This window comes from Victivallaceae bacterium (assembly GCA_036659455.1).
Classification (GTDB): domain Bacteria; phylum Chlamydiota; class Chlamydiia; order Chlamydiales; family Chlamydiaceae; genus JAVXCN01.
Window position 1 is genome coordinate 288,530 of sequence record JAVXCN010000001.1, and the last position, 57,671, is coordinate 346,200.

Genomic DNA, 57,671 nt, shown 5'->3' on the forward strand with positions numbered 1-57,671 from the left:
GCCTTACGAGCCTTACGAGCCTTACGAGCCTTACGAGCCTTACGAGCCTTACGAGCCTTACGAGAAGAGTTTATCCTAAAATTAAGTTTCAAACAACGATTTCAAAGAAGATTTCAATTTAATCAAAGCTTTTGAATGAATTTGGGAAACACGGGATTCGGAAATACCCAACCTATTGGCTATTTCTTTTAAAATCAGATCGTCATAGTAATATAACCTGAGAATTTGTTTTTCCTTGTACTCTAAAGCTTCAATAGCATGAGACAAAATTACGAAATACTCCTTTTTTTCTGCCATTTTAAATCCGTCTTCGGCTTTTCCGTCAATTAAGCGCTCCACTAAATTAACGCCCAAAGAATCGTTATCGCGACATATCGTTTCGTTTAAAGAAATGATTACTATAGGTCGAACGGAAGAAAACCATGACAAAAGCTCATTTTCCGATATACCTAGATGTTCCGCCAAATCCTTATCGCTGGGCTCTCTACCCAATCTATCTCTTAAAATCTCCATACTCTTGGAAAGTTTGGTAGCTTTTTGATGAACGCTCCTCGGAACCCAATCGGATTTTCTTAATTCATCTATAACGGACGCTCTAATAATGAAACTGGCATAGTTTTCAAATTTTTTATTTCTAAGCAAATCGAATTTTTCTACGGCTTTTATGAGTCCGGAGACACCGTAAGAATATAAATCCCTGTGAGTTAAATGCGAAGGAAGAGCGGAAGCGATTTTTCCTACGGAATACTTAACTAAATAAAGATAATGATCTATTAACCTATCTCGATAATCCTGACTTCTGGTTTCATGATACCGTTTCCATAAATTTTCTATATCTTCTTTCGGACAAAATTCCATGAAAACTCCGTGATTTAAATTAGCACCGAATCCGATACGAGACCTAATTTTTTTAAATTGACCTCATCAGTAATTTCTCCGTAAGCCAAAACAGGAATATCCGGAAATCTACGATCCATCATTTTTCTCATTTCAGAGCGCACGGCAACACCAGTGACAACGATGTCCATAGACTCTTCCTCTTTCGGAGATTTTTTAAAAATCGTTTCTATTTCATTCAAAATTTTTTCCGATAGAAGAGGATTGATTCTGTCTGAAGCCTCAATCATTCTTTCAACGGAATTCTCCAAAACAACAGCTCTTAAATTTTTATATTCTCCTAAGACACTTTTCCCTACACAAGATCCTAAATGCCTTCTGACATATTCTGACATTTTTTCCGGCACGGGTTTCTCTTGAAACACGGTTAAAATTTCTAAGATCTTAGGGAGAAGGTTCAGAGAAATTCTTTCTTTTACGAGACACTTTAACAATATTTTTAAGCAATCTCTCGAAAATCTTTTTGGAATCAATTCATCAGTCAGGCAACCATATCGAGTACCGATATCTCTCAACAATTCTTCAACATACTCTCCGGTAATCAATTCGTGAGCAAAACAGTATAGCGATGACTCGAACGCTTCAAAAAAATCCTTCTTTTGGCAGTAAGACCCTGTCCGTAAATGTTTGCCGCAAATGGACAATTCCCAAGCATGAGAATCAATATCATCCGATCGTTCAAAACGCAATTTAGGAAAAGAAATTCCCAATTTTTTTTTTATACGTAAAACCGTTGATAAATACTTTTCCTTGATGTCTTTCATATCGGAAAGATTTTTTAGGGTAAGGACGACTTCTCCGAAGCTTTTTTCATTATTGCTCACTGAACACTGAAACCCTATGAGCAGAAATAAACAAGCCGCCGATAAAACCGGCAAACACGGCATTCCGGGTACGATGAGTAAAAATAAAACGGCAAAGGCACCTAATTTAAAAATATCCGAATATTTTTTCACCTGTGACAACATGTCATCAATAAAAGAAGTTTCTTTCCCTATTCTTGAAATTAAAGCCGCCCCCCCTAAAGAAGTAAAAATAAGCGGAATTTGTCCTACAATTCCGTCTCCTAAAATTAAAAACGAAAACTTTCTCCAAGAAATCCTATTTGAAGAAAGACCCGAATGAATAATGAGACCTAAAAAATCAACCAAAAGGATAATGACGTTAATGAGGGCATCACCTTTTATAAATTTAAAAGTGCCCTCCATAGAAGAATAAAAATCACTTTCCTGACGAATTTTTTCACGTCTCTTATTTGCTTGGTAAGACGAAATTTTTCCGGAAATAACCTCTGCATCCAAAGACATTTGATTACCGGGAAGAGATTCCAAAGAAAATCTCGATCTAACTTCAGCCATTCGTTCCGCACCCTTGGCAATCAAAATAAAGTTCATGACGAAAATAAGAAAAAATATGCAAAATCCCGAAATCAAACTTTCCGACACCATAAATTGTCCGAGAGCCATAATTACGGAGCTTCCATTCCCTTGCGATAGGATTAGTCTCGTTGACGAAAAATTAAGACCTACTCGCATTACTGTCAGATACAGAAAAAGGGAAGGGTATACGGTTAGCGAAGATATGTCTTTAATATGCAAACTAATCGCAAATAAGACTACGGATGCAGCTATGCTGAAGCATAACAATTGATCAAGGAGAAAAGGTGAAAGAGGAAAAAAAACCAGTCCCACCACACCGATCAATATTAAAGAAAAACATTTCTTCAAAATATTTCCTACTTGAAAACAACAGCCCGTCTATTACTACTAGATAAGAAAAAAAAATTTTAACCTCAACTGAAACTGAAACAATCGAGAAAAATCATTTTTACCTTGAGAGAAATAATCAATCCGATTAATATCTCCGTTGTTTTCGGAGTATAGCGCAGTCTGGTTAGCGCGGCTGCTTTGGGAGCAGTAGGTCGGGGGTTCGAATCCCTCTACTCCGATTACAATCCGATACTCGTAAATGTGCTTAAGTTAGTCAAAAAGAAGGTATTCATGAGTGAACTTATTATTGAAAACGATGACGAAGTATTGACATTCGAGCTTGAAGACGGAGCTGCAATTGCAGAATCTTGTGAAGAAGCCGGAGTCCCTTTTGCTTGTACTGAAGGGGTTTGCGGGACATGCGTCGTTGAGGTTGTGGAAGGTCAAGAAAATTTATCCGAATTTACTTCCGAAGAAAAGGATTTTCTCGGAGATTCCGAAAACGAAAGGTTAGCTTGCCAGTGTAAGATAAATCGCGGTTGCGTCAAGATCACTTTTTGAGTATTCACTTGCCCCAAGAACTTTCTATACTATACCGGCGGACTTTTAGTAATTTTTCGTTTCGATGTTTTGCGATGGCTTTTTAAATTCGGAATTTAAGTTCAGGACGAAATTTATAGTTAAGGTTGCTTGCCATTAGGTTTTTAAAATAAATGACTTCGAACGGGTTTCAACTTGATTTTTTCCGTTTGTGTCCCGCGAGTTTGTTCGTTTGGATAAGGCGAGATTAGATCTTAATACTTTCGATCCATTAAAAATGGACCAGAAATGCAATTGCGATTTCGGTTATTATTCCCCTTTTATATGGTTTTTCAGAAACGAGGTATCAATGGACGTATATGCACAGGAAGCCTATTGTTCGGCTGAACCGAAAAAAACTTTCGGAAGACGAAGGATGACTCGAGAAGTCTTTATCGGTCAAATTCCCGTCGGAGGAGTCAATCCGATCCGAATTCAATCAATGACTGCAACTCCCACCTCCGATGTTCAAGCTACGGTTAATCAGATTATCGAACTTGCCGATCAAGGATGTGAGATAGCCAGAGTAACGGTTCAAGGGATTAAAGAGAGTGCTTCTTGTGAGAAAATCAAAGATTCCCTTCTTGCCAAAGGGTATACCATACCTCTTGTTGCAGATATCCATTTTTTTCCGGCCGCTGCTCTTCACGTGGCGGATTTTGTCGAAAAAATCCGGATTAATCCCGGAAATTTCGTCGATAAAAGAAACATGTTTATGAAGATCAATGAGCAATACGACGAAAAACAGATCGTTAGAGATCTTGAAAAAATCGAGACTAAACTTTTTCCTCTCATCGAAAAATGTAAAAAATTCAATCGTTCCTTAAGAATCGGAGTCAATCACGGTTCTTTATCGGAAAGAATCATGCGTCAATACGGAGACACCGTCCGAGGGATGGTAGAATCCGCTCTTGAATTCACTTCCGTTTTCAGGAAGTATGGATTTCATAATCTTATATATTCCATGAAATCCAGTAATCCTCAAGTTATGATTGAAGCCTATCGCTTATTGGTAACGGAATTGGATAGTCGAGGATGGGATTATCCTTTACACCTTGGAGTTACTGAAGCAGGAGCCGGTCTTTCAGGCCGCATCAAATCATCGGTCGGTATAGGAACGCTCCTTGCCGAAGGATTAGGCGATACTATAAGAGTCTCCTTAACCGAACATCCGGTCAAGGAGATCATACCTTGCCAAAACCTTATTCAAATAACCGACGAATATTCCCGTCTTTCTGCGACAACCGTTATCAACCAAGGAGAGATTTCGACTGTCGACGATGAATTCGAAACGCTGCGTTACAGATTAGCTTTAAATATCTTTGATCATGAAATCGAGCAAGAAACCTTTTTTACGGATCTGGGACTTACGAATATAACGGTAGATTCATTACCTCTTCAATCTCCGGACATTGTTTTCATTAATCCGAGTTTAATAAATCATCCTAAAATCGAAATCCTTAAAAAAGCAGGCATGCTTGTCGTTCCGCAAACCGTTAAAAGCATCTCATCATCAAAAGAGACGGATAAAATCAATAGCCGAGATTACTACATACCCAATATTCAATTTCCCGATCTCAATTACTTTATTTTCGAACCGGGTTTTCCTAATATCGATAACACCGTTCTTTTCTTTTCTAAAAAGAAACATCTTAAAAACCAAGCCATAGTTAAAATTACCTATGATGAACAGGACAAAGAAAAGGCTGTGATAGCGGCAGGGACTGAATTCGGAGCACTTTTAAATGAAAATTTATGTTCGATAATTTTTCCGGATATTACTGTTCTTAATTTAGATGAAAGACGACTTTTAGGCTTGACTCTACTGCAAGCTACTAGAAAACGTTTATTTGCTACAGACTTTATTTCATGTCCGGGTTGCGGTAGGACCCTATTTGACATTCAAACAGTCACTGAGAGAATTCGTGAAAAGACTGACCATCTTGTAGGTTTAAAAATTGCCGTTATGGGTTGTATCGTGAATGGTCCGGGAGAAATGGCCGATGCGGATTTCGGCTATGTCGGATCAAAAGCCGGTAAGATAGATCTTTATGTTAAGCATACTTGCGTCAAACGTGATATTGATATGCATGAAGCGGATGAGGCTTTAATAAATTTGATTAAATCTCACGATCGATGGGTTGAACCCATTTCGAAAAACTAGAAATTGCAATTATGATTATGTCAGAAATTATTTCATATTTACCGGATCATCTCGAATTGCGATCGTACGGAGACATTAAGTTTTTAGTTTTTAAGGCTGCAAAAGACCTTCCCTTGGTTTACGGTTCTTTTTTACGACACGGAGGAGTAAGTAGTCCCCCTTATTCTTCTTTAAATGTCGGTAGACCGAAAGTCGATACCATTGAAAACACTCAAAACAATAGGCGATTATTATTAAAAGCCTTAGGTAAAGAACATTGTTCTTTTCTCAATCAAAGACACGGCACGGTACTTCACGAAACCGCAAAAGTCCAACAAACTTTAGTAAAACTCGGTGATGGATTATATACAAACGTTCCCGGAGCGGCTTTATTAATTCGTCATGCGGATTGTCAAGGGGCCGTTTTTTACGATCCGAAAACTCATTCATTAGCTAACATTCACTGCGGGTGGAGAGGACTTGTTGCCAATATTTACAAAGTTACGGTAAAAAAAATGCAAAAAAGATACGGTTCCTCTCCGAGTGATCTGAAGATCTTTATATCTCCGAGTTTAGGTCTTTGTCATGCAGAATATGATGAGTACAAAAAAATATTTCCTAAAGAATTTCAAAAATTCATATGCGAAAACGCTCACTTCGATCTTCTGAAAATCTCAGAAAATCAACTGATAAATCTAGGTGTTTTGAAATCGAATATCCATTGCGCCAATATTTGTACATATTGTCATCCGGAAGATTTTTTCTCTTTCAGAAGAGATCACGTATCGGCCAATAATGCTACTTTGGTTTATCTAAAATAAGTTCGACAACGCGTTTTTAAATCTCTAAGTCAAAGCTTGAAAGACAAGTAATTTTATAAGTCTTAAATAAGTGCCGTAAATTTTTCTATTCGTTCCTTGATCCTTATCAAAAATGATACGGCTTTCTCACTGTCTATAACCCTGTAATCGTAACTCAAAGCAACATACATCATATTGGCAATTACAATTTGATTATCGATAACAACCGGCCTCCGTTCTATTTTATGCATACCCAAAACACCTACTTGAAGAGGGTTCAAAATAGGTGTAGAAAACAAAGAACCGTAAACACCGGCATCAGTAATCATAAACCCTCTGTTACCCGAATCACCGAAAAATAATTTTCCGTTACGTGCTTTATCGGCAAGATCAGCCAATTGCGATTCAATGTCACCCTGAGAAAGCTTATCACATTCTTTGAGTAACGGCACCGACAATCCTTTATCGGTTTCGATAGCTACTCCTATATTATAAGATTTTCTATAAATGATATTGTTATCTTCGATATAGGCATTCAATTTTGGAAAATCCTTCAAAGCCTCCGTTACTGCTTTAATGAAAAACGACATATAATCAAGCTTAACACCAAAAGTTTTCAAAAACTTTTCGCCTTCGGTTCGTCTTAACAACATGACGGTTTCCATATTGATTTCATTGAATGTCGTTAACACAGTGGTAGTTTCTAAAGATTCAACTAACCTTTTGGCAACAGTTTTACTGACAGGCGTCATTTTTTCACAAGATTCGTTCTTTTCGGCAATATGTTTCTTTAAAAGAATAAAATTCTTTGCACAAGGAAGTCCTTCATTAATGACAGGAATTTTTATAATCTTGGCATCCATAGAATCCGGCTCGACGACATGTTCAACTACCCTCACCTCTTCGACAAGATCGTTGACAACTTCTTCGGCAATTTTCGAGCTTCCCGAATCCACCGTTCCGACAACGGTACCTACGATAACCGTATCACCCGCCTTGACGTTCCAATGTACCGTACCGTCACAAGGGGCATATACCGATTGATTAATATTTCCGCTTTTAAATTTCAATATTCCTTGGTTCTCTTTGATAAAACCGCCTTGAGGAACCATTAAAGAGGATATCGTCACATCCTTACCGGATTCCAATATTTGAGGAATGATTATTTCGAAAACCATTATCCGTAACCTTTGAATTAATATTTTTCCGTCTTGTATTCTTTTTGAAAAAGGTTCCCTTACGGCACTTAAAATCTTCGATTCTTTTAAAGAAAATTTATATTCAAATTCCATAAAAACTTGTTAACAGGGATATTTCAATACGTTCGTGAGAATATTGAACCGATCTCTATGAATATAACTTATATCGAAATCTTCGATCTCCGACTCAATGTCCATTCAATAAACCGAGACTCTTCTTTTTCAAAAAAAGCACCTTTATCCGGTCTATTTAAGTTGAAAAAAACTTTTCCGAAAAAACGGCACTCATTAATTCTCTATAATACGTTTCATATTCTTTTGGACTAAGATTGATTTAAGGGCGTTTCATCAAATTTCAAATATACTCTTTCAGGTTCCGATAATAACCGTTTCCGAATATATTTTTTAAAATCTTTTTTATACTTAAGACGGTTATCCCGGATGCAGGAAATAACCTCATGAAAAACAGTGTCTCTCGAAAAGAAATCAGAGATATTTTTGATAATCAAAGGAAAAATGAAATTTTAATCCGAGAAACAATGACGTCCTCTTCCATGGAGCCGTATAATCCATGTGAAGCAATTACAATTTTTGATTTTTCTTTTCTAATGAAATTGCTTTTCCATTCATCAGAAGATTTTTTAGATATCGAAAAGATTCCGAACAAACAATCTTCAAAAAAGTAGTTCCAAAATTTCGTTGACCATTTCTTGTTTTGCAACTTGTTGTATAAGTTTTCAATCCAAGTACTTTCTTCTAAATTTAGTTGCCTCCAAAAATCAAAATCCCTATGCTTGCGTTCTTAAAAATCCCTGATGCATTCGTATACACAGCAGGTTTCTCTATTTTCAAATATTGAAAAGAAATAGCTGAAAGGTTAGTTAAGTTGTTGTTCGGTTAATGACGACCGTTTCAAGCACCGCTGAGTTCTTTCGGTGTTTTTGTATGTTTGTCATTCGTAAAACTAACCGTGATCGGCAGAAAATTAATCGTAATCGAGCCAATCCGTAATAACTTTTAATGAAGGGCCATTTCAAATAGGAGGCGAAACAGGTAGCGGCCCGAAATTTCAATAAAGTCTTGTGCTGACATTGAAGTTAACCTCTTTCCCGAATATCTTATTTGGGCAAGTTCATCGTATTGATCTTATGAAAAGCGAACGTCTTAAAAAATTGGAATCCGAACTGAATGATTTGGAACAATGGATGAAATTGGGGTTGGTTCCTAAGAAAGAAATCGATAGACATCAAGAGGAGATTTCTCAACTGAAATTGAAAATCCTTGAAGAGCAGGAACGTTTGCAACTTCTGAAAGAAAACGGAGAAATCGAAGAATATGTGACTCCTAGAAGAAGTCCGGCTAAAACGGTATATCCCGAAGGTCCGAGCATATCCGATATGGAATTTCATGAACCTACGGAAACCGAAATTGATTTGGATGCGAGAGAAACGACGGAAATCGATTTAAGCGATGACGAAAAGGAAGAACATTCTTCGGAAAGTGACGGAAACGATTATGATGATGACGATCCGTTCAGTGACAGGAACAGATGGCGTCGTGGAGGAATTATGGATCCGGATGCCAATGAATGGTAAAAGATCTTTCGGTCTATGTTCATATTCCTTTTTGCCGAAGAAAATGCCACTATTGCAGCTTTTATACCGTTCCTTATAAAGAAGCATCGGTAGGCATTTATGCAGACGCTCTTTTAAAAGAATGGGAATATAAAAAATCTCTAACGGATTTCGATTTTAAAATCGTTTCTCTTTTTTTCGGAGGAGGAACACCTGCTCTTTTACCGGCAGGATATTTTGAAAAAATCATCCGAACGATAGGTGCCAATAAGGACACGGAAATAACGTTGGAGGCTAATCCGGAAGATTTAACTCCTGTTCACCTACAAGAATTAAAGAATTGCGGGATTTCAAGATTAAGTATAGGGGTACAAACTTTCCGCAATCCGATTCTGAAAATACTCGGTCGTGAACACACGGACTTGACCTCTGAATCGGCCATTATTCAAGCTTTCGAAGCCGATTTTCGAAACATATCGATAGATATGATCTATGGCCTTCCTCATCAAACGCAAAATGATTGGAAGGAAGATCTTATGAAGGCCGTTTCTCTGCCTTTAAATCATATTTCGATTTACAATCTGACTATAGATCCTCATACAGTTTTTTACAAATATCGACGGATGATCGAACCGCACATCATTTCCGACGAGGAGCAAAAAAAAATGCTCAACTATACTTCCGAAGTTATGAACAGCCATCGCTTAAAAAGATACGAAATCGCTTCTTATGCATTTCCCGGCTATGCTTCCATACACAATTTGGGCTATTGGACAGGACGAGATTTTATAGGACTTGGTGTTTCCGCTTCACAATATCTAAATGGTGTTCGCTCTCAAAACATCGATCGATTTTCCAAATATATTCGCGGAGCCGCCAACCGATCAATACCTCAAATCGTGAACGAAAAATTATCGCTCAAGGAACGAGAAAAAGAATCCTTATCTTTACAATTACGCATTATAGAAGGAATTCCGTTAAACAGTATTACCCCTACTTTTTTAAATTCCATTCTTCATTCCGTAGAGCTAAAACCTTTTTTGGAAATTACGGACAACCATCTTAAATTGAACTTACTCGGATTATTATTTCACGATACGGTCGCTGGTGAAATCATGTCATTATAAAAATGATTTTTAATTAATTTAATTAAAATATATTACAAAAATAAATTAAGTTTAATTAAATGGTTTTTTATGAATGATGAAACAATTAAATATCTATATAACGAATGTAGAAAAAAAATTAAGAATCTCCTTATCGGTTTGACGACCGTCAAAAAAAAATCCCTACAAATTTATAAAAATTCGTTAGGAACCCCTATAAAATTTTATGAAAAAATCTCCGCTCAATCGTGGAAGCGAGGAATTCGTAATATACGAAGTATCATTCAAAAATTTTTACAGCTTTCTGCAGGTCCATCTCTGGAAATAAATAATACCGATATTTCAACTAATGCCGTCATCCGAATGAACGGCAATAAAATAATCAATGTCGGTAACCCCGTAAATCTGACGGACGCAGTAAATCTCAAATATCTAAACGATAATTATGTAGCTTTAGGAGATCCTTCAGGGACGTCGGGATATTTAAAAGTCACCGGAGGAACGATGACCGGAAATTTAAATATGGGAGGAAATTCAATTATCAATCTGGCAACTCCTACGGATGCCCAAACGAATTATGCAGCCAATGTAGCTTATGTTTTATCGAAAACAAATTCCTTGGGAACCTTATATACCCCATTATCAGCCGAATTAGCGACCAATACCACCGCTCTTGAAGGATTAAGTAATGTTCTTTCTCCGGATGATCCTTTGAATTCCGCTTATCTTTGGGTTACCGGCGGAACTATGATAGGTAATATCAACATGAATAATCATACGATTACAGGTCTTCCCGAAACTCTTACAGACCCTTCGGAAGCCGTCTCGTTGAAATACTTAAACAATAACTATCTAGCTCTATCCGGAGGGACGATGACAGGAGTGATAGATATGAGTTCCAACTCTATCACTAATATTGCCACTCCATCATCCGCTAATACCGCAAACGCAGCAAACGTAGAATTCGTATTTCAAAGATTGCTGTTTAAAACCAATACCGCTAAAGGAGCCTCATCGGCCGTAGGTCTGTCACAATCAATGGCCGCAGGAGAAAAATTCAATTGGACATGGGTAAATACTCCTTCTCTACAAACACCGAATCAATCACTATTCTTCAATACCGTACCCTCAGGCCTTTCGTTGGAATTATTACAAAGAGCTTTATATATTTTATCTTGGACTGTAACTTTTACCGGTAATGTTTCATCTAATTTTATTCTTAATTATACGAACCCCGGCGCTTCTATCACGAACCAAACCATAGGATATTATCCGGTTTCCACCGGAAGAATAGCTCAACTATTTTGCCAAATTCCGATTGAAACTCCGCCGCAAGCCGGAGCATTACCGATTCTTGAAATCACATCCTCAAGCGCAGTCACGCTCAATACTATCGCCTGGCAAATATGTGCCTGTAATATTTCCTAAAAAGCAGGAAACACCTTCCGGTGTCCCACTTTTCCGGAATCGTATTATAAATCCCCGGGTAATCGAGAAAGCTGCCACCCCGTTTGTTTTACGGTTCCGGCATTATTAAGAACCAGTTCCAAGTAAGGACCGGCAACAACGAAATTTTCGTTAATCGGAATAATCGAAGACAAATAAGCAGCCTTACCTTGGTTCAGACTAAAAATTCCCACCGTGATCCTATCCGCTCCCAAACGAACGTTTAATAAACTTCGGTCATCGGAAACTATCGTTGCAGCAACATATTCAATAAAAAAAGTCAGTATGTAGACTCCTGCTTTATAAATACGAATTCTATCGACACTGCTTCCGGTTGTGCTTTTACCTAAAGAAAAATAAGTAGAAGCATCCGAGGAAGTAAAAGCGGCACTTCCTGTCATTTTCCAATCATATAAACTACCTGAGGTTATCAAAGAAGTAACGGGAGATGGATTGTATATAATATAAGGAGCTTTCGTGTTGTTTCTCGTATCATCCAAAGCATCGATAACATCTTGAACGGTTACGCCAAATTTTTTATCCGCAAAAGAAGCTATATTTCCTACACTTTTCATATTGTCAATGCCATGACCGGACATCTTCAAATCACCCATTAAGGCAGTTCCGGCTAAAAGCGCCTTTCCGCTGAGATTACTTCGAATAACAGGAGACGTATCATCAACGGCTTCCGGTAAATTAATTAATAAATTTTCCGAAGCCATAGTTATCGTTCCTTCCATGGTACCCCCGCTCAAAGGCAAAAGTTGACAAGTCGTTCCCGGATTCAAACCTAGGACGTTTTGCATTTGCTTGATCTTAGTATCAGCATCGGAAAGAAAAGTAGTGGTATTTTGTACGATTTGAAAATAATTTTGAAACCCGGAAGAGGTCGCTTCTACTGAAGAAACCGCTAAATTAACCGTCGAGACGGGAAGATCCGTAATACTTTTATTTCCGATATTGATGTCTCCCACCATCATACTACCGCTTAATTTAACAAAAGGAGAAACAAAACCGGGGGTTGCAATAGGTAACCTGGTTTTAGCATCTTCCGCTCTGGTTAGATCTTCCGGATCGGAAGGAATTCCTAAACCGGAAAGCACATTTCCGGATAAATTCCATGTTGCTCCCAACGAAATTAAAGTAGAATCTATTTCCAATTTAAAACTCATAATTCATCCTTTTTATTTAAATAAAATGCAAATTAAATAATTATCGTTTAAATAAAAGCAAAATTAAATAAATAATGGAACTTTTTATGAAAAAAAATAAAAGGAAACGATTGTCTAAAATCGTCGTTACCAAATCGGCTTCCGTTTTACCCTCACCTTTGGCATCTTCAAGCCAATTTAATATTTCGCCTACGGAAATTTCTTCGAATATTCCTATTAACATGAGTAACCAACGAATAAGAAATGTTGCTAATCCCACAGATCCGACTGACGCGGTCAATGCCAAATATTTATCGGATAATTACGTGAAAATAGGAGATTCTTCCGATAAAGCTCTATTCCTCAGTTTGTCGGGAGGAGTCATGCGAGGTCCTATTAATATGAATAATCAAACTTTAAGCAATCTTCCGACACCGATTAATACAAATTTGAGTCAAGCCGCTAATGTAAATTATGTTAATCAACAAGTTGATCCCATAAAACAAAATGTTACCTCTTTTGAGACCTTAATTACGAATCAACAACAAGAAATAACCGTTATCGAAACTGCATTAGGGTTGTTGCCTTCTACGGAATCATTGTTCCTGAAAAAAACCGGAGGAACAATGAAAGGAACGATCGATATGAGTAACAATTTTATAACGAATCTGGCAACTCCTACGGACACCGATTTAACATCAGGAGCCAATGTTCAATATGTAATCAATAATAGAAATGCTCTACAAGCCGCCGTAAATAATAATACCACTACGCTGAATACATTAACCGGAAAAGTATCGGGAATCGAAAACGTATTAGGACTATCTCTGGGCTCATTTACCTCATTTTTAAAAACTTCAGGAGGAACGATGACAGGGCCGATAAATATGGGAAATCAAACTATAACTAACCTCGTAACTCCCAATGCAACAGATCCGAGCCAAGCAGCCAATGTAGATTTCGTAATCAAAAATTCTCCTATTACAAGGACTTTGATCACGGCTATTAAACAAGCACCTTCAGGCGGAAGTACAGTATGGAACGTCGGTAATTACAATTATACATGGGCTTCCAATGCTTACATCCAATCCGACGATGCCGATAAATATTTCTCGATATCAGGCGTGAATCTGATCGCAGTCGTCGATTCGATTTGGCTCTATTGGAATTGTACGACCGTTTCCCCGGTATCTACTACAATTACAGTAAAAAGAGACGGGGTCGATTATTATCCGGTACTGTTTTCGAATACTTCCAATTTATCAATACAATGCTTTATGAGACGAAGTAGCTCTGCTTCAACGGCAAACGTTTGGATCTCTACGAACACAACCGTTAACATTCAGAGTTCATCTTGGGGCATCATGAAAATTTAAAACTTTTTCTCTCAAATTAAATTCTAAAATCCTCGAACTAAAATAGTAACGAGGATTATGTACATTCAAACTCCATAGATACCGTCTGTCGGAAAATAAGTCAATGCAAGAGAAACCCAACTCATAGAAGCATTGAAATCACTAACTAATTTTATGTTATTCGGTATACTTGTTGTCTTGACATATTTTGGAGAAAAAATCGTAAATGAATTTTCGTTAACGACTTTCGTATGAGTCATCGTAGTATCTATACCGTTATCCGTAATCACCATTCTTATCGTACCTGTAACCGGAGAGACACACCTAACCACAATCGCAATTATATAAGTACCTTGAACCAACAAGGAAAAATATCTGCTATCATCCGCGGTGGGTCTCGTAGCATTCGATTCAAAAGAGAACAACTTGCTATCTATGAAGATTTCGTTTCTCACAAAACACCCAGGCTTAAGTACAATGAACGGCATAGGCGCCCCAGAAATTATATCGGGATACCCTCCGGCAACATAGGAGACATAATAAAAACCTGTCGGGGCATCCCAAGACTCAAGCCCGTAATTCATGACAAAATCAGTCGTAACCGCATTTGTCAGATCTGTTTCTTTAGGTGTTTGAAGATTGGTTATAATATGATTTCCCATATCTATTGATCCGGTCATGGTTCCTCCCGATAAATACAGAAATTTAGACGTAGAAGGAGAAGGTATACCTACCTCGGGCTCTATGGAGTCGATTTTAGTTCCCAGAGCCGTAGTACCGTTAATCAATTCATTAAGTCCGGTCGGAACATCAGTTTTAATAAATTCAACGTTTACCAATTGGGAAAGATCGTTATCGGTAGGAGTCTTCAAATTAATAAGCTTGTTATTATTCATATCTATATTCGGACGAGGATTTGTTCCCGACGGATCCAATGCGTTCATGCTCCCCCCTAACAGAGGCATTAATGCGGAATCGGAATAATCAATCTCAGAAGAACCGATTACATAGATGATATCGGTTATCGCTGTGTTTAAATTAGTCATATCGGTATTCAAATCGGAAAACGGATCATTGATGTCTTTAACGGCTTGATTCACGAAGCCCACGGAAGCTACCATATCTAAGGGCTGATCTACCGTAGGAACTCCATTAATCACGAATTCATCCATATCAACCGCCCCCGTTAAGGTACTTCCCAATAACGAGACAAAGTTCACTTCTGCCCCACTTTGACCCGGTCTTAAAATATCTCTAAGTTCATCAAGAATCACCAAATCTTGAGGCTGTTCGGATCGTAATAGAGAAAATATTTTTTCTCCGTTAAGATTCAATATCTTACGCATAATAACATCGGTAATGCCGACATTCAAAGCCGCTGTAGTTAAGGGATAAGAAGGAACAGCGACTGTTCCTAAAACAAATTTATTTTGTTTTTTCATTATAAAAAACCTTTAAAAAGAATTTAAAGATTTAGATAAGACATATATGTATAAATAACAACTTTATTTTATTTTAAAAATAAAAACGGTAGGATGTTTTTTTAATCTATTTACTATATCTTGTAAATTTCTCAATTTCCATACCGAAACGGATGCCGTGGAAACGAACTGATCAGGACTACTCAAATCACAGGCAACACTAAGGATCGTATTTTCATGAAGAGTATTAACTAAAGATAAAAACGTGTGTTCGTTTCTATAAGGCGTTTCTATAAAAACGAAAGTCTCCATCAAACATCCTCCCTTAGGAGATCCGGACTGACACTGTTTAATTAATTTTTCTCGTGATTTAGAATCTTTCGGAAAATATCCCATAAAAGAGAAACGCTGGCAATATAGCCCGGACAACATAAGAGCCGTCGTTAAAGAACAAGGACCGGATAAAGACTTAACGATGATTTTACGTTCATAGGCTCTTGCCACGAGGCCGCTACCGGGATCGGCTATACAAGGAAGACCTGCATCCGATACAAATCCCCAATTCTCTCCTGCCGTGATAGGATCAAGAAAAAAATCATACTCTGAAGGACGTTTGATTTTTTTGTCTAAAACGGCAATAGGAAATTTTCCGGCTCGAGCAATCCTACATAATTTTAAAAAGGACATACCTCCCGAAAAACTTTCGGCTATGAGTCCATCCAAACTATCCGTAACCGCAACCAATTCACCGGGAAGTTCACTTAAACAGGTGTGTCCCAAACTATTAGGCAATAAAATTAAACTCATGAGGTTAACCTAAACGTCAAAGATTCCATAACTACTAACGGCAATTTAAAACCGCTTTTTAAATTTTCTTCCGCATAAAACAAATGAGTAAGGGCCTTCTTTAAAGAAGGAAGGCCATATCCTTTAAAAAGATGTATACGTTTATCTTGAAAATTTTTTTCATCCAACAAACGAATCCCAAATAACATTTGATTACGGAGAAAAGCAATAATACCTAAAGGATCTTCATACTTATCCATCAGTAAGTAATTTAATATAAAAAGACTTGTAGAAAGTTTTCTTTTAAGAATAGAGTCCCTGAAATCCCAAATTCCTTTTCGATTCGTTTCCGTAAATAACAATCTAAGATCCGTTTTTTCCAATTTCTTTTTAACGCCTAAAAAACAAACCAGCTTTTCTAATTCCTTAAGCAAAGATAATCTATCCATGCCATATCCGGATGACATGAACTCTTTCAACACCTCTTCGGTTGTTTCCACGCCCTGACTTTTTAAAAATTTCCGAAAAAATAGGAGAACTCGTTTATCTCTGTCATAAGGTTTTTCGGTAAAAAGATCCAAAAAAACACCTTTTTCGGTATAACGAATAAAATCGTCATATAATTCTTTCTTGGATACGAAAATCAAAAGACGTATATAGGGATTCGGATTGCCTAAATAAGACATGACCATCTCATTTACGGAATGGGATAACGAATCCGCTTTATAGATCACTATATTCCTATTCGATGCGAAAAGACCGTAATTTTCGGTTTCACTTAAAAAACGCTCGTCAGTCAAATTTTCCCCATCCAGAGATAAGAAATTGTCCTGAAAAAGTAGATTGCCGATAAAAAATCTATCTTCATCGCAAATAGAGAGTACGACCGTTACTTCGGAAGATTGCGACTGAAAAAAAGATAAAAAAGAACCGAAGTCAAAAAAAATTCGATCGTTCATAAAAATTCCGTTTTATTCCAGGCAATAAGCTCGGAAATATAAAGCGAGAAAGGATACTTTATCCAGTTCAAAGTAACAATCGTACAAAAAAAAACGGCAAAATAATAAGTTTTGCCGTTATTTGAAAACTCAAACGATTAAATAAAAATTATTTACCGATTAAGCTCATCAAATGTCTTTTCCAATTTTCAGCCGTTCTGACTTTATTTCCGGAATGATGTTTTCCGGTAGTACGATGAGTTTTGGAATTACAAGTCTTGGAAGAAGATTTACCAACTCCCTTATTACAACACGGTTTATTGGATGACGAAGCATTATGCATAGATAATTTAGTTTGAACCCTTTTAGAAGATTTATGAGAAATAGATTTTTTCGCTGCCTTTTTATGAGAACATGCTTTCACTGCAACTTTTTTAGCAGGAACCTTTACGACTCTTTTAGTTATGGCTTTTTTAGCAACGCTTTTTCTGACGACTTTTTTAGCCGAAGCGACTTTTCTAACGGGAGCCTTTTTGACAGAAATCTTTTTAATGACTTTCTTAGCTACAGTTTTTTTAGCAACGCTTTTTCTGACGACTTTTTTAGCCGAAGCGATTTTTCTAACAGGAGCCTTTTTAGCAGAAGTCTTTTTAACAACTCTCTTAGCTACGGCCTTTTTAGCAACGCTTTTTCTGACGACTTTTTTAGCCGAAGCGACTTTTCTAACAGGAGCCTTTTTGGTGGGAGTCTTTTTAACGACTCTTTTAACTACGGCTTTTTTAATGATCTTTTTAGCCGTAACTTTCTTTACCGCTCTTTTAGCAACCTTCTTAGTATCAGATTTTTTATCCGATAATTTTCTGGAAGGGCTTTTTTTCTTCCGAATTTCCAGCATTGTTTTTCTAACCTCTAATTAACCGGTGAATACTTATTTGGTTAATCGACACGAATAAGAAAAAACTTTAGAGAAAATACAAAAAACTAAAAAAAAAAAATTAAAATAAAAGAAAAAATAGATAAATAACAATTAAAAAAAGTCACTCAAACATGCTTAGGAAGCCAAAATATCCATAATATATGAAGTGATTAATCGAACACCGAAACCAGTTGCATATTTCGGTAAATAATCATCCGATTCGTTATGATACGCCGTTCCGGCAATATCAAAATGAGCCCATGCCGTGTCTTTAACAAAACGCTGTAAAAACAGAGCAGCCGTTATGGCTCCGCTTCTGTTACTACCGATATTCTTCATATCCGCAATATCCGACTTCAAAGCCTTGTCATAACCGGCATACAAGGGCAATCTCCAAACAGCTTCGCCGGTAGTCAAGGAAGAATTTAAAAGAAAATCTGCCATAGCATCGTTATTACAGAACATTCCGGCAATATCTTCCCCCAAAGAAATGACCATTGCTCCAGTTAATGTTGCAAAATCTATAATTCTGGCCGGATGAAAATTTTGTACCGCATAGCTTATAGCATCTGCTAAAACTAAACGACCTTCCGCATCCGTACTGCCAATCTCAACAGAGTCTCCGGAGTAAGATACATAAACGTCACCTTGTTTATAAGCGGCAGCTCCTATAGCATTTTCAGTAGCAGGAATAATACCTATAATATTAGCTTTTACATCCAAAGTACAAACGGCTTGCATAATTCCTAGAACCGTAGCCCCCCCCGCCATATCTTCTTTCATAGTCAACATAGCTTTGCCCGGCTTCAAATCCAATCCACCCGTGTCGTACGTAATCCCTTTACCTATAAAAACCGAAACATCTTTAGATCGAGGTCTTCCCTCGTACTTCATAATAATAAACTTAGGAGGGACTGAGGCACCTTTGGCTACAGCAGAAAAAAGCCCCATTTTTTCATTAATAAATTTTTTATCAAGAACGGTCACATTCAATTTAGGAAAAGATTTACCCAAAGCTTTAGCCGTATCGGCAAGAAATCCAGGCGTTACATCATCCGCATTACCATTTACAAGATCTCGTGTAAGATAAACACCCTGATAAATATTTTGAATACGCTTAAAAATCGGCTCAGCAACAGCAGGCACGAGACCATATAAGGATAAATTCTCTATTTGAGATCGCTTTTCTTTAGAAAAATTACCGTATCTAGGTAAAAGATAATTAGCGGAAAGAACACCCTCAGCCAAACATTCGACGAAAGTCGAAGCAGGAATTCGATTCAACTTCGATACCGAAGGCAAAACTACGTTTACCGAAGACCATTTTTCCTTATTGCAAAACGTAGTTAAAATGCCGTAAACCTTTCTAACGGAATCTGCATTTATCTCCTCTTCATTCCCCAGTCCTAACAACAAAACGATTTTTTCGGCAGGACTATGTCTATAAACGACTCTTATTTCACCGAGTTTTCCTTCGAACCCCACTAAAGCGGAGGAAATAACAAGATCATCCGAAATCTCTTTAAGAGAAACGGCTTCTTTTGCTTTATTTTTAAAACTCCAAAAAGGAACTACGACAACATCTGCAGACGCCCTTTTAACAATAGTAGATTGAGAAGTAAACATAGAACTAATTATTTTTAAAACGGAACATTATCGCTAAGAAAACCTTCCGGATCTTCTCTGCTACCGACACCGGCATAAATGTCGGAGTTATCAAAGCCCGAAGATCCGATGGCAGATTCCTCAACACTTCCTGTATCGACTCCGGTTCTATCCGACTTACCAAAAGGACTGAATTTAAGAGACTCTACACTTATAACCAATGAAGATTGAGGAGAGCCGTCTCTAGCCAAATAAGATTCCAAGTTAAGATCGCCACCGACGATTATAGCAGATCCTTTTTTCAAATACGGCAACATCTTATCATATCGATCGTGCCAAATATTACACTTGCACCAAACAGTTTCATCTTTAGACGCCGATCTGTTCTTAACGGCTAATCTTAAAACAACCACTCTTTTACCTCGAGCGGTAGACCTTTCCTCAGGATCGGCCCCCAAATGACCGGCAAATAAACCAAACATCATATAATAATCCTTCTGATATAATCGGATACAAAAACTTAAGCTCTAATCCCATGAGAAGGAGCCTGAGAATCTCCGCCAGGAGTCGGAGCTTGAGGCATAGTATCTACACTCGGTTCCCTTCCGGCACAAATATCACTACAGACGGTTCGCCATTTAACAACGGTTTCAATAAACAATTGAGCGAAAGCTTTCAAAAGATTGGTTTCGGCATATTTCATATCTAAAACACAATGCATCAAAATCAATTGCTCCTTAACAGCAACACCGACTCCTCCTCCGGCCATTTGCCCCCCTAACATGGATCCTTCCAAAAGTTTCTCGTAAAGAGCTACTTTTCGATTAACATTTTCGGGTAATCCATCTAAAAGAGGAGAATAAACATATAGTCGATCCGAATGCTCTTCATAAGTAAGATGCAAAGAAAACTCTCCGTCAACAAACAAAATACAAGTATTATTCTGATCGAAAGCTACATCGGGAAGCTTTAGCTCTTTAGAAAAATTTCTCAAATTTTCCTCAGCATTCTGCCTTGACACGGGTAAACTCCTTCTAACGTTTAGTTGGCGCAAATCTACCATATTTGACACATTTGAAGGAACTATTTTTAGGAATTTTATTGAGATAAAATCCGATTAAAAAATTCCTTGAAATTTGAAAAGAAAATTGCTATCCGTAGTCAATTATGCCATTAAAACGTCATCAAGGAAATCCATTACCGTTCGGAGCTCAAAGAATAAATGAAAAGACGGTTAATTTTTCTCTTTTTTCCGAGCATGCTTCAAAACTCACTTTAGTTCTTCTTTTTCCGGGAAAATCGTGTTTGGAAATCAATTTCGATCCCGACGTTAATAAAACCGGAAGTGTTTGGCATATGGCATTGGAAAATTTTCCAGAAGACACATCGGTATGCTATGGTTATCGACTGGATGCTCCTCCTCATATAGGTTATGCCTATGACTACGAAAAAATACTCTGCGATCCTTATGCGAAACAAATTTGTTCATCTCACTTATGGGGAAAAGGTTCCGATTGCCTATACCCGTGCGAATCCGTTTCATCCGCATCTATGGGTTACGTTCCGAATCATCAAAACGATTTCGATTGGGAAAATGTAAAAAAACCCAATATAGCAATAAACGATCTTATCATATATGAAATGCACGTTCGATCGTTTACCCAAGATCCTTCTTCAAAAGTTAATTATCCAGGAACGTTTTTAGGAATCATTGAAAAAATCGATTATTTAAAATCTCTGGGCATCAATGCCGTAGAACTTCTTCCCGTATTCGAATTTAATGAAACGAAAAATCCGTTCATCAGTAGGGAGCATCCCGATTTATGTAATTACTGGGGATATTCTCCCATTAATTTTTTTTCTCCCATGAATCGTTACTCCACTCGATCAGAGCCGAATGCCTCCATTACCGAATTTAAAACAATGGTGAAGGAACTACACAGAAACGGGATTGAGGTTATTTTAGATGTCGTTTTCAATCATACCGAAGACAATGACAAAAATATTTATTCTCTTAAAGGCATCGATCAAACGGCTTACTATCTTCTTGATTCTTCGGGACGTCCAACAAATTATTCGGGATGCGGGAACTCGATTAGCGCCAATTATCCTCCTTCGACGGAATTAATCAGAGACAGTTTGAGATATTGGGGTCTTGAAATGCAGGTGGACGGTTTCCGATTTGATTTGGCATCCGTCATGACACGCGATTCTGATGGCACTCCTTTGAAAAAACCAACCGTATTAGAATTGATTTCATTTGATCCCGTACTATCGGATATAAAATTGATAGCGGAACCTTGGGATGCGGCAGGTCTTTATCAATTAGGTTTTTTTCCTTCAATTTGTCCAAAATGGTCCGAATGGAACGGTCAGTATAGGGATATCGTTCGACAATTCATTAACGGAACATCGGAATTGGCAGATGTATTCGTCGATAAACTTAAAGGTTCTCCTGATATTTATCCGACCCATTCTCCTTTAAACAGCATTAATTTCATTACTTCACATGACGGGTTTACTCTCAAAGACTTGGTCAGCTACAAACGCAAAAATAATTATACCAACGGAGAAAATAATAGAGACGGTACGGATGCCGATTTCAGCAATAATTTTGGGGAAGAAGGACCGTCTGCGAATTCGGAAATCGAAAACATCAGAATCAAACAGATCAAAAATTTTCAAACGGCACTTATGGTTTCAAGAGGCATACCCATGCTGTCTTCCGGAGATGAATACGGTCATACGGCAAATGGCAACAACAATCGCTGGTGCCACGATTCGTCATTAAATCATTTTTTATGGGATAAGCTACAGGAGAACGACGATCTATTTCAATTTTTCAGAAAAATGATAAATATTAGAAAAACAATGAAATGTCTTACATATCCTTATTTTCCGAAAACGTCGGAATTTCGAAAATGCGATCAAAACGGAAATGAGATTGAAGAGGCTCGTTTTTGCCCATTAACGGCGATTTGCATTAAAGACGAAGACTGTCTTCTCTATATTGCCTTCAACGTATCGAATAAAACGATAAAAGCGATTCTACCGAAAAACGATAAATACGACACATTTTTCGAAATACTCACCTCAAGTCAACTACAACAACAGGATATTAACGATCATATCAAATTAGCTGCCTATTCATCCGTAATTCTCAAAAGCAATCTTAATAAACGGCTTCGTCCCAACCGTCTATAACCATGAACTCGACTTCCGGATAAAATACTTCCAAGATCTGTTTAGCATTAAACCCCTGTGCAGCCAAACGAATGATTTTATCTTCGATTTCACCTTTTAATTTGGGTTCGATTAACGTAACGGGATTATCTAAAATAAGGCGCATTGTCCAATCAACGGCTTCTTCAACTCCGTAAAATCTTTTCGTCACTCCATAACCTAAATATCCTTCTTGATCAGCTCTTAAATGCCACAATTTGTCATATGAGGCTTGAGCCAAAAGCCTTTCATAAAAAGCCGTCCTTTCCAAAATAACGAATGCCGACAAAGCCTCTTTCGGAACAGCTTTTAAATATTTCACGGATAAGACCGAACGCAAAAAATCTTCGGAAGAAATTTCGTTGACAACGGATAATGAGAGATTATCTTCAGCGAGATAAATGTGAAGGCTCCCTTTGTACTGGAGCCCGTTAACGAACAGAGTTCCATCTTCTTCCGTGGAAGTCAAAACAAGATGTTTGGATTCCGTTAACTGTTCACCCCAACGTAAGGTTCCGTAGAGTCCGTGAACATTAGCTCTTTTTCCTTGATTATAGGTACCGATATAGACACCATTTCCCGATAAATCGTAAGGTCCTTTGGATTCGATCAAAACGGTAGTGGCATTTTCAACCAATAGCACCTTCAATATAGGATCCTTTTTCCGTGAAGTTTCACAAAAAGAATCCGTGACGGTTATTTCACTATTGACTTCCCGACAACAAAAACAAAACAATAAAAGCAAAAATATTGCTACTGAATGACGCATAATCTCCCCTTATCCTCTATAACCGCAACGGATATAAGCCGATTCCGTAACCATCCGTCCTCGAGAAGTTCTTTTTAATAGTCCTTTCAAAATAAGAAACGGTTCATAAACGTCCTCTATCGTCCGAGGATCCTCTCCTAAGGCGATGGCTAACGTTTTCAATCCTACAGGTCCTCCTTCATAAAACTCAATAATAGTTTTCAATAATTTAACATCAACTTCATTTAATCCCCAATCGTCTATAACAAGCATGGATAAGGCCCGTTTAACAATGTCCGGAGTCACTATGTTGTTATTTTTTATTTGGGCAAAATCTCTAACCCATCTCAATAAATGGTTAGCTATTCTAGGCGTTCCTCTGGCTCTCTTTGCTACTTCCTCTAAAGATTCATGACCGACCTGCGTATTTAAAAGAAGTGCGGAACGCTCTAAAATTCTCACTAAATCCGCCGTCTCATAATATTCCAATCTCGAAGAAAACATAAAACGGGTTCGCAACGGTTCGCTTAACAATCCGGTTTTGGTAGTAGCCCCTATTAGCATAAACGGAGCCAAATCCAAACGAACTACGCGAGCTGCGGGCCCCGAATCGATGGTCAGATCGATTTTATAATCCTCCATAGCAGAGTAGAGATATTCTTCAGCCGATCTACCCATCCTATGAATTTCATCTATAAAAAAAACATCTCCTTCCTGAAGATTCGTCAAAACTCCCAATAGATCGGAGGGCTTCATAAATTGAGGCCCTAAAGCCGTAACTAAATTTTTACTTAACGAACCGGCAATGAGATAAGCTAATGATGTTTTACCTAATCCCGGAGGCCCGAAAAACAAACAGTGTCCCGGAACTTCTCCACGAGATTGCGCCGCATTCAAAAACAATTCCAATCTTTCCTTAATATCTTTTTGGCCGAAAAATTCACAAAAATTCTTAGGTCTTAGAGAAGATTCGAATCTCTTGTCACTCACAAACGCAGGTCTGACTTTTTCCATCATCGGGAGATAAAATGTAACTTAGGATTAATCTGCATCTTAACCAAAAAAATGAAACTTGTCAGCAAATAAACAAAAACGGATAAAACGAAACCGTTTAAAATACGAATCGTTTTTTATTATAAAATATTTCGCAGTCATGTTAAATTGGACGCAAGCGACTGCTTGGAATCGAAAAAGCGGTCCGTTAATATTAAATCCGGAAGATCACCATGGGCATTAAAGAAGACAGCTGGATTAGTCGGATGGCTTCCGAACGAGATATGATTTCTCCGTTCGTAGATAAACAAGTCAATCATAACGAGCAGACGGGAGAAAAGTGCATCAGTTACGGCCTATCAAGCTATGGTTACGACATTCGTGTTTCGGAAGAATTTCTTGTCCTCACTAATGTTTATAATTCAACTGTCGATCCGAAAAAATTTACGGAAGATTCTTTCGTACCGATTAACGGAAAAGTCTGTATCGTTCCTCCTAACTCTTTTGCCTTAGCTCGAAGTGTGGAGTATTTTAAAATACCCCGAAACGTATTGACGATATGTCTGGGGAAATCAACTTATGCTAGATGCGGAATCATCGTAAACGTCACTCCGTTCGAACCGGAATGGGAAGGACGAGTCACTATAGAAATTTCAAATACGACTCCTTTGCCTGCAAAAATCTATGCAGGAGAAGGAATTGCCCAAGTGTTGTTTTTTGAATCTGAAAAATCCTGTGCCGTATCATATGCAGATCGTAAAGGAAAATACCAAAAACAAGAGGGAATAACGGTTCCTTTCGTTTAGGATTTCATTGAGCGTGAATATGAAAGATTTTTCTCTTTCAAAAATTTTCGATTTACTCATTCTGAAATCATGGTGGGTGTTCACTATTTTTCTTTTCGCTTTATTTGCGTTTGAGAAGGGTATTAATGCACAAAATACGGAAATCAAACGTTTAAGAGATCGTGTTCGTCAACTTGAAAGAGAGATCGATAATGCGTTCGATACGGAACGGATGCTTCGTGATTACATAGATCATCATGAAGATATAAAAACAATAGAATTTATCTTGATGCAAAAGTTAGGTTTGATTCCAAAAGAGCATGTTAAGATTTGTTTTTTTCGAAATTCGGATATCCCTAAATGATTAATGCATTTTTAATATTTTCGATTATCGCTCTGACTTTAGCATCAAGTTTCATCTCTTTATCGCACATCGCTTTGTTTTCTTTGCCCTCCAGTCTGATTGCGCACTACAGAAAATCCGATGATAAAAGCAAAAAATTAATCAGTAATCTGCTCTCCCATCCACATCATCTTTTAATTACCTTGATTTTTTGCGATATTGGCGTCAACATCGGAATTCAAAATTTCGCGGCAGTACTTTTTCAAAATCATTCATCTTGGATACCAAAAGTATGTTTTCCATTGGTATTGACTCTAATTTTAGGAGAAATTTTACCAAAAGCCGTCGCCATGCCATACAATACCCGTATCTCTAAAAAAATTGCACCCTGGATACGGATAATCAAAAAAATATGCGATCCTTTTCTGAATTGGTTAACCACAGGAATCAGTGCTGCCCTTAATTTCTTCCTTCCTTCGAAATCTTCCGAACACATCTCTCCTAAAGAACTCAAAGAAGTTCTCCAAAGTTGCAAAAATTACGGATTGGTCAGTCAAGAAGAAGGACAATTGATTTACGGCTATCTGTCCTTAAGCGATTGCTCCGTAAAAGAACGTATGCAACCCAGACACGAAATTTTATTTTACGATATTAATTCTTCGATATCGGAACTTTATAATCTGTTTAAGGTCAAACAATGTTCGAGAGTACCCGTTTGCAACGGAGACATTCAAAATATACTAGGAATTTGTTCGGCAAAAAGCCTCCTTATGAATAAAACTTCCGTTATTCAAGTCACGGATCTCATAGCCATACTTCATAAGCCCTATTACATGCCCGAAACTATTTCCGCTAAATCCGCACTTTGTCATTTAATCGCAGAAAAAGAAACTATGGGTATGGTAATCGATGAATACGGTTCGATAGAAGGATTGATTACTCAAGAGGATTTATTCGAAATAGTAGTCGGAGAAATCATAGACAAACGAGACGATCGGATGCTTTACACTGTGTCTAATCAAGAGGTCATCATTGCCGCAGGTAAAATGGAGTTAAGCGAATTGCAACAGATTTTCAATGTCGAACTTCCGACCAAAAATAATGTCGTCACTATCGGAGGTTGGTTGACCGAACAATTCGGAACGATTCCTGAAACGGGAACTAAATTCGAATGGAATAATCTCTTGTTCCAAATATTGGACGCTGCTCCCAATAAAATCCGTCGTATCTATATAAGGAAATTCGATGCTTAAAAATTCGACTCTTTTCTGGCTAATCCTTAATTTTCTGTGTATTGCAATACAAGGATTTTATTCGATGATGGAAATGGCTTGTATTTCTTTCAATAAAGTCCGTTTGCACTACTATCTGACGAAAGATCATAGCGCCGAATATATCAGCTTTTTAATTCAAAAACCCTATCGCTTGTTCGGAACGGTAATGCTCGGAGTGAATATTGCTCTTCAAGTCGGTTCCCAATCCGCTAGAGAATTTTATCAAGCATTAAATATCAATCCCGATTGGGCTCCCTTGACTCAAATTTTTCTTGTAGTCGTTTTTGCAGAACTATTGCCGATTACCATCGCAAGAAAATTCCCTGAAAAATTAGCTATGATAGGTGCTCCGATTCTTTATTTTTCCCATCACTTATTTTACCCGATTATTCTTCTCATCGGATGGTTAACCCAAGGTATCTATCGGATACTTAAAGTAAAAAAAGAAGATGTCAATTCCACTCTGAGCAGAGACGAGTTTCAAAAAGTTCTTGAAACGCACCATGAAGAACATGATTTCAATCTAATAGCTACGAACATTTTTTCTTTAAGCACGACCTATGCCGAAGACATTATGATTCCTCTTTCTCAGCTGCCGGTACTGTCTTCTTCAGCCTCCGTATCCGATCTCAGAGAGGTAATCTCTCAATCCGAAAATAATTTCGTACCCGTTTATCATCAGATTAAAAAAAATATTATCGGTATAGCACTGCCTAAAAATTTTATCGGCAAAGAAGATAACGAGTTCATCTCCGACCATCTGAAATCTCCTTGGTTCATTACGGGACACACTAAACTGATTCGTATTTTAACGGAGTTTAAAGAAAATCAACATACGGTAGCTCTCGTACTCGATTCTTCAGGTCAACCCCAAGGAGTTCTTACCTTAAGTACTATTTTTAAGACTATATTCAATACTCTAAGCATTGCATCGAAAAGATCGAAAAAAGTTACCGTCATCGAAAGGACTTTCACGGGCAACACAAAACTTAAGGATTTACAAAAAGAACTCGGAATTTCTCTGGTTCACTACGGTGTCGATACTTTAGCGCAACTTGTCATTACTCTTTTAGACTCTCCCGTTGAAGAAGGAGCTACCGTCATCGCAGATAATCTTTTGTTCGAAATTAAAGAAACGACGTTATCCGGTATCAAAAGCGTGACTATTAAAAATATTTTTTCTTAAATTTCGGACAACCCTCTTAACTTACGAACCGTTTTACCTACGATATCGACAACCTCTTTGATTTCGGTTTCCGACGTAAAACGACTCAATGAAAATCTCAAAGTAGATATGGCTTCTTCTTCGGGAATTTTCATTCCGTTCAATACTTTAGATACGGTTTGGGCTCCGGAAGCACAAGCAGTTCCGTAACTCACTGCCAATCCTTCTAGATCAAATGCAGCTTGTAGGATTTCGCCTTCCAAACCTTGAAAAGCGATACTGCTAATATTAGTGGTTCTGGGTTGATTCCTGCAATGAACCTTGACATCCGGAACCTCTAGAATCATTTGATCTTCCAATAAATTTCTAAGGAAAGACATATATCCACCGATTTCATGAATCACCGGTCTTACTTTATTAAGAATAAAACCTAAACTAACTATTCCCCAGAGATTTTCTGTGCCCGAACGAAATCCTTTTTGTTGTCCGCCCCCTACAATCTGAGGTATTAATTTAAAGGAAGGACTTAGGACGGCCGCTCCGCTTCCGGGCAAGGCATGTATTTTATGCCCACTGAAACAAATACCGGACACTCCCTCGGGAATGATAACTTCTTCTTTACAAACGATGGCAACGGCATCGACTATCAAAAACAATTTTCGAGTCAAAGCAAAAGATGCTACTGAAGCCAGATCCAATTTAGCCCCGGTTTCACTATTGACCCATCCGATTACGATAGCGACCGTGTCATTACGAACGGTTTCCTTTATTTGTTGAAGAGTTATCATGCATTCACCTTCCGAAGGGTCTAAATAGGAAACGGCATTAGGCAGCGATTTTAAAGATTCTATAATCGACGGATGTTCTAAAGAAGAAGAAACGATATGTCCTTGAGGTAAACTCTTAATCATCAAATTAAGGGCCTCCGTAGCTCCTGAAGTAAAAATCACCTCGGATTTTTTCGACATCCCGAAAAAAGATCGAATAATTTCTTTTGTTTCTGAAAGTAGAGCTTTGGAACTTCTACCGAAAAAATGCGTACTGGAAGGGTTTCCGAAGTTTTTCCCGGAAAATAAATCATAGAGATACTGCATCATCTCAGGATCGGGAAAAGCCGTAGAGTTATTGTCTAAATAAATCAAAAAACCTCCACTAGAAGTACGGTAATATTGTCCTTTCCTCCTCTCATGTTCGCCAGTTCCACTAAGTGATTGCTCTTAACTTCCAAGCTCCGATCCGAAAAAAGAACATCTGTCATCTCGCGTTCATCGATAGCGTTACTTAAACCGTCGGAACAAAGACAAAAGACATCATTTTTCAAGTAACTGACATGATAAACATCAGGATTTAAATACGGATTAATTCCGATAACATTCGTTAAAATATGCTTATAAGGCAATAAATCGGACAATCCCGAATAACCCTCATTATACCTTTTCATGGCTAAAGAGTGATCTTGAGTTAATTGTTCCATTCGATTTCCGCGCACTCTATAAATCCGACTATCACCTACATGAGATAGAAAAACCCTATCATTCATGAAAGATATCGAACTTAAGGTCGTCCCCATTCCGGTTAAGCGATTATCGGATACGCCTTTTACGTAAACCCACTCATTAACCCTACATAATATTTCGGTTAACAGATCCACGTATTCATCGGCATTTCGAAAAAAAAACGAAGAACGGGCTTCTTCAAACAAAGAAATCCATTTTAAGACCGCCTCTTTTGAAGCAACTTCGCCTGCCGTCCGTCCCCCCAGACCATCGGCTACGACAAACAACCCTCCTTCCGGATCGGCCGTCCAAAAATCCTCGTTTTTCGAACGTACTTTGCCAATGTCACTTAATCCGAAATAGTCCAAAGCCAACATAAAAATCCGACACCCTTAACCGTAAGACCTTAATGAACCGATTTCCAAAGTTTTAACCGGAAAAGTGTTTAAATGTAAAACACCTATACGTTCGGATCAAAAAATTTTATTAAAATGCAATCCGGCAGCACTTTTTCAGTCCTGTTTTTAAAGATAAATCCTATCCGCTATCAATGGAAAGAAAAATCGAAAATTCATTGAAAACTTCTGAGTTTTCAACGAAATATTGATTCACATTTTTAAAAAATATTGCTTTAAGTATAGTGGCATGTATTGAGGATGATATTCCTTTATGTAAGGTCGGTTAGTATGAAGCGTATGAGTAGATTAGCTTTGGTTTTGGCTTGTGTTACAGGATCTTTCTGTTTTTCGGGATGTGGTCCGGCTTATACCTCAATGCTTTATAAATCCGGAAGCAAGACGAGAGGAATAGCTCTCATGTTACCGGTTGTTCAAACGACGGCCAGCGTTTTGGCTTCTTCGGCAATCAATTGGGATTTGAGGGAAGAATTTAATACGGAAATAGCTCGCCGGTTAAGTAATTCCGGAAAAATTTATTTATTAAACCAAAACGTCTCCTCATATGTTGCTGAAGCCTTCAATTCTCCCATCAGCATTGTTGAATCTGCGGTATCGTCTCAAGTTTTACCTGCGGAATTCGTTATTGCTACGGAAATTTTAGAACAATCATTGCCTAAAAACGAATCCGACCCCATACGGGTTTCGGCTAGAGTTCGTCTTTTTGACGTCCGAAAAGGCTCCGTTAAACTGGTCTATCAAGAAATAATGGAAATCAAACAACCCCAAGCTACTATTTCATCCGATTATAATCGTCTGAATTGGCAACATAAAAATTTCGATTCAACCCCGCTCGGTTTAGCACATAATCGATTAATTAAGGAAATCGTTGCCAGAGTTGAAGGATACGTCTGTGCGAATTATTAATCGATGTTGACGTGAAAATCAATCTGCCGTTTTCTTATCTTTTTGCCTTTTTGTTTACGATTTTTTCTTATGCTTGCGGTTTTTTTACCTTACCCCGTACGGTAGCCAAAACTCCATTGAAATGGTTCAATGTTTTGCTTCCTTTCTTCGGTTATTTTTTCGGAATGATTTTAGTTCCGTTAGCGATAATTTATATACCGCAATCCGATTTCGGAGAAAGTCTTGCTTTTTTGGTTTCAGGGCTCCTTCCCTTTATTTTCGTAATTTCTTACTACGGCAGTTTAAATAAGACCCTCAAGAAAAGTATTTTTTGGAACCTTCCTACCAGGCCTCGAAAAAAAATCTATTCCGCTCTTCTGACAACCGCCGTTTATTCTCTATGGTCGCTTATAATTCTCTTACCTTTAATAGGGATTCTTGGAGATATGATTCAAAAAATCATGCACACGATGTTTACGAAAATCGATTTCAGAGAACAACACGTCATAACGATGTTTAGGCGGACTACGGAAGCTTTCCGAACGTCTCAAACTATTTTAACAATCATAATAACAACAGTCCTAGTCATTCCGTTTACGGAAGAATTACTGTTCCGAGGATTTCTTCAGTCATGGTTAAGAAAAAAAGGAAGGACCTTCGCCATCATAACAACTTCTCTCATATTCGCCGGTCTACATTTTTCTCCATCTCAAGCCGATGGGAATTTCATATTGATTCCGTCTTTATTTTTAGTGTCGTTATTTTTGGGACTAGTATATGAAAAAGAAAAGAACCTTCTGGCTCCCTATCTACTGCACGCTTTGTTCAATCTAAGTCATGCTCTAATGATAATTATATAAAACGAGCCGGAGTTTTCTTGGGGCGTGAATACGGAACTTTAGGGATGCTATCTTCCGATCCTGACCCAATTCAGATCGTTTTCACCCACCTAGGTCTCCAGCTCTTCGAAAGATTATCTTTAAAAGAATCTTAAAAATCAATCCTATTCCTCAACAGAATCTTTTAAATTCGGAGCTGCAGAATCACTCAGAAAATTCAATAATACTTTTCTTAAAGCTTTTTCGGGGTTTAAATTTTTTTGTTTGGATTGATGAAATATTCGATATAAAAGATGTCCCAATTCTTCCTCGGATTCGAAATGAGTTTCCCCCTCATCGAAGGAATCCGAAGAATGATTTAAAACACGGTCAATTAAAACAAAGGTGGGGTAATCGGAAGTCATGTTTATTGTTTCCTGCGATATCGAAGATTTTTCCGTCAATTTTAATTCCGCCCAAAGTCTTTCCGCTTCTTCGGAAGAATCGACAATCAGGGAATCATCAAAAACATAAGGAGAACGTCTACGAATTTTATCCATGGCTTCCAGTGCAGGCTCTTCAAAATCACAAAGATTTTCTCTTTCGGCAACAGCACAAAGCATAACGGCTAAGCTCAAAACATCACCGATTTCGCTTACGATTTCCCCTTGATTTTCGGAATGCAACGCATCGAATAATTCCCGACATTCTTCTTCTAAACAATTCAAAAGGGAGTAAGGCGTTTGTTTATTCGACCAGAAACACTTCCGATCTTTAATAATTCCGACTATCATCTCCTTCAAATCGAAAAATGCATCAAAATCTTTCCTATTCACGAAGCTCCTCGAAGAAACAAACAGTATACCCTTCAGGTAAGAATAACATTTTTATTGAAAAACTAAAAATCAAACTTACTTTGCACTAGTCGTAAAACGGAAGCATGTCCGGACGATAACGGTAATGATTTAACTCTAGTCCAAGGAATGAAATTTTCAAAATCGTTAAGAAAATCGACTCTGAATAGAGTCGGACGTAATTTGACCTTATATCGAGTAAAAAAATGCTCCGAAACCGACAACTCTTCCCGTTCTTGAAGGTTAACCTGAGATAAAATATTACGAAACGGCATATTCGTATTTTCCGTTAAAAAAACTTGTTCTTCGACATCAAAATAAGGGAATTCATAAAGACCGGCCATTAATCCTTTATAACGAAAATTCAATAAGACACCTTCGGAAGAAATAAAAACACCCACAAGACGAAATAAGCGGGAAACACCCTTTTTCGGCAATCTTTTCGGGTATTCGGACTGAAGAGAATACTTGAAAGCATTGCAACCGGATTGTAAAGGACAGGTTTTACAAGAAGGACGTTTATTACAGACAAGGGCTCCCAATTCAATCAAGCCTTCTGCGACAATAGAGGGTTCGTCATCAGGAAGCAATCTCTCAGCTAACGAAGTGATCAAACGGCGGCCTTTAAAAGAATCTATTTTCTCCTCTATGGAAAAATAACGCGCCAATACTCTTAAAACGTTGCCGTCAACAGGAGCCGTTTTCTTACCGAAAGCAAAAGACAAAACGGCACTAGCCGTATAAGGACCTATGCCTTTAATCGAAAGTAAAGATTTCAAATCTTCAGGCCATTGACCACCAAATTTTCGAACAATTTCAATAGCTCCGGCCTTGATATTCCTGGCTCTTGAATAATAACCTAATCCTTCCCAAAGTTTCAAAATCGACTCTTCCGAAGCAGAGGCTACATCTCCGATGTTGGGAAAAAAATACATCCATTTTTCGAAATAAGGAACGACAGTCTTTGCCACCGTTTGTTGTAACATGACTTCCGAAATCCAAACCCGATAAGGCGTTTTATTAATTCTCCAAGGAAAAAATCTCTTATTTTCATTAAACCAATTGTTTAAATTTACTATCGGAAATTTCGAAACGGATATGGAACTCACTTTAACTATCACCGATTTTTTGCTAGAATCATCAATTTGAAAAACTAAAAATGACTATTTTATGAAATTTTGTTGGAAAACGGAAGAAGAAGAAGAACGCCTTTCCGCTTTTCTTAAAAAAAAATTAAAAAACGAGTATTCGAACCGGGATATCTCTCAATCGATACTTAATCAGAGATGCATCGTCAATGGTTTTACGGAAAGATTCAATTCCTATAAACTCAAATTCGGTGATCTTGTTGAATTTTATCCTAGCCGATACATCCGGCCCCAATTCGAAAGTGAACGGATCATTCAAAATTATCCCGAATACCTTATCTATGACAAACCGGCTCATATCACTACCGAAGAACTGATTCGTTTGAGCGGACTAAAATGCGTTCACAGATTGGATCGCGACACATCGGGTTGTCTAATCATGCCTAAAACGAAAAAAGCCCTACTTAAATTCAATCGGATATTTTCAGAACGAAAAATAATAAAAACTTACAGAGCTGTCGTTTACGGAACGATAGCTAAAAAATCCGGGTGTATTTGCACGAATACGGCTCCCGTATTAAGACGACAAGGAAAAGTAATTTTCGATAACTTAAAAACACCGGACTCTAAGTTAACGATAACTCACTGGAAAGTTCTCGGATACGGGAAAGAAACTACTCTCGTCGAGTGCCGACCGGAAACGGGACGTACGCACCAAATCCGTCTTCACATGAAAACTTTAGGACATCCTATAGTGGGTGACCCTGATTACGGCCCTAAAAAACAGACCATGTTGACATTTCGACATCTACTTCATGCCCTTGAATTAAACTTTACATGTCCTTTTACTCAAGCAATCGTGTTATGCCGTTCTTTCGATAAACTTTTAAACTTGAGTCTCTCGTTCACCCGTTAATAAGCATTTCACCAGTGACTGGTCGCCGCCTCGCAGTAATTGCCATTGTTTGTCAGGAGAGAGAATAGGACCACCTCCGACAGCGCCGTCTAATATTTTCTGTGCTTGCTGTAACAAATGTCTCCATCCTCCCCCTTCACAACCATCAACTTGATCCCTTGGTTCCTCGTCAGATCCGGAAGGTCCGGAAGGTCCGGATCGTCTGCTTGCATTCTCAGTCATTAACGCTTCGACTCGTAATCCTAAAGCGGATTGTAAAATATGATCTGTGGGAATCGGACTATCTCGATCGCCCGGATCTTTAACTGAATATCCTTTGAAAGCTAATAAAAAAACTACTAAAGCTAATAGCTCCACCTCAGTTAACCAACAACGCCCCCCTTTACATAGAACACGTAATATGGCTAACACAAGTATATATATAGAACATAACGTAACAACGCCCGGACCATGACCGGTCTGGGAAGAAAAATAACCAGACGTCAAAAAATTCTTAAAAAACTCCTCCTCGTTCATGCCTATGCAAACCTGCCCCTCCTCAGTCAGAATTTTAATCTCTGGAGGGAAGGTGGTGTCATCGTTAGTGCCCACCTCCGATACCCCCTGTTTTATCGCTGTAACCATTCCCGGAATCAGATTTAACTTATCGAGACATTTTTGACTCGTTTCGACTAACTGTCCCTTATGATGGAAGTCTACTTGACTTTCCATCTCAAGTTTAGCCTTCTTACACGCGTTATTAAGATCAGATTTCTCTTGTCTAGTTATCGAAAGATGTTGTCTCGCTCTATCATCCAGATCAATACCAGTCAACTTCTCCGCCTTTAAAAGAACCAGCGGACCGTATTCTTCTTCCAGAGTCTGTACTAATTGCGTAATATCCTCACGCGATTGTCCACGCCCTCCTGTACAAAACATATCCCAGGTATGGCAAAGACAAGATCCCACAGATCCGCATCCGCACTCACCCAAAGGACACCCGCAACCGGGACATCCGCATTCTTGACGACACCACGGAGCACAACCCGTATAACACGCCTCTGCGCCATCTTCAGTTTTTTGACTATTCAGTATATCGCCAATAACTTGCGAAACGCTTAGAATCGTTCCGGCTAGGTCTCCACTTAACGGTTGACTCGTAATCACCGGAGCGGCACTTGAAGATGATGTTCCGGTTCCACCTGAAGCACCTTGAGGGTCGTTTAGGGGACTATCAACAACATCTTTAGCTCCGTTACCGCCGTCTTCGGTAGAAAGTACGGTAAATGGACGACCACAACACCCAGGAACACAACCACACATAAAAGCAATCTCAATAAAAACAATAACTTGGCAAAGAAGAATGTATTATTTTCAGCATTATGTAAATAATTTTATTAACATTTTTATAGATTAAAAACAGACCGCAGCACTTCTTTGGTCCAAGTCCTTTAAAATACTTTTAAAATAAATGATTATCTTTAAGGAACACACCGAATTTCTTTTCATCAGTGCCGAGCGGAAGCCGTCGATTCTCCGCATTTCCGAAAAAAATAATATAACTTCATCATTCGTTCCTTAAGACTCCTGAATATTATTTTTTTCGAAAATTGACTGAACGTAAGCGGAGATTCACGATTGTATAAAACCCACTTCTCTTATGACGTGGATTATCGTTTTTTCGATCTTTTTTATAATGGAGTTGCTTGAGGGCTTCCGAATAAAAGATCTCTTACTCTGAGATCATTCGTATACAACATCCGATGTTGTTCTGGAATAGTCAAGTCTATCGGAATATCACAAGATCCCGAAGCTAAACGCGTTATCAGGCGTTTTACATGTATTTTTGCTAAACTCGAAGCATCTCGAATCGCACCGACATCGGCTCCTCCTCTTTCCAAATCTTGTTCTTGATGTGCGCCGTCTTGTAACCTTCTTATGGAAGCTCGTCCCAACTCGGATACTAAGATGTGATCCGCTGATATCTCACAAAAAGAAAATCCTCGGACGGCGAACATAAACATCACTAAAGCCTCTACTTCTTGATCCTGTACCCAGATACGACCCTGCTGACATAAATCATTCAACACCGAAACCACTTCCATAAATATCTGATATAAAACGGAAGCATCGGGTGGACCGGAACAGAAAAACCAATTAGGATTCAGGTAACGCTTCAACATATCTTCCTCGTTTAATCTTAAGCAATAATCGCCCTCACCGAAAACTTTCAAATTCAAAGATAAAACAACATCGCCGTCCTTACAACCGATTCTTTGCAATATCAATTCAGGCATTCCGGGAATTTGGGATAGAATCTCAATACATTGTACATATGAATCATTCGAAGAGGGGCTCCGGTAAGATGCCATTTTACTTGCTATTACGTTCCGCGCTCGTTTACATGCTCGTTCAAGTAGATGTTTTTCATAATCGGTCGGCTTATGATTCCGTCTTAACATTTCCTCTAATGAAAGACCGCACAGCATTTGGGCCTTTAAAAGAACCAGCGGACCGTATTCGGACTCTAAACGCTCTGCCAATAAACGGATGTTTTTACCCGTTTCATTGACACCTCCTGAAAATAACATATCCCAACTACGGCAAAAGAAGGCTCCGAAAGCTCCGCATCCGCAGCTCCCGTCGACATACCCGCATTCCTCGGAACATCTGTCATAGCACGATGAATCTCTCTGACTTAAAACACGTTTTATAATTTCGGAAACAGTCTCAATCTCCTCGGAAACGTCCAGTGAAGCAGTCTGAGATTGATTCGTAATTACCGACCCGGACGTAAGACGAACGGAAGAACCGGAGTTTTCAAAACCATTGATTTGTTCGCTACTACCCTCTTCGGGATTAGGTCTGTTAGTAAACAAAACACTAAATCCAGGAACACCACTACTCATAAATATAACTTCCTTAAAAAGAAAAAAGATGAAATGATAATAAACTATTTGTAATATAATGTATATTAAAACTTAATGTATGTTAAAAACTTATATCAAATTCTAAAGTTTCCGATAATGTCCGCTCATGTTTCTTGAAACCAAGAATTTTCAAAATCGTATTTGATTAATAATGAGTCCTAAGATAGGATTCGCCGTCTGTATTGAAAGCATTGTAATTTATGAGTAATCAAATGTTGAGTCTGGACTTAAAGGGAAAAAAAGTGTTTATCGCCGGCATCGGAGATGATCAAGGCTACGGCTGGGGAATCGCAAAAAGTCTTGCGAGTGCGGGAGCCGTCGTTCTTGTCGGAACTTGGGTACCGATATTGAAAATATTCAAACAATCTTTTGAAATGGGTAAGTTCGATGAATCTCGGAAATTATCGGATGGTTCTCTCATGAATTTTGCAAAAATTTATCCCCTTGATGCCTCTTTCGATGTTCCGGAAGACATCCCTGAAGAGGTTAAAGAGAATAAAAGATACAAAGAAGTTGCCGGTTATACGATACAAGAGGTTGCCGATGCGGTCAAAACCGATTTCAGTTCTATAGATTATCTTGTACACAGCTTGGCAAACGCTCCGGAAGTCACGAAATCTCTTTTAGACACCTCAAGAAAAGGTTATCTATCCGCATTAAGCAATTCTTCCTATTCGTTCGTGAGTTTGGTCTCCAGATTCGGTCCTCTTATGAGCAAGGGAGGAGGAGCCTTATCTCTGACTTACGAGGCTTCTCAAAAAGCCGTTCCCGGATATGGAGGAGGAATGAATGCCGCTAAGGCTGCATTGGAGAGCGATACGCGATTTTTAGCATGGGAAGCCGGAAGACGGTGGAGCATTCGTATTAATACGATCTCCGCAGGGCCTATTAAAAGCCGTGCCGGGAAAGCCATCGGTTTTATCGATAAAATGGTAGATTACTCTCTCGGCATGTCTCCGATACAAACTCCGATGACGGCTGACCAGGTCGGAAACGTAGCCGCCTTCTTACTGTCTCCTCTTGCGGAAGCGATTAACGGGAGCGTGTTATACGTCGATCACGGTGTGCACATGATGGGAGTAAGTCCCGAAATGCTTAGGTGAATTTTCGTTCGAAAATTTCTATCCCTTTCCGCAATCCGTAAAGAATTCCTTGTCGTTTAGCAGACGGGCACAGACAGTCAGCCAATCCGTGCATCATTTTAGGTGCCGTTTCCATGACGATTTTGAACGATCCGATATTCAAAAATCCTTCATCATTGAAATCATCCCCTGCCGTAATAACGAAAGGTTCATTTTGAGAAACGTTAGCTAGGAAATAAGACAAAGCCGATTCCTTCGTCCCTTCTTTCGGAGTAATATGCATGATTGAGAATTGAGAATGAAAAGGATGAGCGATTACACTCACACTGATAACCGAAAAAAAATCCGAGTTCACTAATATTTCCCTAATATCTTCCAAAACGGAAATACGTCCAAGAATCTTAATCACTGAAAGGTCCCCGAAAGGATAGGCATCTTCTAAAGAAAATACTTTTTTAAAACGTCTATCTCGTGCCTCTTGATTAGGAAAGTAAATGTTCTCAATAGCTTCCAAAATCAAGATCTCTTCTTTTTCGAGTGTCGAAGACAATTCTCTAAAATAAAGATCGTCATGTTCCACCCCGGATTCTATTACTGAAGCAACCGAGAAACCATTAATGATTTTTTTTAGAAAAGGAACACATTCGAACGAAAGCTTATGCGAAAAAAAACACTTTTCTTCTTCCGGAAACATTAAAGCCGTACCGTTTTGCACACCTAAATAATATGGGAAAGAGCAGGTTTGCAGTAATTCGCGAGCATACGCGTAATATCTACCGGTTAAAAACAATAACTCCCAACCCGATGCTTGAAGATCTTCTAGAAATGCTTTGATTTCAGGTTCCAATTCCCTTTTATTTGCCGTTAACGTTCCATCCAAATCGGTAGCTATAACACCTTTTTTCATAATGCAGAGCCTCAAAATATAATCCTTTGTATAGGATAACTCGAAATTCCTTTACCTTGTACCCATTTATTAAATATGATAAACATAATTTGGTCAGGAGAATTTCATCATGCCGAAGAACCAACTGAAACGGATTTTACGTCCATCATCGATTTTCGATCCTTTGCTTTCATCGGATAACATCTCGGACAATATCATTGAAGACTCCGTAGAAACCATGGAAGTCACGGGACCTTTTCCGACTACCATGAAGACCGAGTTTTTAAAAATGGGTTTGTCGTTGTTCCTTCTTTTAACGATTTTTACCGTTTGTGTGTGGGCTTTCAAAAAATTTCTGAAAAATAGAAGCACTCGTTTTAATAAAGGATCTTCCGCAATTAAAATTCTTGATCAAAGAGCTTTAAGTCATAAATCCGTTCTTTACATCGTTCAGGTAGTAGATAAAATCTTGATTATTGCAGAATCTTCCGAAGAAATTCGAATGTTATCCGAATTTCCTGAAAAAACCGATCTCAATACCGTGATGAGTGAACTGCAATCCAAAAAAAAAGCCGGTTCTTTTTCAACTGATTTCATCACTAAAACGGTTTCACGTCTAGGCAAAAAATTATCTTCATCGTAAAATTTATCTCGTGTTTACTGCCCTTTTATATTGTGGATTTTTATTGCATCGGTTATCTTGCTTACAGAGTGGGTTTATGCAGTTTTCATCATAATATCAAAACGCGTATCATAAAAAATCCACTCGAAAACAGAGTAGTGAGGCTCATTTGAACGATGTCCGGAAAAATTACTTTACTTATTAGGGGTTGAAAAGCAAAATATGCTGGTATTGACGCGAAAAAAAGAACAAAAAATCCGAATCGGGAAAGATGTTAAAATCACCGTTCTGAAGATACAAGGCAATCAAGTTTCCATTGGTATCGAAGCTCCTAAAAATATGCAAATCGTAAGAGAGGAGCTTATCCTTGAATCCGATAACTCCGATTCTTTTTCCGAATCGGAAATGTCTACGTTGAGATAGGGTGATTATGAAGCTTGTCCAAAACGAAATCATTCATTTTCTGAAAGAAAATGATTTTAAACCCCAGTTGGAAACTCAAAGCAATTTGGTTTATATTTTAATTAAGGTAAATCAAACAGAAGTTCCTCTTTTTTTCTGCATCAGAAACGACGGTGATCTGTTGCAGATGATTGCTTACATCCCTTATCAGTTAAAAGCGACCAGCAACGGAGAAACAGCCAGGCTTCTTCATCTCTTAAACAAAGATTTAGACATGCCGGGATTCGGTATGGATGAAGATCAAAATCTTATCTTTTATAGAGTCGTTCTTCCTTGTTTGGAACAGGAAATAGATCCCAAGCTAATATTAATTTACATCCGTACCTTTGAATTTGTTTGCGACAGTTTTTCTAATGCCATCGGTATGATTGCCGCAGGTCAAATCGATATTAATCGTTTGAAAACATCCGAATAGTCTTGTTATGGCAAAACAATTTATCTTTTACGACACTGAAACTACAGGAACAAACGTCGATAAGGATAGGATTATAGAGATTGCTGCCTACTATCCGTTTAAAGATAAAAGTTTCAGTTCCTATGTCAAACCTGACATTCCCGTACCGACTCAAGCAACCGCCATTCACGGAATCTCGGATGAAATGCTCACGGACGCTCCTTCCTTTAAAACGGTTTTTCACCAATTAAAGGAATTTTGCGGAGACGAGGTCATTCTTGTAGCTCACAATAACGACAATTTCGACGCTCCTCTTTTTGCTCGGGAATGTCAACGACATTCCATCCCGGAACTTGAATTTCCGACTTTAGATTCTTTGAAATGGGCTAGAAAATATCGAACCGATCTTCCCCGACATAATTTGCAATATCTTCGACAACTCTACGGCATCAACGTTAATCAGGCACACAGAGCACTTGACGATGTCATCGTCTTGCATCAATTGTTTAGTATTATGATAGGCGATCTTGATGCGGAAACGGTTTTACGTTTGATGTCTGAAGAAGAGTGTCCTTTAACAATGACTTTTGGCAAATACAAAGGCAAAAGTTTAGAAGAAATTCCCGATTCATATTTTAAATGGCTAAGAGAACAGGGAGCTTTAGATAAACCCGAAAATGAGAAGTTACGTAAAGCTATCGATAAATGTAAATCATGTTAGTTGCAGCCTTTTCTTCGTGTCCGAATGATATTTTTTTATTCCGTTCTTTTTTAACAAAAAAATCAAACACCGGTTTATTTTCCAAACTAATCATAAAAGATATCGAGTCATTAAATAATCTTGCAAAAACAGGAACCGTTTGCGTAATCAAGATATCGGCGGCTTTTTATCCGATAATACAAGATCGTTTCGAACTGTTACAAGTGGGCTCGACTTTCGGTTACAATCACGGTCCTAAAATAATAGCTCGTCAAGCCGATGCTTCCTTAATTTACGATAAAGTCGGTTTTCCGGGACAAACCACGACGGCCTACCGATTATTCAGAAAATTTTATTCCTGTCGTGAAAACGTTTTTCTACCCTACTCGGAAATTCCCAAACACGTTCAATCGAAGGCAATATCCGCCGGTGTGATCATTCATGAATCCGGATTGATTTGTGAAAAAATGGGACTACACGAACTAACGGATCTAGGAAAATTATGGTATCAAAGAACCAAGCTACCTTTACCTTTGGGTTGTATTGCCATATCCAGGTATCTTCATGATGACATGAAAAAGAGAATCAGAGAAGAGCTTGAAGCTTCTTTAAGAGAATCTCTAAGTCAAAGACAAGAAAGTCTTTTGCTTGCTGCTCAATATTCCCAAGAAAAAGATCTACAAGTCATCGATAAGTTTATAGACACTTATGTTTCCCGAGATACGCTTTGCATCTCTAATGAAGGTCTACAGGCTTTGATCAATTTATGGTCATAAAAAAAATATTGCTTGCCATGGCGGATCCTGTAGAAGCCATCGATATCGTTCGTCGTTTTGATATGAAAAATACGAATAAAGGATATTCCGTAATTATAGAAGAGAAACTACGTCTTGATATATGTTTTACGGGATATGGATGTTGTTTAGCCGCTGCGAATCTTGCTTATCATTTACTGCATATCGAACGATATTATAACATGGTTATCAATTCAGGGTTTGCCGGAATTTTAAAACCGGATATTTATCCTCTTTATGCTGTTACGGAAGTCACCAAAGTTCATAAATTCATACCGAATTTTAACCACGGAAACGAGAAGACCGAAGCAATCATTCAAAAAGCCTTCCCTTCTATCGATTGCCCGGAAACAACCCTAGGTTCCGTCCTGATGACTTCGGATTCCCCGCTTTCTTTTTATCACTCCGGATACCGCTTACACGATGCCGATTTAGTCGATATGGAAGGATACGGTATCGCATCGCTGGCAATTACGCTGAATATACCGTTTAAGCTAATTAAAATCGGATCGGACCGGGTTAATCATCCGAATGATCAACAAATACTCAGAAAACAACCTGAAATTCCGGCACAAGCTCTCGGAAAATGGTTTGAAGAATATTTATTCACAAACGATCTCTTCAGGGATATCTCTTATATCACCTTCGACAAGTCCTAATTTTCCGTATCCGGTTTCCCACATAAGCTTAAATTCCTGACAAAGATTAAGAAGTTCTTCTTTAGATCCTTCCGCTATTTTCTTTCCTGCTTTTAAATAGATAATTTTATCGACATGTTCTAAGGTCGATAGTTTATGTGCGATGATAATCTGGGTATAAACATCCTTTGTCCTTTCCAAAACATCTTTAATATAAGACTCACTGAGTGCATCCAAAGCCGAAGTGGCTTCATCCAGAACTAAAATAGAAGCTTTTTTAAGAAGAGCTCTTGCAATAGACAATCTTTGTTGCTGTCCGCCGGAAAGATTTTTACCTGTTTCTTCAAGAGTATAATCACATCCTCCGGGAAGCTTCATAATAAATTCTTTAGAGAAAGAATCGGATAGCGCCTTATCAATCTCCTCAAATTTGAATTCATTACCTAAAGTCAGATTGTTATGAATGGTATCATAAAACAGAAACGTTTCTTGAGGCACGCATGCAATGTGTTTTCTCAAAGAATCCGGGGTATAATCATAAATAGATCTACCGTCTATGAGAATCTCGCCTGAAGTCACATCATAAAGTCGAGTTAATAATTTAGCAATCGTCGATTTACCGGATCCGGTAGGACCGACTATTCCTAATGATTCTCCTTTTTTTAAATTAAAACTTATATCCGTAATGACGGGTTCTCCGGGATAATATCCGAAAGTTACGTTACGAAATTCTATATCGTAATGAAAACCTTGCAGTTCTTCCGGTTCCTTAATACCGGCTCGCTCATCACGAATCAAAAAAATCTCATTCATTCGTTCTGCTGCCGCAACGCCCTTCATGATATGCGTATTCTCATCGGCAAATTTTTTAATCGGCTCATATACCAGATAAAGCAACCCGCAAAAAACCATAAGTTCCGTTGGATTAATGTTGAGATGATAGATACCGGTCACTATAACGAAAGCGAAAAATAAAGAAGAAACGGCATGAAGAAGAGGACGAGGAGCCAGACCATAACGAGCACTTTTTTCTTCCAAACACGCAATTTTATCGTTGTGTTTGGAATATTTCGTAAAAGAAAAACCTTCACTACCGAATAATTTAACGGTCATTATCCCGGACAAAAACTCAATTAAAACGGATGAAAAACCGTCTTGATTTTTTTGAATCGATCTTGCTAACGATTTAATTTTCCGAGCCAAATACATTATCGGCAATACGAAAACGGGAAAGCCCAAGAAAACGAATACCGTCAATTTCCATGAGATCGAGCTGCACACCCAGACGGTAGATAATAAGGTAAAGGGAGCCTGTAGATAATTAATAAATAAAGCGTTTACGGATAAAGCAATATTTTCGGAGTCAACGATAACCCGATTACTTAAATTACCTATATCATGCTCATGATAAAAAGAAAGCGGAAGAGCTTGAATGGAGCAGAAATACTCTTTTCTCAAATCTCGACTGATACGTATGGCCGTTTTTTGATTGAAAAACCTATAACTGAAAAGAGAGATTGCTTTCAGGCAGGCAACGACAATCAAAAATAAAGCCAATCCATAAAAATTGGATGAAAAATTAAAAATCTTATCAAAACAACCCGTAAGTCGTTGAAAAAATGAACGTTTTCCTCTGACGGTTTGGTACTTCGCTATGTTTTCTTTCGTTAAAGGATTATCCAAATTTCCGGTGATTTCTTCCCAGGTCGTCGAAGCTTCCCGATAAGTCAACACCTGATTCTTATCGGGAGAGAAATCCCGTTTCAAAAGACCGAAAATTTCAGGCCCTGTTCTAACGACAACACCGAGAGACAAAATCTCCATCTGAGAAGTTAAAGTCAGACCGAGCATACCTATAAGGGTGAGGGGAAGTAAAAGAAAATGTCGTTTATTCTTGAGGAGAATTTTCAGAAGAACTTTCATATCGGCCTATATTACGAAATTTTCGATAGCGTTTTTCAATAAGTTCTTCACCGGATAAGTTCTTAAGAAGGTTTGATTGTTTCAAAACAAAATCCTTTACATTCTTGTATACTTCATTGGGATTATGATGAGCACCACCGACGGGTTCCTTAATTATGACATCTATAATTTCGAACCCCAAAAGATCTTCGGCCTGCATTTTCAACATATCCGCCGAATCGCTATTCCTTTTAGGATCTTTCCACAAAATAGACGCACAACCTTCGGGTGAAATCACGGAATAATAGGAATGTTCAAGCATGGCCACAACATCTCCTATCCCCATCCCTAAAGCACCTCCGGAACAACCTTCGCCTATGACCAAGACGATAATCGGCGTCGCAAGAACGGATAAATCTCTTAGATTTTGAGCGATAGCCCAACCTTGACCTCTTTCTTCGGCAACCAAACCCGGATAAGCTCCCGGGGTATCCAATAAAAAAAGAATCGGAAGTCCGAATTTTTCGGCAAGCTTAGCCAAACGCAGCGCTTTTCTGAAACCTTCCGGATGAAGCATTCCGAAATTTCTATGGATACGAGAATCGGTGTCGCAGCCTTTTTCTTGGCCTACAACCATAAACTTGGAGCCCCCTATCTTACCGACACCACCAACGACTGCGGGATCGTTACGAATAGCTCTATCACCGTTCAATTCGATAAAATCTTCGCAAAGAACTTCAATATAATTAACGGCTCGAGGACGGGCAGGATGTCGACAAATCTGAACCCTTTCCCAAGGAGTCAATCGAGAATAAATCTGCTTTTTTAAATTATCCAGACGTTTCTCCAATTTCTGCAATTCCGACGTCGAGAGTAACGGATTTTTTTTATTTTTTTCCTTAAATTGAGCAATCGTTTTCTCATACTCCGCGATTTGTCTCTCGTGAGGCAGTAACTCCATACTCAAACCTTTTTATAACTGAAACATGACATTTTAATACAATTATCCGTAAAAAACAACGATTAGAAACCGTAACCGCACACTATAGAAAATTTCGAATATTTTTATTTCTCGTTTTGAAAAAAAATATTGAAAGGCCCTTTAAGATCTTTAAACACGATAATGAAATCCGCTCCCCAAAATGAATCGTTTCCTTGTAGAGAAAAAATTTCCATGACTTCCGTACCGGAACAGCCAACCACCATATCTCCCGAATCACCGGTTAAAATGACGGGTTTCATGGGTCCTTTATAAGAATCCAGAGAATTCGCTCTGAGAGAAGGACCGCCCTCAATTCGACAGGATCTACCGATACAAAAAACGGAAATACCATAAGAATCCTTCGGTTGAAGTTCCTTTCGACCAAGAAAAACTTGATAGGATTTCGGAGAAACGTTCGTCTGACAATAAAAACGCTCTCCCGGTAAAGCAGAGTCTCGTAAAAATCTAAATCCGGAAGGTTTATCCGAAGGAGAAGCGGCAGAAAAATGATAAGAAACCTTAAATAAAGTCCCGTTTTCCATAAATTCGTTTTCATCAACGTCTTCCGTAACAAAATCTCCGGAAAAACCCGCAATACCGAAACCTGAAGTGTCTTCGGGGGGGGTAGACTGAGTACCAAAACCGATAATTCCGATATCTCCTTTAAGAAAAGCTCCCATGCCGCTTTTACACCCGGAAGCACAAACATAGGATGAAAAATCAGAAGAACGTGTCATCCAAAAACCGAGTTCCTTATCCGAAAACCGATAATCGGTTCGTGTCTCGACACCGAATCGTTCCATAAAAAGCCGACATATGTTCGTAATTTCCTTTAAATTCCGACCTATTCCTTGACGATAAAGAGTGGGAAAAACAACTCCTCGATGATCAAACACAGCTTGCTGATAAGCGATCATGTTTTGAATAACGGAAAGATATTTTTCGTCTCTTTGCGAAAGACGTAATAAAATCAATCCTAATTCGGCGTATTCAGCCAAATAAGGCAAGCCTCCCCATAAGAAGCAAGCTCTTTCAAAAAGCAAAATCGTTCCTTGCTCCGTCTTATTGAAAACCGTCCGGTCTTCAAGACGAAAATCTTCGTCGGAAAGATAAGAGAGATACAGCGCATAAGCCAGCTCATGAACTTTCAGAACGGGATGGTATTTAAAATCAAGAATGCGTGAATAGCATTTGGAGTCCGAAAGAGACAATAAGGTTTTAATATCGGATTCGTAATTCAACATCATAATTACACGGCTAACTCTTAAACATTATCGGAAAGAGGCCAAACGAATATCTTCCCGTTGAAAAATTCAAGATTAACGACCGGAAAGAATAAAACGAAACAAAAACGGCGACTTAACTCGTAATAATCCGTCGCCGTCCAAACGAGAAGAGAAAAACTATGATTCTATAAGTCTTTTCATTCTTTTTCCCGGAGTAAATTTGACGGCTTTTCTTGCCGGAATTTGAATGGGTACTGCGGCATTCTTTGGGTTTCTTCCGATTTTAGGTTTTCGTTCCACAACGCGTAGAACACCGAAATCCCTGAATTCCAGACGATCCCCCTTAGCCAAAGCATCCGTCATCTTATCAAGAAAGTTCTGTATAACGGTTCTAACGTGATTCGGATGTATTTTGTGGTCTTGAGATATTGTTGATATTAATTTCTTTTTTGTCATTGTCGCCATGTGGCCTGCCTCCTGTTAAAAACAGCTACAACGGTAGCCCTATTCTTATTCGTTGAGTCATAAGCGTATGATAGTCATCCTTTCTTTCGATTCAAGACATTTTTTAAAAAAAATAATTTTTCCCAAATGTCAAGAACAGGATTCTTAAAAAATACGCCAGAAAACACAAACGGAAGAACGCAAACAAAACCCGAAGTGTTTTTTTATTAAACTTTTTGGTACATTTCCTTAATTCATTTTATAATGAGTCCCCGTAGCTCAGCAGGATAGAGCGGTTGCCTCCTAAGCAGCAGGCCACGTGTTCGAATCACGTCGGGGACGATTGGCATCATATGTTTTTGCTTTGTTTTGAAGAGGTGTCCTTTTTTCGAAAGAAAGACTCTTTTTTCGTTGTTTGCTTTGTTCTTTTTCCGTAAGAAACGTATGAATTCCTTCTGCAATACCTTTAGCTATGCTCGCCCTGTAAATAGGATTCAATAACTTTGCTCTTTCTCCGGGATTCGATAAAAAACCGGTTTCCACTAAAATCGAAGGCATTACGGTTTCTCTAATGACGGAAAAATTGCCCGCTTTAACTCCACGAGAACGCATAATTCCGGCTTTCTCCATAAACAATAACACCTTTTTACCCAACTCTTCGGAAAGCGTGGTCTTATCATGTTGACCTTTGTCATAAAAATAAATTTCAGTCCCTAAAGCTTCGAGATTCTCTGAATGGTTACAATGAATGCTTACAAACGCATGAGCTTTCAATCCGTTAGCGATGGAGGCTCTTTTACCCAAAGTTACGAAAACATCGGAGCCTCTAGTCAGAACCGATCTGTAACCCAGGCGCTTTAAATGGTTCTGAACGGCTATCGTCATAGATAAAGTCAGGGACTTTTCGTCGTACCCGAGAGCCTTATTCATGGTACCGTAATCCTTACCGCCATGTCCCGCATCCAAAACGATGATTTCGCTTCGTCTTTTATAAACGTTTTGATTTTGAGAACGCGATTTAAAATCTTCTGAGGGGTTGTCGGCACAAAATCCATGGCTGCCGATTAATACTAAAATCGTAACGATAAATAACCGCATTATAAAACTGCATTGCTCTCTTTTAATAATTCTTCTACTACACTCTTATCATCAAAAGGTATCGTATAATGTTTAAATCTCTGATAACTTTCATGTCCTCTTCCGGCGATCAGAACAATATCTTCGCTGCCGGCAAGCTTTAAGGCTTTTTCTATAGCCTGTCTCCTATCAACTTCAACAATGTAATTATCGTTTTTAAACCCGGAGAGTATTTCTCCGATGATTTCATTAGGATCTTCGCTTCTCGGATTATCGGTAGTAATGATCCCCAAGCCGTATTTTTCGACGATTTTTCCCATTAAAGGTCTTTTGGCGTGATCTCGTTCGCCTCCGCATCCTACAACAGTAATCAATTTTCCGCTGGGAGAAAGAGTTTTTTCGAGGGAACCCAGAACTTTTTCCAAACCGTCAGGAGTATGAGCATAATCAATGAAAATTTTACAAGGACCGTTTAAAATAGGTTCCAGACGACCTTTAGGCGGTTTCATATCGGCTATGATAACAGCCAATTCGGATAAACTCATGTCAAATTCCACTAACCCTATAAGAATGGGAATCAACAAATTGTAAACGTTGTGAATACCGATTAAACTCGTTTCGAAAACATGTTTTATTCCCGAAAAACTTACGGTAAATTGCGTATGAGCCGACCCTAATACGATATTTTCCGCAAATACATCGGCCTCGGGCGATAAACCGTAAGTCGCCTGCCTGGCCGGACATTGCTCCGCAACGCAATGCTTATAGAGGGAATCGTAATTCAAAACAGCCAACCCTTCTTGAGTTAATGAGCGAAACAATTTATTTTTTTCTTGAGCATAAGCTTCAAAAGAACCGTGAAAATCCAAATGATCCTGCGATAAGTTCGTAAAAACGGCTATATTGAATTCGATACCGTGCGTCCTTTTATGACTAAGTCCTATGGAGGAAACTTCCATAACGGCCGCTTTACATCGATTTTTTACCATTTCGCGTAAAAATTTCCGATTCGATACAGCGTCCGGAGTCGTATTATCGCCCGTTAAAGAAGTATTTCCGCCTAAAATATATTCAATAGTCCCTATTAATCCGCAGGGATAATTAATTTTGTCCAACAACTGTTTCAAAAGATAACTGACGGTAGTTTTTCCGTTAGTACCGGTGATCCCCACAGTATACAGTTCCTTTGATGGGAACTCATAAAATCTTTCCACCAGAACGGCCTCCGCTTCATAAACGTCATCGCAAATAATCTGAGGAACTTTCAAAAACGGATTGTGAAAAGAAGAAAGAACGGCTACCGCACCGTTTTTCACAGCATCTTCGGCAAAATCGTTTCCGTCTACCTGACTACCCATTTTAGCTATGAACAACGAACCGGGACCTGCAATTCGAGAATTATTCGAGATGCTCGAAATAACGACGATCCGGGATTTACCGTAGACTTTGTAATTCAAACCGGAAATTAAGTCATTTAATTTCAATGATTCCACTCCTCATATAATTGTTTCAAGACTCTAACGTCTTCATTTAATACCGTTGCATTCTTATCCGGAACCACTCCTAGATAGGATAGAACCTTTTCGGCAATGCTTCCGAATACGACGGCGGACGATCTTCCGGACATATAATTCTTCGTTCCGTCTTCCCGAATGACGTAAGCGGGTTCATCTATCGAAACCATAAGCACAAATCTTACAGGGTTCGAAAAGTTCAAATCTGCAGGAGCCATGCCGACAAAAGAAGTAATGTGCTTCTTTTTACAATACTTACCGTCCACTATTTTTTCCGTCGTTCCCGTTTTTCCTGCCGTAGTGTATTTATCCAAACCTGCCGTAACTGCCGTCCCTCCCGGCAATGTCGTGTATGTCATCGCCTTCATTACCGTCCTCGCTATATCCCGAGATACAATTCGTTTGAAAGATCCGCGATCCCGAACGACATTTTCCATAATGACAGGCTTACCATTATCAAAAAAAACTATTTTTTTGATAAGCGTAGGTTTTATTAAAAATCCTCCGTTAGCAATGGAGGCATATGCCGCAGCGATCTGCAGATTCGTAGCTAATATATTATAACCGATAGCTAAAGAATAGGGTGTGGAAATAGACCATTCAGGCGATCCGTTTTTGTAAAAACCGTTTAATGACGGTACGAAACCCATCGTCTCACCAGGCAATTCTATTCCGGTTTTTTTACCGAATCCGAATTCCGTAAGCATCGCACGATACCATTTACAATCCAAAACGTTAATCAACATGTCAATGATTTGCGCCATGTAAACATTAGAAGATTTTTGGATAGCCATATACATATTCAATTTCTTATTGGAAGAAATATCTTTTAAAGGAAAAGCTTTTCTCCCGGGAAACAGAGTTCTGGTTACGTCTATCGCTTGCTCTTCGTTGAAAAAGGGAATGCGATTCGAATTCGTAAGCTCTTCATTAGCCTTTAAAGCTATAGCCATGGTTATGGGTTTCATGACCGATCCCGGTTCAAAAGCATCCGTAACGGATGAAACTTTGGTGTATTCTATTTTTTCCGGATCATTAAAAAAATCCTTATAAAACGTAGGATCGAAAAAAGGATATTGAGCCAACGCCAAGATTTCTCCGGTATAAGGATCCATAAGAACGGCTCTTCCTCCTTTAGCCATACACTTTAAAACCCCCTTTTCCAGCTCTTCCTCAACAATATTTTGAATGCAATGATCGATAGTCAGATAAACGTCGGCACCGTCCTGAGGAGGTTTGATTAATATATCGGCATCCAAACGATTAAGAGGCGATCGCAGCAGTTGACGTTCTCCGAGACATCCTTTTAAAATGTCGTTAAATCTGGCTTCCAAACCTCCGGTAGGGAAAGCTTCCAGTGTTTTATCGTCCTTATTTTCTCTTATGGTATGTAAAACTTGACCCAGTAATTTTCCGAAGGGATAGGAACGTTTGTAATCTTTAACGAAAAAAATGGCATTTAACGGAATTTTTCGTTTAACGGCATAAGGTTTCCACCACTCCAAAATCCTATCTTTGGTTACCGGGTCTATCCATCGTATGAGTTTTCTAAATCGAGAACGCTTATCGAATTCCGGTCTTAACTCGGCAAACGTTTTCGAACCCGATAACTCAACCAAACGAAGAACCGTTTCATCACGAAATCTTTCCGGCAACATGAGAGCATCTAAACAAAGATGAAATTTAGTGACGTCTACAACTAACGATCTCGGTTCTTCGTTAGAGTTTCGTTTTAAAGAGGAATTGGAAAAAAAAGTACCTCTTTTAAAAGGCTCTTTAATCGTGGTTCTATGTTGTAAAAGAGCTTCGCTTTCCCAACGATCCCCTTCAAGAACCTGAATTTGAAAATAACGAACGATTAGTAGGGAAAATAAAAAAACCAAACTCAGAGCGACGAAAAGAATACGCTTATTAAGCAAGGGAACTCACACCTTAATTTTCATCAAGATTCAAATGAACGATTTCGCTTTCCAAAGGCTGTCGCAAATGACCATACTCAGGAAGACTCGCTAAATTCATCAGATTTTCCGGGCTTTCGAAGCGATCGACAATAAAACGGAGAGCTTCAATCTCTTCGTTTCTTCGCGATAATTCGGCAGTCAAAACGGGAATCGTCATTTGAAGTTTCGTAACGGTATTCTTTTTATTAACATAGACGTATAAAAAAATTCCCGAAAATATACAACATACTAATAAACGGAGAAAAAAAGCTATTTTCACGACTCAATCCGTTTTTCAAAACAACGCATTTTAGCCGAGCGACAACGCGGATTCCTTCGAATCTCGTTTTCAGAGGGCATTATGACTTTTTTGTTAACCGCAAAACCTAATTTACGATCGGTGAAATCCCTAAAACCATTCTTTACTATGCGATCTTCCAGACTGCAAAAAGAAATAATCACCAATCTTCCGCCGGGATTTAATCGATCGACGGCTTCAATAATCATTCGACTTAATTGCCCCAATTCATCGTTAACAAACATTCTTAAAGCTTGAAATACGAGCGTTAAAGGATGAATTTTTTTCCGAATGCGAAAAGGCGGAAATACGTAACGAAGAGCATCTCTGAGATCGACAACCGTTTTAAAAGACTTACGTTGACGAAAACTGACGATGGCTTTGGCGCATCTTCTCCAAAAAGGCTCTTCACCGAGACCCCTAAAAATTTCACCTAATTTTTTCTCAGAAAAAGTATTAAGTACTTCTGCGACATCAATACCCCGGAAAGGATCCATTCTCATGTCAAGAGGTCCGTCACTTTTGAAACTGAATCCGCGAGTTAAATCATCCATCTGCATGGAAGAAACTCCAAGATCTGCCAGCATACCGTCAAATTTAAGCTCCTTATTTTCAGAAGAAAAATAATCCTTAAAAGAAATTTGCGTCATTTTAACGACGTCCTTATAAGATGACAAGATCTTATCGGATATCTCGAGAGCTATCGGATCTCGGTCTATCCCAGAAAAAGCAGTAACTTCAGGATGTTTATCGAGAACAGCGAGTGCATGACCTCCTGCACCTAAAGTCATATCTAAAAAAGAAGATATGAGACGTCCGTCAAAAAATTCCAAAAACTCCGACAACAACACCGGAACATGAACCAAACGAGTTTCCAAAACCGACAACAAAATAAACAATGGATAAAACAAACATCATAAAGAATCGCATGATTTAGCAATCACTGAATTCATTAAGAAAATTAATTTTCGAAATAAGATCCGTTTACGATTCGGAGCTCCCGATTTCGGATTGTTGAGAAAGATAATGTTTGATAGCTTCCTCTATAGGAAGTCGCTGAGATAATAAAATATTGTGCGACACGTTTGCACTTCCAATGAAAATTCTCGGCGCAGTATCGGAATTGCCATCATACGACAATCGATAGCCCAAAGCAGCTTGACCATGGATCGCATTATCCCCATAACACCGCGCATCGTCAAAATTAGGATCGTAAGTCCCATAAATAATATGAGGATATTGAATAAGAGTCGCATTTTTAACGGCATCGGATTCCATCCTAAATAGCCATAAAATAATTTTGACACATAAACGAATAATGGGATAGCAAGATCCACGCCCGTATCTACAGGAAAAAACGTCCGTTAATGAAGAAGGGACACGAGAAGAGAGAACGACATAAGATGTATTTGCGGATATGGGACGATCGACTAACGACTTTAGCTGAATCATACCCCCTAGAGAGTATCCGAAAGAAATAATTTGTTTAGCCCCAAGTCCCCTCTCTTGATTTTCCGTAAAATCCAGAACGAGCTTATGACTTTTTGCGGTAGAATCTATTAAGGATGATATGAAACCGGAGCTATCGCCGTAAAAAGGATAATCATAACAGATAATATTAGCCTCTAGGCTATCTGCCAAATCCAATAATCCGAAAGAACTCTCACTACTCAATCTATAGCCTTGATTTGAATCCGATAAGGAATGCCGGAGACATTCTCTATAGCCGCTAGGAAGAGAACCGTTCGAAAAAACAATCCAACGACCGTTGTTGATCGTTTCTCTTGTTCCGATAATAAAAGTATCGATCTTTTGTGCACCTGAATGAAGACATTGTCTTTTACCGATCCATGATCGACCGTCTCTACGCATGTTTTTGAGAGTAATCGTAGTTTTTTTCGAAAAGCCGAAAGATGACAGAACGAAATCAAGAAAAGAACGGGCCATAGAGACGTCGTTCCGACGATATAAAGGCATCAGCAAAATGAATCGTACACACGTGTAGATACTGAAGGGAATAATAAAAATTACGGCTAATATAATCTTAATTACAAGCCAAATTTTTTCGATTAACGATTGTCTTTCAGGGAACGTTCGTTCCATGTATGGAAATGTAACTTCCCTTTCGTAATCTAAAGAAATAAATCCTTCCGTTAACATAAATTCCTCATACCCTTAAATAAAAACATTCCTAATCTTTCGTATTTATTGCATTTTTTATTCACACTTGACTTTTTTTTTCTTTTAACCATATTCTCCCTTCCTAGAGGGACTCTTTCAAAGGTTTGAAATCTATGGTTGAAATATTCAATTACGGTAGTTCCGTATATGAAAAATTTACGCTCACTGAGCAAACGGTCAATGATTTTCGAAAAGACTTGAAACTGGAGACCGGTATCATTAGAGCCGTCGCCGAACATGCCGAAATTTTAGATTTCACCCCTAAACCGTCTGCTTTGATTTCACTCCTCGGCACCGACCAAAAAATCAGTTGGGCACGTTTTGAAACACCCTGCAATTATCATTGTCAAAGGACACGTTCTCCTTACCTAGTACCTTCTCTCGGTTCTCCCGATAGACAAGATGAAGATATGAAAAAAATAACTGCCTTCCTTAAAATACTCACTAATAACAAGTTTAATTATACCAGTAAGATTAAACCTGTATTTTCTCACGAAAACGATTTCGATACCGAAGATGAAGGTGAAGATTCGAAAGATGAAGATCAAGAGTCGGAGTCGGAAAAAGTATTGAAAGAGGGACGAGTTTTATTAAGAGTTCTTGATTTCGGAGTAAAATCGACCAATATAATGATCGATTACGTAATTTCTCGCATGTTTCAATTCGTACAAGGCTGATTAACGGTTTCCGTTCTATCTAGAGCTCGATAACGAGCTATCCTTTAATGGCAAAGTTTCAAAAACAAGCCATTCATAACTAAACTTCCAATGATTGTAAGCGAAAAAATCAAAGAATTCAATATTTTTAATAAAATATTTAAACAAACCGACTTATCATTGTTATATATTTTCGATTAATGATTAAAAACAACTATCATAAAATGCCATTTTTATTATTAAGTCTACTTAAACCTACAGATGCGAATTGTTTAAGGTTATTTTTCATTTTTTTATATCGACCCATCCAACCGATACAAAACAATAAACGTTAAAATGCAAAATTGGCTCATTCTTCTTCCGTTTTTCCGATTATCTGTTTACAACCTTTATAGAAGTAATAGATCTCGCAAGCTAATACTCTCAGAAGTGAGCAAACTAATTCGTTAGCAGCATTCACAACAATTAGCAGTAGAGCTAACAACATTTCCTATTGCAATTGCTATAAACACCGGAAAACGAACAACGCTTTCGATAGCCTTAAAACAACCACAAACAAAAGAAAAGGGGTTGTTTACCTTATTAACTAAACAATTTCTCTAAACTTTTTTAATAAATCAATCTGAGTTTCAGCCAAAACGAAGAATCGTTTCATCCTAGCCTTATGAGAGTTTTCCTGTCAGCTCGACAAATCATCACAACCGGTAATTGCGGTCATTTCAATCATAAATAATCCTCAATCGGATGGCATGGTGACAGCAAATTATTAAACAATGCAGTAATTAATTACATATCCAGGAACCATTTAGAGATAAAACATTCAATAAGATAACAATTTTAAAAATAAAAAATTTCATAAAAATATTTAATAGACAAAAGCCGTGTTTCAGTTATTCATAAATGTTTAAAAAATCAATCGTCGTTTGGTTATCAGCTATCGATAATCGAAAACATGAAACACTGTGTAGACACTGTCGGTGAATTACGGGTAGACAAGCCGCTTGAGAATAAGCTATCGGCATGGAGTAACTCATAAGCATTTAGTGTATCCGGGATCCATGGAATAAAAACTTACAACTAAGGACGACTTCTCTTAAAGATAACGATAAGTACAAGAAAAACAATCCACAGACATGCATAAATTACTGCTCCGACTATGAATAAAGGACTCGCAATAGCTATACATATGATGCTTATTATCTTTATGAAACAATTAATAATACTTCCGCAACCTCATAAGGAACAATCGGTTTTAACGACTGAAACATTTTCCTTATCCTTAACCCATTGAAGATTGACCGGAATTTTCGGTTGAATTTTCCGATGATAGTTGAAAAATCGGAATAGGGCTTACTTCATTAATCATAACCTACTTCCATTTAAAGTTTTAAAAAAAATTTAAATATACAAAAAAATAATAAATACAATTAAATTGTTGCATAATTTTATTAAAAAAAATTAATAATCTGATTGTGATTCTACTGAATGATTTTTAGCTTTCTAAAAAAAATAGAAATGCATCAAGGAGAAAATTTATGATCGACAATGAATGGAAAGCCGTCTTAGGTTGGGATGAGTCGGAGACCGAAGGGTTGCGTCTTTCGGGATTTGCTTTCATTAGAGAAGGTCATTACGAAAAAGCTCTTTTGTTTTTTAAAGCGCTCGTCATTTTGGAAGCTCTAAACGTCTATGATTTACAAACGTTGGGAGCTCTTTATTTGCAACTCAACGATTATGAAAAAGCCTTAAGGGCATTGGACAAAGCTTTAAGACTTCAAGGAAATCATCTTCCTACGTTAATAAATAAAACCAAAGCCTTATTTCTCCTAAACAGACTAGACGAAGCTATGGTATTGGCAAAATTCCTGAAAACATGTCCCGACGTTTCAATAGCTAATGATGCAGAGGCTTTGATAATCAGCTACGGTCCAAATCGAATCCCTTCCTAAAATGAATCGATCTCTTTCAAAACTTTAGAAAAACATCGCAAAATTGTTGCTAGCTTATCATGTCCGGTGTTACATTGGCTTTCCATTGAGAAGTGTTTATCGACGGATTACGTAGAAGGTATCGATGTCAGCCTGTAGCAACTGCAACACATGGTCGGATTTTCTTGATTTCGCTCGCGGTCAATGTTCAAAGCAGTCTTTCAATAACTGGTTGGGTAATATTCGGTTGTTGAAAGCGTCGGATGATTTCATTGAGCTGGAAGTTCCGAATATTTTCGTTCAAAATTATCTTATCGATAATTACGGTGAAGATCTTCGCTCATTCGTTCCTCTAACGGCTGACGGAAAGTTGGCTATTCGGTTCGTAATAGCCGAAAATAAAAAATC

At 38.3% G+C, this 57,671-nt stretch carries 56 protein-coding genes, 2 tRNA genes and 1 other RNA gene (1 of these 59 cut by a window edge); 28 read left to right on the forward strand and 31 right to left on the reverse strand.

Translation table 11 applies throughout. The features are described from left to right. Nucleotides 1-81 precede the first annotated feature (81 nt). Together RSA43_01250 and RSA43_01255 are read right to left on the reverse strand one after the other, a co-directional pair. Complete coding sequence (locus tag RSA43_01250) at nucleotides 82-858, reverse strand: FliA/WhiG family RNA polymerase sigma factor (protein ID MEG2495915.1); 777 nt, start codon at nucleotides 856-858, stop codon at nucleotides 82-84. Between the two features lie 14 nt (nucleotides 859-872). Then, nucleotides 873-2,624 carry an FHIPEP family type III secretion protein gene (locus RSA43_01255; protein ID MEG2495916.1) on the reverse strand — a complete coding sequence of 584 codons (1,752 nt, stop codon included), beginning with the start codon at nucleotides 2,622-2,624 and terminating at the stop codon, nucleotides 873-875. 146 nt (nucleotides 2,625-2,770) lie between these two features. Here RSA43_01255 and RSA43_01260 point away from each other — a divergent pair. From RSA43_01260 to pgeF, 4 genes are all read left to right on the forward strand, one after another. Continuing rightward, nucleotides 2,771-2,845, forward strand: a tRNA-Pro gene (locus RSA43_01260). Nucleotides 2,846-2,897: 52 nt separating this feature from the next. Further along, on the forward strand, nucleotides 2,898-3,167 hold the full coding sequence (locus RSA43_01265; protein ID MEG2495917.1) for a 2Fe-2S iron-sulfur cluster-binding protein: 270 nt from the start codon (nucleotides 2,898-2,900) through the stop codon (nucleotides 3,165-3,167). Between the two features lie 328 nt (nucleotides 3,168-3,495). Next, entirely contained in the window at nucleotides 3,496-5,349 is a 1,854-nt protein-coding gene (gene ispG, locus RSA43_01270) for a (E)-4-hydroxy-3-methylbut-2-enyl-diphosphate synthase (GenBank protein MEG2495918.1), read from the forward strand. A gap of 11 nt (nucleotides 5,350-5,360) precedes the next feature. After that, the gene (pgeF, locus tag RSA43_01275; GenBank protein ID MEG2495919.1) at nucleotides 5,361-6,149 is read left to right on the forward strand and encodes a peptidoglycan editing factor PgeF; all 789 of its coding nucleotides are present in this window, start codon (nucleotides 5,361-5,363) and stop codon (nucleotides 6,147-6,149) included. Between the two features lie 62 nt (nucleotides 6,150-6,211). On the opposite strand, the gene RSA43_01280 is transcribed toward pgeF, so the two are convergent. Then, the gene (locus tag RSA43_01280; protein MEG2495920.1) at nucleotides 6,212-7,420 is read right to left on the reverse strand and encodes a 2-oxo acid dehydrogenase subunit E2; all 1,209 of its coding nucleotides are present in this window, start codon (nucleotides 7,418-7,420) and stop codon (nucleotides 6,212-6,214) included. A 365-nt stretch (nucleotides 7,421-7,785) separates the two neighbouring features. Between RSA43_01280 and RSA43_01285 the strand changes: the two genes are divergently transcribed. The 4 genes from RSA43_01285 (at nucleotide 7,786) to RSA43_01300 (ending at nucleotide 11,435) form a co-directional block, all read left to right on the forward strand. After that, nucleotides 7,786-8,013 carry a hypothetical protein gene (locus RSA43_01285; GenBank protein MEG2495921.1) on the forward strand — a complete coding sequence of 76 codons (228 nt, stop codon included), beginning with the start codon at nucleotides 7,786-7,788 and terminating at the stop codon, nucleotides 8,011-8,013. A gap of 462 nt (nucleotides 8,014-8,475) precedes the next feature. Further along, on the forward strand, nucleotides 8,476-8,922 hold the full coding sequence (locus RSA43_01290) for a hypothetical protein (protein ID MEG2495922.1): 447 nt from the start codon (nucleotides 8,476-8,478) through the stop codon (nucleotides 8,920-8,922). Beyond that, a complete protein-coding gene (gene hemW / locus RSA43_01295; GenBank protein MEG2495923.1) occupies nucleotides 8,916-10,028 on the forward strand; it encodes a radical SAM family heme chaperone HemW in 1,113 nt (370 codons plus the stop codon). The genes RSA43_01290 and hemW overlap by 7 nt, the downstream gene beginning before the upstream one ends. Nucleotides 10,029-10,097: 69 nt before the next feature. Then, nucleotides 10,098-11,435 carry a hypothetical protein gene (locus RSA43_01300; protein MEG2495924.1) on the forward strand — a complete coding sequence of 446 codons (1,338 nt, stop codon included), beginning with the start codon at nucleotides 10,098-10,100 and terminating at the stop codon, nucleotides 11,433-11,435. 44 nt (nucleotides 11,436-11,479) lie between these two features. On the opposite strand, the gene RSA43_01305 is transcribed toward RSA43_01300, so the two are convergent. Next, complete coding sequence (locus tag RSA43_01305; protein MEG2495925.1) at nucleotides 11,480-12,625, reverse strand: hypothetical protein; 1,146 nt, start codon at nucleotides 12,623-12,625, stop codon at nucleotides 11,480-11,482. 86 nt (nucleotides 12,626-12,711) lie between these two features. Here RSA43_01305 and RSA43_01310 point away from each other — a divergent pair, with 86 nt between their 5' ends. Next, nucleotides 12,712-13,980 carry a hypothetical protein gene (locus RSA43_01310; GenBank protein ID MEG2495926.1) on the forward strand — a complete coding sequence of 423 codons (1,269 nt, stop codon included), beginning with the start codon at nucleotides 12,712-12,714 and terminating at the stop codon, nucleotides 13,978-13,980. 65 nt (nucleotides 13,981-14,045) lie between these two features. Here the strand turns inward: RSA43_01310 and RSA43_01315 are convergent, their stop codons facing one another. From RSA43_01315 to RSA43_01345, 7 genes are all read right to left on the reverse strand, one after another. Then, nucleotides 14,046-15,401 carry a hypothetical protein gene (locus RSA43_01315; protein MEG2495927.1) on the reverse strand — a complete coding sequence of 452 codons (1,356 nt, stop codon included), beginning with the start codon at nucleotides 15,399-15,401 and terminating at the stop codon, nucleotides 14,046-14,048. A 63-nt stretch (nucleotides 15,402-15,464) separates the two neighbouring features. Then, nucleotides 15,465-16,187, reverse strand: a complete 723-nt coding sequence (locus RSA43_01320) for an SAM-dependent methyltransferase (GenBank protein ID MEG2495928.1) — start codon at nucleotides 16,185-16,187, stop codon at nucleotides 15,465-15,467. Next, complete coding sequence (locus RSA43_01325) at nucleotides 16,184-17,125, reverse strand: hypothetical protein (protein MEG2495929.1); 942 nt, start codon at nucleotides 17,123-17,125, stop codon at nucleotides 16,184-16,186. Before RSA43_01325 ends, RSA43_01320 begins: the two co-directional genes overlap by 4 nt. A 148-nt stretch (nucleotides 17,126-17,273) precedes the next feature. Next, nucleotides 17,274-17,999 (reverse strand): histone H1-like repetitive region-containing protein, encoded by a 726-nt coding sequence (locus RSA43_01330; protein ID MEG2495930.1) that lies wholly within the window; start codon nucleotides 17,997-17,999, stop codon nucleotides 17,274-17,276. Nucleotides 18,000-18,155: 156 nt separating this feature from the next. Further along, nucleotides 18,156-19,646 carry a leucyl aminopeptidase gene (locus RSA43_01335; protein ID MEG2495931.1) on the reverse strand — a complete coding sequence of 497 codons (1,491 nt, stop codon included), beginning with the start codon at nucleotides 19,644-19,646 and terminating at the stop codon, nucleotides 18,156-18,158. A 14-nt stretch (nucleotides 19,647-19,660) separates the two neighbouring features. Next, the gene (locus tag RSA43_01340; GenBank protein ID MEG2495932.1) at nucleotides 19,661-20,110 is read right to left on the reverse strand and encodes a single-stranded DNA-binding protein; all 450 of its coding nucleotides are present in this window, start codon (nucleotides 20,108-20,110) and stop codon (nucleotides 19,661-19,663) included. A 35-nt stretch (nucleotides 20,111-20,145) separates the two neighbouring features. Continuing rightward, the gene (locus RSA43_01345) at nucleotides 20,146-20,646 is read right to left on the reverse strand and encodes a CesT family type III secretion system chaperone (protein MEG2495933.1); all 501 of its coding nucleotides are present in this window, start codon (nucleotides 20,644-20,646) and stop codon (nucleotides 20,146-20,148) included. Nucleotides 20,647-20,792: 146 nt separating this feature from the next. Between RSA43_01345 and RSA43_01350 the strand changes: the two genes are divergently transcribed. Then, complete coding sequence (locus tag RSA43_01350) at nucleotides 20,793-22,829, forward strand: isoamylase (protein ID MEG2495934.1); 2,037 nt, start codon at nucleotides 20,793-20,795, stop codon at nucleotides 22,827-22,829. Here the strand turns inward: RSA43_01350 and RSA43_01355 are convergent. Further along, entirely contained in the window at nucleotides 22,798-23,616 is an 819-nt protein-coding gene (locus RSA43_01355; GenBank protein MEG2495935.1) for a SpoIID/LytB domain-containing protein, read from the reverse strand. The genes RSA43_01350 and RSA43_01355 overlap by 32 nt on opposite strands. A gap of 9 nt (nucleotides 23,617-23,625) precedes the next feature. Then, nucleotides 23,626-24,612: a Holliday junction branch migration DNA helicase RuvB gene (ruvB, locus tag RSA43_01360; GenBank protein MEG2495936.1), complete on the reverse strand. Its 987-nt coding sequence runs from the start codon at nucleotides 24,610-24,612 to the stop codon at nucleotides 23,626-23,628. Nucleotides 24,613-24,821: 209 nt separating this feature from the next. On the opposite strand from ruvB, the gene dcd reads away from it, so the two are divergent. From dcd to RSA43_01380, 4 genes are read left to right on the forward strand one after another with little or no spacing between them, the layout of a single operon-like run. Then, complete coding sequence (gene dcd / locus RSA43_01365) at nucleotides 24,822-25,394, forward strand: dCTP deaminase (protein ID MEG2495937.1); 573 nt, start codon at nucleotides 24,822-24,824, stop codon at nucleotides 25,392-25,394. Between the two features lie 13 nt (nucleotides 25,395-25,407). After that, complete coding sequence (locus RSA43_01370) at nucleotides 25,408-25,737, forward strand: hypothetical protein (GenBank protein MEG2495938.1); 330 nt, start codon at nucleotides 25,408-25,410, stop codon at nucleotides 25,735-25,737. Further along, complete coding sequence (locus RSA43_01375) at nucleotides 25,734-26,969, forward strand: hemolysin family protein (protein MEG2495939.1); 1,236 nt, start codon at nucleotides 25,734-25,736, stop codon at nucleotides 26,967-26,969. The genes RSA43_01370 and RSA43_01375 overlap by 4 nt, the downstream gene beginning before the upstream one ends. Next, nucleotides 26,962-28,176 (forward strand): hemolysin family protein, encoded by a 1,215-nt coding sequence (locus RSA43_01380; GenBank protein ID MEG2495940.1) that lies wholly within the window; start codon nucleotides 26,962-26,964, stop codon nucleotides 28,174-28,176. The genes RSA43_01375 and RSA43_01380 overlap by 8 nt, the downstream gene beginning before the upstream one ends. Here RSA43_01380 and RSA43_01385 read toward each other — a convergent pair. After that, nucleotides 28,173-29,297, reverse strand: a complete 1,125-nt coding sequence (locus RSA43_01385) for a cysteine desulfurase family protein (protein MEG2495941.1) — start codon at nucleotides 29,295-29,297, stop codon at nucleotides 28,173-28,175. The two genes, RSA43_01380 and RSA43_01385, sit on opposite strands and share 4 nt — an antisense overlap. After that, nucleotides 29,294-30,028, reverse strand: coding sequence for a protein phosphatase 2C domain-containing protein (locus tag RSA43_01390; GenBank protein ID MEG2495942.1), 735 nt, complete (start codon nucleotides 30,026-30,028; stop codon nucleotides 29,294-29,296). The genes RSA43_01385 and RSA43_01390 overlap by 4 nt, the downstream gene beginning before the upstream one ends. Before the next feature lie 309 nt (nucleotides 30,029-30,337). On the opposite strand from RSA43_01390, the gene RSA43_01395 reads away from it, so the two are divergent. Beyond that, nucleotides 30,338-30,973, forward strand: coding sequence for a CT253 family lipoprotein (locus RSA43_01395; GenBank protein ID MEG2495943.1), 636 nt, complete (start codon nucleotides 30,338-30,340; stop codon nucleotides 30,971-30,973). A gap of 11 nt (nucleotides 30,974-30,984) precedes the next feature. Continuing rightward, on the forward strand, nucleotides 30,985-31,812 hold the full coding sequence (locus RSA43_01400) for a CPBP family intramembrane glutamic endopeptidase (protein ID MEG2495944.1): 828 nt from the start codon (nucleotides 30,985-30,987) through the stop codon (nucleotides 31,810-31,812). 2 nt (nucleotides 31,813-31,814) lie between these two features. On the opposite strand, the gene ffs is transcribed toward RSA43_01400, so the two are convergent. The 3 genes from ffs to mutY form a co-directional block, all read right to left on the reverse strand. Next, an RNA gene (gene ffs / locus RSA43_01405) (signal recognition particle sRNA small type) lies at nucleotides 31,815-31,914 on the reverse strand. A gap of 41 nt (nucleotides 31,915-31,955) precedes the next feature. After that, nucleotides 31,956-32,606, reverse strand: a complete 651-nt coding sequence (locus tag RSA43_01410) for a MazG nucleotide pyrophosphohydrolase domain-containing protein (protein ID MEG2495945.1) — start codon at nucleotides 32,604-32,606, stop codon at nucleotides 31,956-31,958. Nucleotides 32,607-32,668: 62 nt separating this feature from the next. Beyond that, the gene (mutY, locus tag RSA43_01415) at nucleotides 32,669-33,733 is read right to left on the reverse strand and encodes an A/G-specific adenine glycosylase (protein MEG2495946.1); all 1,065 of its coding nucleotides are present in this window, start codon (nucleotides 33,731-33,733) and stop codon (nucleotides 32,669-32,671) included. A 61-nt stretch (nucleotides 33,734-33,794) separates the two neighbouring features. Here mutY and RSA43_01420 point away from each other — a divergent pair, with 61 nt between their 5' ends. Next, nucleotides 33,795-34,628 (forward strand): RluA family pseudouridine synthase, encoded by an 834-nt coding sequence (locus tag RSA43_01420; GenBank protein MEG2495947.1) that lies wholly within the window; start codon nucleotides 33,795-33,797, stop codon nucleotides 34,626-34,628. Here the strand turns inward: RSA43_01420 and RSA43_01425 are convergent. Together RSA43_01425 and RSA43_01430 are read right to left on the reverse strand one after the other, a co-directional pair. Next, entirely contained in the window at nucleotides 34,599-35,930 is a 1,332-nt protein-coding gene (locus RSA43_01425; GenBank protein MEG2495948.1) for a hypothetical protein, read from the reverse strand. The genes RSA43_01420 and RSA43_01425 overlap by 30 nt on opposite strands. A 368-nt stretch (nucleotides 35,931-36,298) precedes the next feature. Next, a complete protein-coding gene (locus RSA43_01430) occupies nucleotides 36,299-37,516 on the reverse strand; it encodes a hypothetical protein (GenBank protein MEG2495949.1) in 1,218 nt (405 codons plus the stop codon). Nucleotides 37,517-37,737: 221 nt separating this feature from the next. On the opposite strand from RSA43_01430, the gene RSA43_01435 reads away from it, so the two are divergent. Then, nucleotides 37,738-38,640: an enoyl-[acyl-carrier-protein] reductase gene (locus tag RSA43_01435; protein ID MEG2495950.1), complete on the forward strand. Its 903-nt coding sequence runs from the start codon at nucleotides 37,738-37,740 to the stop codon at nucleotides 38,638-38,640. On the opposite strand, the gene RSA43_01440 is transcribed toward RSA43_01435, so the two are convergent. Continuing rightward, nucleotides 38,633-39,526 carry an HAD family hydrolase gene (locus tag RSA43_01440; protein MEG2495951.1) on the reverse strand — a complete coding sequence of 298 codons (894 nt, stop codon included), beginning with the start codon at nucleotides 39,524-39,526 and terminating at the stop codon, nucleotides 38,633-38,635. The two genes, RSA43_01435 and RSA43_01440, sit on opposite strands and share 8 nt — an antisense overlap. Before the next feature lie 109 nt (nucleotides 39,527-39,635). Between RSA43_01440 and RSA43_01445 the strand changes: the two genes are divergently transcribed. From RSA43_01445 to RSA43_01470, 6 genes are all read left to right on the forward strand, one after another. Beyond that, on the forward strand, nucleotides 39,636-40,148 hold the full coding sequence (locus tag RSA43_01445; GenBank protein MEG2495952.1) for a FliO/MopB family protein: 513 nt from the start codon (nucleotides 39,636-39,638) through the stop codon (nucleotides 40,146-40,148). Between the two features lie 201 nt (nucleotides 40,149-40,349). Further along, on the forward strand, nucleotides 40,350-40,550 hold the full coding sequence (locus RSA43_01450) for a carbon storage regulator (GenBank protein ID MEG2495953.1): 201 nt from the start codon (nucleotides 40,350-40,352) through the stop codon (nucleotides 40,548-40,550). A gap of 7 nt (nucleotides 40,551-40,557) precedes the next feature. Further along, the gene (locus tag RSA43_01455) at nucleotides 40,558-41,004 is read left to right on the forward strand and encodes a YbjN domain-containing protein (protein ID MEG2495954.1); all 447 of its coding nucleotides are present in this window, start codon (nucleotides 40,558-40,560) and stop codon (nucleotides 41,002-41,004) included. Nucleotides 41,005-41,011: 7 nt separating this feature from the next. Further along, entirely contained in the window at nucleotides 41,012-41,704 is a 693-nt protein-coding gene (locus RSA43_01460) for a DUF3820 family protein (GenBank protein MEG2495955.1), read from the forward strand. After that, on the forward strand, nucleotides 41,698-42,459 hold the full coding sequence (locus tag RSA43_01465; GenBank protein MEG2495956.1) for an MqnA/MqnD/SBP family protein: 762 nt from the start codon (nucleotides 41,698-41,700) through the stop codon (nucleotides 42,457-42,459). The genes RSA43_01460 and RSA43_01465 overlap by 7 nt, the downstream gene beginning before the upstream one ends. Beyond that, nucleotides 42,450-43,136, forward strand: a complete 687-nt coding sequence (locus RSA43_01470) for a hypothetical protein (GenBank protein MEG2495957.1) — start codon at nucleotides 42,450-42,452, stop codon at nucleotides 43,134-43,136. The genes RSA43_01465 and RSA43_01470 overlap by 10 nt, the downstream gene beginning before the upstream one ends. Here the strand turns inward: RSA43_01470 and RSA43_01475 are convergent. The 4 genes from RSA43_01475 to RSA43_01490 all read right to left on the reverse strand — a co-directional run bounded on the left by RSA43_01475 (nucleotide 43,080) and on the right by RSA43_01490 (nucleotide 47,690). Further along, entirely contained in the window at nucleotides 43,080-45,038 is a 1,959-nt protein-coding gene (locus RSA43_01475; GenBank protein MEG2495958.1) for an ABC transporter ATP-binding protein, read from the reverse strand. The two genes, RSA43_01470 and RSA43_01475, sit on opposite strands and share 57 nt — an antisense overlap. Further along, nucleotides 45,004-45,978, reverse strand: coding sequence for an acetyl-CoA carboxylase carboxyltransferase subunit alpha (locus tag RSA43_01480; protein ID MEG2495959.1), 975 nt, complete (start codon nucleotides 45,976-45,978; stop codon nucleotides 45,004-45,006). Before RSA43_01480 ends, RSA43_01475 begins: the two co-directional genes overlap by 35 nt. 104 nt (nucleotides 45,979-46,082) lie before the next feature. Beyond that, complete coding sequence (locus tag RSA43_01485; protein MEG2495960.1) at nucleotides 46,083-47,246, reverse strand: hypothetical protein; 1,164 nt, start codon at nucleotides 47,244-47,246, stop codon at nucleotides 46,083-46,085. 156 nt (nucleotides 47,247-47,402) lie between these two features. Further along, nucleotides 47,403-47,690 carry an HU family DNA-binding protein gene (locus RSA43_01490; protein ID MEG2495961.1) on the reverse strand — a complete coding sequence of 96 codons (288 nt, stop codon included), beginning with the start codon at nucleotides 47,688-47,690 and terminating at the stop codon, nucleotides 47,403-47,405. Nucleotides 47,691-47,937: 247 nt separating this feature from the next. On the opposite strand from RSA43_01490, the gene RSA43_01495 reads away from it, so the two are divergent. Then, nucleotides 47,938-48,011: transfer RNA gene (locus tag RSA43_01495), tRNA-Arg, on the forward strand. A gap of 755 nt (nucleotides 48,012-48,766) precedes the next feature. Here RSA43_01495 and RSA43_01500 read toward each other — a convergent pair. From RSA43_01500 to RSA43_01520, 5 genes are all read right to left on the reverse strand, one after another. Then, the gene (locus tag RSA43_01500) at nucleotides 48,767-50,230 is read right to left on the reverse strand and encodes a UDP-N-acetylmuramoyl-L-alanyl-D-glutamate--2,6-diaminopimelate ligase (protein ID MEG2495962.1); all 1,464 of its coding nucleotides are present in this window, start codon (nucleotides 50,228-50,230) and stop codon (nucleotides 48,767-48,769) included. After that, the gene (locus tag RSA43_01505) at nucleotides 50,227-52,179 is read right to left on the reverse strand and encodes a penicillin-binding protein 2 (protein ID MEG2495963.1); all 1,953 of its coding nucleotides are present in this window, start codon (nucleotides 52,177-52,179) and stop codon (nucleotides 50,227-50,229) included. The genes RSA43_01500 and RSA43_01505 overlap by 4 nt, the downstream gene beginning before the upstream one ends. Nucleotides 52,180-52,192: 13 nt before the next feature. Continuing rightward, nucleotides 52,193-52,480: a hypothetical protein gene (locus tag RSA43_01510; GenBank protein ID MEG2495964.1), complete on the reverse strand. Its 288-nt coding sequence runs from the start codon at nucleotides 52,478-52,480 to the stop codon at nucleotides 52,193-52,195. Continuing rightward, on the reverse strand, nucleotides 52,477-53,409 hold the full coding sequence (gene rsmH, locus RSA43_01515) for a 16S rRNA (cytosine(1402)-N(4))-methyltransferase RsmH (GenBank protein MEG2495965.1): 933 nt from the start codon (nucleotides 53,407-53,409) through the stop codon (nucleotides 52,477-52,479). Before rsmH ends, RSA43_01510 begins: the two co-directional genes overlap by 4 nt. Before the next feature lie 73 nt (nucleotides 53,410-53,482). Further along, on the reverse strand, nucleotides 53,483-54,445 hold the full coding sequence (locus tag RSA43_01520; GenBank protein MEG2495966.1) for a hypothetical protein: 963 nt from the start codon (nucleotides 54,443-54,445) through the stop codon (nucleotides 53,483-53,485). 347 nt (nucleotides 54,446-54,792) lie between these two features. On the opposite strand from RSA43_01520, the gene RSA43_01525 reads away from it, so the two are divergent. Continuing rightward, complete coding sequence (locus RSA43_01525) at nucleotides 54,793-55,356, forward strand: DUF5399 family protein (GenBank protein MEG2495967.1); 564 nt, start codon at nucleotides 54,793-54,795, stop codon at nucleotides 55,354-55,356. An 869-nt stretch (nucleotides 55,357-56,225) separates the two neighbouring features. On the opposite strand, the gene RSA43_01530 is transcribed toward RSA43_01525, so the two are convergent. After that, entirely contained in the window at nucleotides 56,226-56,375 is a 150-nt protein-coding gene (locus tag RSA43_01530) for a hypothetical protein (protein ID MEG2495968.1), read from the reverse strand. Nucleotides 56,376-56,870: 495 nt separating this feature from the next. Here RSA43_01530 and RSA43_01535 point away from each other — a divergent pair, with 495 nt between their 5' ends. Together RSA43_01535 and dnaA are read left to right on the forward strand one after the other, a co-directional pair. After that, nucleotides 56,871-57,284 carry a tetratricopeptide repeat protein gene (locus RSA43_01535; protein MEG2495969.1) on the forward strand — a complete coding sequence of 138 codons (414 nt, stop codon included), beginning with the start codon at nucleotides 56,871-56,873 and terminating at the stop codon, nucleotides 57,282-57,284. A gap of 124 nt (nucleotides 57,285-57,408) precedes the next feature. Next, nucleotides 57,409-57,671 carry the 5' portion of a chromosomal replication initiator protein DnaA gene (gene dnaA, locus RSA43_01540; GenBank protein ID MEG2495970.1) on the forward strand. 1,087 nt of this gene lie beyond the right edge of the window, so 263 of the gene's 1,350 nt are visible here — the first part of the coding sequence; it begins with the start codon at nucleotides 57,409-57,411; the stop codon falls past the right edge of the window.

Bases quoted from the DNA above. Each gene is read 5' to 3' on its own strand.
- RSA43_01320 (MEG2495928.1), bottom strand. From the start codon at position 16,187: ATGAGTTTAATTTTATTGCCTAATAGTTTGGGACACACCTGTTTAAGT.
- RSA43_01485 (MEG2495960.1), bottom strand. From the start codon at position 47,246: ATGATGTTGAATTACGAATCCGATATTAAAACCTTATTGTCTCTTTCG.
- RSA43_01305 (MEG2495925.1), bottom strand. From the start codon at position 12,625: ATGAGTTTTAAATTGGAAATAGATTCTACTTTAATTTCGTTGGGAGCA.
- RSA43_01315 (MEG2495927.1), bottom strand. From the start codon at position 15,401: ATGAAAAAACAAAATAAATTTGTTTTAGGAACAGTCGCTGTTCCTTCT.
- RSA43_01380 (MEG2495940.1), top strand. From the start codon at position 26,962: ATGCTTAAAAATTCGACTCTTTTCTGGCTAATCCTTAATTTTCTGTGT.
- RSA43_01310 (MEG2495926.1), top strand. From the start codon at position 12,712: ATGAAAAAAAATAAAAGGAAACGATTGTCTAAAATCGTCGTTACCAAA.
- RSA43_01530 (MEG2495968.1), bottom strand. From the start codon at position 56,375: ATGCTTATGAGTTACTCCATGCCGATAGCTTATTCTCAAGCGGCTTGT.
- pgeF (MEG2495919.1), top strand. From the start codon at position 5,361: ATGATTATGTCAGAAATTATTTCATATTTACCGGATCATCTCGAATTG.
- RSA43_01535 (MEG2495969.1), top strand. From the start codon at position 56,871: ATGATCGACAATGAATGGAAAGCCGTCTTAGGTTGGGATGAGTCGGAG.
- RSA43_01475 (MEG2495958.1), bottom strand. From the start codon at position 45,038: ATGAAAGTTCTTCTGAAAATTCTCCTCAAGAATAAACGACATTTTCTT.
- RSA43_01445 (MEG2495952.1), top strand. From the start codon at position 39,636: ATGCCGAAGAACCAACTGAAACGGATTTTACGTCCATCATCGATTTTC.
- RSA43_01285 (MEG2495921.1), top strand. From the start codon at position 7,786: ATGAAAAACAGTGTCTCTCGAAAAGAAATCAGAGATATTTTTGATAAT.
- RSA43_01250 (MEG2495915.1), bottom strand. From the start codon at position 858: ATGGAATTTTGTCCGAAAGAAGATATAGAAAATTTATGGAAACGGTAT.
- RSA43_01520 (MEG2495966.1), bottom strand. From the start codon at position 54,445: ATGGCCCGTTCTTTTCTTGATTTCGTTCTGTCATCTTTCGGCTTTTCG.
- RSA43_01465 (MEG2495956.1), top strand. From the start codon at position 41,698: ATGTTAGTTGCAGCCTTTTCTTCGTGTCCGAATGATATTTTTTTATTC.
- RSA43_01375 (MEG2495939.1), top strand. From the start codon at position 25,734: ATGATTAATGCATTTTTAATATTTTCGATTATCGCTCTGACTTTAGCA.
- RSA43_01425 (MEG2495948.1), bottom strand. From the start codon at position 35,930: ATGTGTGGTTGTGTTCCTGGGTGTTGTGGTCGTCCATTTACCGTACTT.
- RSA43_01470 (MEG2495957.1), top strand. From the start codon at position 42,450: ATGGTCATAAAAAAAATATTGCTTGCCATGGCGGATCCTGTAGAAGCC.
- RSA43_01330 (MEG2495930.1), bottom strand. From the start codon at position 17,999: ATGCTGGAAATTCGGAAGAAAAAAAGCCCTTCCAGAAAATTATCGGAT.
- RSA43_01265 (MEG2495917.1), top strand. From the start codon at position 2,898: ATGAGTGAACTTATTATTGAAAACGATGACGAAGTATTGACATTCGAG.
- RSA43_01355 (MEG2495935.1), bottom strand. From the start codon at position 23,616: ATGCGTCATTCAGTAGCAATATTTTTGCTTTTATTGTTTTGTTTTTGT.
- RSA43_01280 (MEG2495920.1), bottom strand. From the start codon at position 7,420: ATGGAATTTGAATATAAATTTTCTTTAAAAGAATCGAAGATTTTAAGT.
- RSA43_01340 (MEG2495932.1), bottom strand. From the start codon at position 20,110: ATGATGTTTGGTTTATTTGCCGGTCATTTGGGGGCCGATCCTGAGGAA.
- hemW (MEG2495923.1), top strand. From the start codon at position 8,916: ATGGTAAAAGATCTTTCGGTCTATGTTCATATTCCTTTTTGCCGAAGA.
- RSA43_01395 (MEG2495943.1), top strand. From the start codon at position 30,338: ATGAAGCGTATGAGTAGATTAGCTTTGGTTTTGGCTTGTGTTACAGGA.
- RSA43_01480 (MEG2495959.1), bottom strand. From the start codon at position 45,978: ATGGAGTTACTGCCTCACGAGAGACAAATCGCGGAGTATGAGAAAACG.
- RSA43_01335 (MEG2495931.1), bottom strand. From the start codon at position 19,646: ATGTTTACTTCTCAATCTACTATTGTTAAAAGGGCGTCTGCAGATGTT.
- RSA43_01460 (MEG2495955.1), top strand. From the start codon at position 41,012: ATGGCAAAACAATTTATCTTTTACGACACTGAAACTACAGGAACAAAC.
- RSA43_01490 (MEG2495961.1), bottom strand. From the start codon at position 47,690: ATGGCGACAATGACAAAAAAGAAATTAATATCAACAATATCTCAAGAC.
- RSA43_01325 (MEG2495929.1), bottom strand. From the start codon at position 17,125: ATGAACGATCGAATTTTTTTTGACTTCGGTTCTTTTTTATCTTTTTTT.
- RSA43_01350 (MEG2495934.1), top strand. From the start codon at position 20,793: ATGCCATTAAAACGTCATCAAGGAAATCCATTACCGTTCGGAGCTCAA.
- RSA43_01525 (MEG2495967.1), top strand. From the start codon at position 54,793: ATGGTTGAAATATTCAATTACGGTAGTTCCGTATATGAAAAATTTACG.
- RSA43_01455 (MEG2495954.1), top strand. From the start codon at position 40,558: ATGAAGCTTGTCCAAAACGAAATCATTCATTTTCTGAAAGAAAATGAT.
- RSA43_01435 (MEG2495950.1), top strand. From the start codon at position 37,738: ATGAGTAATCAAATGTTGAGTCTGGACTTAAAGGGAAAAAAAGTGTTT.
- RSA43_01390 (MEG2495942.1), bottom strand. From the start codon at position 30,028: ATGTTGGCTTTGGACTATTTCGGATTAAGTGACATTGGCAAAGTACGT.
- RSA43_01420 (MEG2495947.1), top strand. From the start codon at position 33,795: ATGAAATTTTGTTGGAAAACGGAAGAAGAAGAAGAACGCCTTTCCGCT.
- RSA43_01450 (MEG2495953.1), top strand. From the start codon at position 40,350: ATGCTGGTATTGACGCGAAAAAAAGAACAAAAAATCCGAATCGGGAAA.
- RSA43_01440 (MEG2495951.1), bottom strand. From the start codon at position 39,526: ATGAAAAAAGGTGTTATAGCTACCGATTTGGATGGAACGTTAACGGCA.
- RSA43_01290 (MEG2495922.1), top strand. From the start codon at position 8,476: ATGAAAAGCGAACGTCTTAAAAAATTGGAATCCGAACTGAATGATTTG.
- RSA43_01430 (MEG2495949.1), bottom strand. From the start codon at position 37,516: ATGAGTAGTGGTGTTCCTGGATTTAGTGTTTTGTTTACTAACAGACCT.
- RSA43_01300 (MEG2495924.1), top strand. From the start codon at position 10,098: ATGAATGATGAAACAATTAAATATCTATATAACGAATGTAGAAAAAAA.
- dcd (MEG2495937.1), top strand. From the start codon at position 24,822: ATGGGCATTAAAGAAGACAGCTGGATTAGTCGGATGGCTTCCGAACGA.
- ispG (MEG2495918.1), top strand. From the start codon at position 3,496: ATGGACGTATATGCACAGGAAGCCTATTGTTCGGCTGAACCGAAAAAA.
- ruvB (MEG2495936.1), bottom strand. From the start codon at position 24,612: ATGATGGAAAAAGTCAGACCTGCGTTTGTGAGTGACAAGAGATTCGAA.